Genomic DNA, 54548 nt, shown 5'->3' with positions numbered 1-54548 from the left:
CGGCACCAACGACGCGCCGGTTGCGGCAAATGACACCAGCGCCAGTGCGGGTGCAATTGCGGCAACCGAGAAGAGTGGCACGCTAAACGGATCTGGTGGCAACAATGGTTCCGGCAACGTGCTGACCAACGACAGCGATGTCGATAGCGCCGGCCTGACGGTCAGCGCGATCCGCACCGGCGGCACCGAAGGCGCCGGCACGGCCGGTTCGCTGGGTGTCGGCCTGGTCGGCGCGCACGGCACGCTCACGATTGCCGCAGACGGCAGCTACACCTACGTGGTCAACGAGAACGACTTGACGGTGCAGGCGCTCAACACCGGCGGCACGACCACGGACACGTTCAACTACACCGTCAGTGACGGCAGCCTGACCGACACCGCAGTGCTCACCGTCACCATCAATGGGGCCAACGATGCGCCAGTGAACGGCGTGCCAGCCGCACAAACAACCACCACGAATACGGCACAGGTGTTCAGCACGGCCAACAGCAACGCGATCACCATTTCCGATCCGGACAATACCAGCCATACAGTGACGTTGACCGCAGCCAACGGGGCCATCACGCTCAACGGCACTTCTGGCCTGTTGTTCACAGTCGGCGACGGCACATCTGACGGCACGATGACGTTCAGCGGCACGGATGCCGCCATCAATGCTGCACTGAACGGACTGAGTTTCGCACCAACATCAGGCTTCAGCGGATCGGCTTCCATCCAGATCGCGACTAGCGACGCCGGAGCGCTAACCGACACTGACACGATTGCAATTTCTGTGAACTCTGTGAACAGCCCAAATCCGTTCACGCTGACGACGGGCACAGATACCGTTTTCTACACGTCCGGCACAAACAATGTAAATGGAACAGATGCCACTCTGAACAATGGAGACAAGATAACCGGCGGTACCGGCACCGATACGCTGACCATCACCGACGGGAGTCTTGGCACTCATACGTTTGGAGATGGGGTGGGAAATACGCTGCTCACGAACTTCGAATCGCTCGTACTGATCGATGCCAACAGCGGAAATCACAGCGACACGTACATCTTCGCATCGACCTTCCAGAACAACGGCACGTTGACGATCGACGGATCGGGAATCACAGGACAAGGCGACCTCATTGTCAACGCAAGCGCAGTCACGACTGGAGCCTTCAATATCATCGGCAGTTCCGGGAACGGCGGTGATGACACCCTGACCGGCGGTTCCGGCAATGACACGATCAACGGTGGAGCAGGCATCGGCGCTGACACCATCACAGGCGGAGGCGGTGCTGACACCCTGACAGGCGGGGGAGGTGCCGACACCTTTACTGTCGGCAGCGGGGAGTCCAAGGGCACTACTGCAGGCTCTGGAGACGCCGGTACGATTGCCGGCTATGATGTCATTACCGACTTTACTACGACGGGGACTAACGATTTTCTAAATCTCCCAGTCACAAACGTGACGGGTAATACCGCCGGCACTGACGGCAGTGATTCGACATTGACCATCGGTGGTCAAACAGTGAAATCACATGCCATCACGAATGGCATCATTACGTTCGATGACGCCAATACCTTTGCGTCAGCCCTAACACTATCGTCCACCGCCAACGTCGCAGCCGTCGTGCAGTACCTCCACAACAACGATATAGCCACTGGCACAGGCGCAGCTGTTGCATTCGTGGCGAACATCGGCGGAACGGCGCATACTTATGTCTTTGAGCAGGTCGGCACCAGCCAGAACGTCGCAAATGACATTTTGGTAGACCTTGTGGGAGTCACCCTGACCAACATCAGTCAGGCACATCTCGCTCCAGCAGGAACCGCGGGCGAAGCCATCAACCTCGGCTTGACCAACCCGGCGGATCACATCGGCTCGGTGAACGTCACCATCAGCGGCGTTCCCGTGGGTTGGACGCTGAGCGAGGGTACCGACAACCTCGATGGCACCTGGTCGATGCAAACCAATGATGTCACAACGCTCGCCATCACCACGCCAGGGAACTACGCCGGCGCACTCTCGCTGCATATTTCGCAAACCTGGGTCGATTCCGCCGGCGGGACCGGGCTCGCCATGATCACCGACAACGTCGAGGCCTATGCGCCGGGTTCTCCGATCTTTGCCTGGTCCGGCGACGACGTGCTGACAGGCTCCCACGGCAACGATCTCTTCGTCTTCTCGCAACCGATCGGCGCCGACACGGTGCACAATTTCGATGCGGCGGCCGACCAGATCGACCTCATCGGCTACAACGGATTGGCGGACTTTGCCGACCTCCAGACGCATATCGCCGACGACGCCAACGGAAACGCGGTGATAACGCTCGGCGACGGACAGTCGATCACGCTGGACGGCGTGCACTCGAACGCGCTGACTGGAAGCAATTTCGTCTTCGACCAGACACCGGTGGTCAACAATTCAGGCACCATGACGATCGGCGACGGCGCGTTGCTGCCGCTGAGCGGCATTATCAACAACAGCGGCCTCATCTCGCTCGACTCGACCGGCGGCGATACGCTGCTGCAGGTTATCCAGCATGGCGTGACCCTGCAGGGTGGCGGGCAGATCCTGCTGTCCGACAGCGCCGCCAACGTGATCTCCGGCACAGGACCGGACGTCTCCCTGGTCAATGTCGACAACACGATCTCGGGCGCCGGCCAGCTGGGCGGCGGCATGCTCAGCCTCGATAACCAGGGCACCATTATCGCCACCGGCTCGAATGCCCTGGTCATAGATACCGGTGGCAGCGTCGTCACCAACTCCGGAACGCTTGAGGCAACGGGGTCGGGCGGCTTGACGGTCGCCGGCGGCGTGGCGAATTCAGGCATGCTCTGGGCCAATGGCGGTGACATCGTCATCCACGGCCAGGTCACCGGCGATGGCGATGCCACGATCGGCAATCTCTCGAAGCTCGAGTTCGGCGCCGCTTCGTCGACGGACGTCACCTTCGGGCACGACGCTGCCGGCACGCTGCAACTCGACGATTCCTTCGATTACAGCGGACGGATCGGCGGCATCACCAATGACGACAGGCTGGACCTCGGCGACATCCTGTTCGGTGCGGGAACGACGGCCGTCTATGAGGCAAACCAGGATGGCAGCGGCGGAACGCTGACCGTTTCGGACGGCACCCACGGTACCGCGCTGCATCTGATGGGCGTCTATGATGCGAACGGCTTCAAGCTTGCCGATGACGGCCAAGGCCACACCGTCGTTTCGTACAATCCGGCGGAATTTGCGCTGACAGGCATCGGCAGTGGGGCAATTTCAAGCGACTTCGTGGTGTGAGCCAAAAAAAGGGACGCCGGCAGCGGCGGCTCACCTGGCCTGACGGGTATCGAGTGGGGTTCTGGAAGTGGATAGCAAGTCTCGAATTGTGAAGGATGCGCTTCGGGCGTGCCGCCGCTATTTTCTGGTTGCGGCGGCATTCAGCCTGGCGATCAATCTGCTCTACCTGGCCTCCCCGCTTTACATGCTGCAGATCTACGACCGGGTCGTCACCAGCGGCAGCGAAACCACGCTGGTGATGCTGACCCTGGTGTTGCTGGCGGCGTTTCTTTCTCTGGCCGGCCTCGACCTGGTGCGCGCCTGGATCCTGACGCGTGCCAGCGCGCGGCTCGACCGGCTGCTTTCGGCAAGGATCCTCGCCGCGTCGGTCGAAACCCCGTCGCCCGGCTCCTCGCCGAGCCAGCCTATCCGCGATTTCGACACGTTCAGGCAGGTGATCACCGGCAGCGGCATCCACGCTTTGTTTGACCTGCCATGGTCCCCTATCTACGTCGGTATCATCTTCCTGCTGCATCCGTGGCTCGGCTTCTTCGCGCTCGGTTGCTCGCTGCTCCTGATCGCCATGGCCGTGCTCAACGAGTATCTGGTGCGTTCGCCGCTGAAGCAGGCCAACGACCTCGCGACGACCAACTATAACTTTACCGAGATGAGCCTCAGGAACGCGGAAGTCGTTCGCGCCATGGGTATGATCGACGGCCTCATCCGCCGCTGGGGGCGCGACCGCAACCTGGCTCTGCGGCGACAGGCGGAAGCAAGCGACCGCGCCGCCTTGATGTCGGGCCTTATCCGGTTCCTGCGGCTCACCATGCAATCGCTGATCCTCGGCCTTGGCGCCTATCTGGTCATCGAACGGCAAATCACCGGCGGTACCATGTTCGCCGCGAGTCTGCTGCTGGGCAGGGGGTTGCAGCCTGTCGAGCAGATCGTCGGCCTCTGGCGCACCCTGATCCTGGCCAGGGCGGCGCTGGCAAGGGTCGAGAAGCTGGTCGACGGGGGCGGGCGCAACGAAAGATCGTTCAACCTGCCGAAGCCTAGCGGCAAGATCTCCGTCGAGCAGGTCAGCTATGCAATTCCAAGCCAGCAGAAAGTGCTTCTGCGGGACATATCATTTCGACTGGAAGCGGGCGAGGCACTCGGAATCGTCGGCCCTTCGGGCGCCGGCAAGTCAACGCTGGCACGTAACCTCGCCGGCGTCATGCAGCCCAGCCGCGGCACCGTCAGGCTGGACGGCGCCGACCTGTCGCAGTGGGGCCACGATGCGCTCGGCGACCACATCGGCTACCTGCCCCAAGACATCGAACTGTTCTCCGATACGGTTGCCGCCAACATCGGGCGCTTCAAGACCAATGTCGACCAAGAGGTGATCGAGGCCGCGCGGCTCGCCGGCGTGCACGATATGATCATCCGTCTGCCGCAGGGCTATGAGACCCAGATCGGCGAGGGCGGCGCGGTGCTGTCGGGAGGATATCGGCAACGGATTGCTCTGGCCCGGGCGGTGTTTGGAATGCCGAAACTGATCATTCTCGACGAACCGAGTTCCAATCTCGATGCCGATGGCGACCGTGCGCTGAGCGACTGTGCGATCGAGCTCAAGCGCCGTGGCAGCACCGTGATCATCGTCTCGCACCGGCCCTCGACCCTGGCGAATGTCGACAAGATCCTTCTGTTGCGCGATGGCGCCGTCGAGGCCTTCGGCATGAGAAACGAGATCGTGGCACTGCTCAACCAGCGCGCGGCGCCAATGGTGGTGGCAACCCAATGAGCCGTATTCGGAGAGATCGATGAGCGACGGCGCCCTCACCTACCGGAGCCTGCCCGGCGAGGCCGGTAGCCTGGCTTCGGATTCGATCCGGCTGCCGGCCTGTATCGGCCTGCTGATCATTCTTGCCTTCTTCGGCATCTTTGGCGGCTGGGCGGCCTTTGCGCCGCTAAACGGCGCCGTCCTTGCCGACGCTGTCGTCAAGGTGGAGGGCAATCGCAAGAGCGTACAGCACTTCGACGGCGGAACGGTGAAGGAGATCCGCGTCAAGGATGGTGACGTCGTCAGGAAGGGCGACTTGATGCTGATGCTGGACGACACCCGGATTCGGTCCGAGTTCAATCTCTATGCCCAGCAGTATGCGCTGTTGCGCGCGACCGAGGCCAGGATTCGGGCCGAACTGGACGGCAGCGAGGCTGTTGCCTTCCCGCAGGATATCCTCAAGGAGCACGAGGCCTACCTCAAGGATGCAATGGCAAACCAGATTGCCGATCTGGAAACCCAACGCGCCTCGATGGCCGGCGCCAGGCAAATCCTCAAGCGGCGGATTGCCGAGCTCGAGGAGCAGATCCAAGGTAAGCAGGCTCGGGTCCAATCTTATCAGGCTCAGCTGCAATCGACGATCAACGAGAAGGCCAGCCTGTCGAAGCTGCTCAAGGCCGGCTTGACGACGCGCCCACGCATTCTCGAACTGGAAAGATCCGCCTCGGATCTGCAGGGCTTGATCGACGAGAACCTCGGCGCAATCGGCGGCAGCCAACAGAGCAAAGCCGAACTCGAGAGCCAGATCGCACAATTGACCAATGAGCGTCGAGCCAAGCTGTCAGCCATGCTGATCGATACGCAATCGAACCTTGCCGACCTGGTGCCCAAGATGTTTGCCGCCCAGGCTGCCATGGACCGAGCCGAAGTTCGCGCGCCCTATGATGGCCAGGTGATGGGCCTTAGCGTCTTCTCGATCGGCGCGATCGTCGCGCCAGGGCAGACCATCCTCGACATCGTGCCGACTGAGAATTCGCTGATCGTCCAGGCGCAGATTCGCGTCGAGGACATATCGAACCTGCGACCCGACATGGCCGCCGAAGTTCGTTTCACATCATACAAGCAGCGATCGATACCCATAATTCACGGCCGCGTCACCCGCATTTCGGCGGATCGCATCACCGACAGCAAAACCGGATTTCCCTACTATCTCGCCGATGTAGCAGTCGATCCGGTGGAATTGGCCGCGGCCCCACAGATTGCCCTTTATCCAGGCATGCCGGCGTCAGTCATGATCGTTACCGAGCAACGCACCGCACTCGACTATATCCTCGGCCCGCTAGTTGTGTCGTTCCACTCCGCCTTTCGTCAGAAATAAGAGGGGGCGCCAATCCTCCGAGGCTTAGCGGCGCACCAGTTCGCGAGCCTGGCTGGACGGCAAGTCGGTCGTGGCCGCCAGCTGTCGCACCTGCTGATCGTCGATGGCGACCTGCGGCAATCTGTTGTCGAGATCTGCCTGCCTTGTCCTTCATGACGGTTCTCCCGATCGCTGCTGAAGACAACGACTCGAAAATCGGACCGGTGCCGAAAGACCTGCAAAGCGCGGCGCCCAATGCCTCGTTGCGACCGCCGGCATGCGCGATCCCGACTTCACAACGATCACAACAGTTGAGGATTCTGTCAGGAACCATGGCAGCGCCGACGAGTTGTGCCAGCTGAACGGAGATCATTTCGATGCAGCAGCCAAGAGAACCCGACCCAAATCGCGATGTACCCATGCCGGCTCCAACATGGAAGCCTGAACCGATCGAGGAGCCCGAGCCGGAAAGGCTCCCGGACGAAACCCCGCTGCCCAATCCCGACGAGAATGAAGAACCTCCGGTCCACGCCACGGGATCGACATCTCCTCGCAAGCGATGATCGTAAGTTGAAGGAATCGGACAAATCCGTCGGTTGACGGAGGGGCCATCGCGCCTAGCTGTTCCCGCACGGTGAGCGTGCAACATGCGGAAAATCCGATCGCGAGCGTCCCGAGGCTGCATGGTCCGCAAAGGAGGATAATGCTTGAAACGCTTGTGGCTGGGCGTTGGCGTTCTTGTCGTGGTGTGTGCCACCGGGTTCTTCGCCTATGCCTGGAAGCCGGCGATCGATCCTGTCGAGCCGCCGCAGCGGTCCGCCTTCGACCAGGCGCTGATCGAGAAAGGCGCCGTGCTGGCCGCCGTCGGCAATTGCACGTCCTGCCACACCAAGCCGGGCGACAGGTCATTTGCCGGCGGGCTTGCCGTGCCGACCCCCTTTCGGCAGATCTATTCTACCAACATCACGCCCGACCCTGAGACAGGCATTGGCCATTGGTCGCAAGCTGCCTTCACCCGCGCCATGCGCGAAGGGGTCGATCGTGCCGGCAACCACCTCTACCCGGCCTTTCCCTACGATCATTTCACGCTGGCCTCGGACGAGGACGATGGCGCGCTCTATGCCTACCTGATGACACGCCAGCCGGTGAACAGGCGTCCGCCTGCCAACGAATTGCCATTCCCGCTCAATGTCCGCCTGGTGCTGGCTGACTGGAAGCTGCTGTTCTTCAACAAGGGCGCCTACCAGACCATCGCCTCGGAAAGTGCGGAATGGAATCGTGGCGCCTATCTCGTCAACGGACTTGGACATTGCGGCGCCTGCCACACGCCGCGCAATATCCTGGGCGCCGAGAAGAGGGGATCGCATCTCGCCGGTAGTGAGGCAGAAGGCTGGACGGCCTTCGCGCTCAATGCCGGCTCGCCGGCGCCGGTGCCGTGGACGCATGACAGCCTGTTTGCCTATCTGCGCCAGGGCTGGCATCCCGACCACGGCGTCGCCAACGGCCCGATGGGCGAGGCGACCGGCAATCTCGGCCGGCACCCAGACGCCGACATCAGCGCCATGGCCACCTATGTCGCATCACAGATGGGCGAACCGTCGCCGCAGCGTGTCACGAAAGCACGGGAGATCCGCACGAAGCTCTCCGCTGATGCGGGTACAATGCCGATCCCGGTGTCGGCATCGGCGGCGACAGCTTCCGGGCGCGGCGCGGTGATCTTCCAGGCAGCCTGCGCGACCTGCCATGACGGCAGCCGCCCGCAGCCCTTCGGCGGCATGGACTTCCATTTGTCGAGTGCTGTCAATGCGATCGAAGCGCGGTTCACCCGCGCCTACCAGGTGCACGGTTCGATCGGTCCCTCCTGCGCCACCGCCATGCTCGACAACGGCCTGACGACGGTGTGGACGCACACGCAAGGCGTCTATCCCGACCGCAAGGCGATTGCGCAGATGCTTGGAGTGCCGCCGGAGAAGGTGCGCTGCATCCACACCGAGGGCTCTGGCTGCTACGGCCACAATGGCGCCGACGACGCGGCCGCCGATGCCGCGCTGATTGCACAGTCGCTGCCCGGCACGCCGGTGCGCGTGCAGTGGATGCGCGACCAAGAGCATCTGTGGGAACCCTACGGCCCGGCCATGCTGACCAGGGCCAGCGCAGCGCTCGACGACAAGGGCGCCATCGTCAGCTGGCACTATGATCTGTGGAGCAACAATCACGGCACACGGCCGGGTTCGGCCGGTTCGCTGATTGCCGGGCGGCTGATGGCAAAGCATTTTCCGCCCGATCCCGCCAAGCTGCAGATATCGCCTCTCGGCAATGGCGACCGCAACGCCATCCCGCTTTACGACGTGCCGAACCAGCGCGTGAACTGGCATTTCGTCGCCGACATGCCGGTGCGCGTCTCGGCGCTGCGCGGGCTCGGCGCCTATTGCAATGTCTTTTCCATCGAAAGCTTCATGGACGAACTGGCGCTGGCGGCCAATGCCGACCGCGTCGAATACAGGCTGCGTCACCTGAAGGACCCGCGCGCCAAGAAGGTGATCGAGGTGGCGGCAGAGAAATTCGGCTGGAACAGCGATCCGATGCCGGAAGGCCGGGGCAGGGGCTTTGCCTTCGCCAAATACAAGAACCATGCCGCCTATCTCGCCATCGCGTTGGAAGCGGATGTCGACCGCGACAGCGGCGCCATCGCCATCTCGCATATTGTGTGCGCGGTCGACTGCGGCGAGGTGGTGGCACCGGATTCCATCATCAACCAGACCGAAGGCGGCATATTGCAATCGTTGAGCTGGACGCTCTACGAGGCCGTCCATTTCAACGACACCCGCATCCTCAGCGCCGACTGGTCGGCCTATCCGATCCTGCGCTTCAGCGCCGTCCCCGACAGCGTCGAGGTGCACGTCGTCGACAATCCCGGCTCGCCCTATCTCGGCGTGGCGGAAGCGGCGCAGGGGCCGACTGCCGGCGCGATCGCCAATGCGTTCCGCCATGCAACGGGAAAGCGCATCCACGACCTTCCCTACACCCGAGAACGCGTGAAGGCCGTATTGGGTGTTTAGGAGCCAGACGAAGGTGGGACGGGCTCGCGCTGAATCAGGAGGCGCTCAATATTAGGCAGGATTGGATCAATGACAGATCTCGAACCGAAGGAATTTGTGCTCGCAGGCGTCGTCATGAAGCGACTGGTTTGCGGCAAACAGACGGAAGGCGTGCTTTGCCTGCTCGAAAACAGAAGTGCCGGGCAGACGAAGACGCCGATCCATGTCCATGCAAACGACGATGAGACGGTCTACGTCGTCGAAGGGCAATTGACCGCGGTCGTGGATGGCGAGGTCCAGACACTCTCGCCGGGCGAGAGCCTGTTTTTAAAGCGCGGCATCCCGCACCAGCTCATGAATCCTGGCAACCAGCCCGTCCGTTATATCCTGATAGGCACGCCAAGTGGATTCGATCAGTTTCTCGCCGAAGGTGGTCATGAACTGCCCAAGGGAGAGGTCGCCGGGCCGCCGACCTCCGGCGATATTGAGCGGCTCAAGGCAGCCGCGCCGAAGTTTGGGATTACGTTTCTGCGCGACTGGCCAGCAAGAAATTAGATGGCTCCGGTTGAGCCGTCGGCAATCCAATCGGAGAGGCTGCGGGCGAAGCTTCGCGGCACGACCAGATCGCATGCGGCCTCGCCGGTGCGCAGCAGGAGCACCGGCACATGATGGAAGGACGTCTGCACGGCGTGGCCCGGAGCCGCTGCCGGCGACTGCCAGTCGACGGCGATGCAGGTCGAGAGCACCCTTGCGATATCGGCACCGGCCAGGCTGAACCGCACGCGGCCTTCGCCAAGGGAAACCGAACAGCCGAGATCCGGATCGATGGCAAGGGACGGCGCCGGCGCGCCGTCATCGAGAGCAAGCCAGAGACGACGGGGTGCGACGCGGATGATGAGAAGGTTCTCGTGACGAACCGTCTCGCCGACCGAGGCGGGAAGGCCCGTGCCGAGCGATGCCGAAAGGTTCGTTTCGAACTGCCTGAGCGTTCCATCCCAGCCCTCGACTTGGATGAGCGGGCAATCGGCCACGGACAGACTGAAATCCGGGCTAGCCATGCAGCCGTTCTCCTTGCGCATCGAGGAACACCGGCGAGACGATGCGGGCACGCACCGTCTCGGCCTTCATTGGATAGACGGCAACGATTTCACTTCCCTCTGTCGCCACATCGCCGGCAAGCAGTGCCAGCCCGACATAGTGGCCGCGTTCAGGACTGAAGGTGACGGAGGTGACCCGCCCGCGCCCGTGGCCGGCGGCGGTCTCGCCCGGCAGGAACAGGATGGCGCCGCCGCGCAGGCGCTTCCCGTCCTCGATGCATTCCAGGCCGACCAGGCGGTGCCGGTCAGGCGCCATGAAGGCAGGACGCCGCCGCAGCACATCGCCGGCGAAGCCGGCGCGCTTGCCGGCCATGCGGCCGAGGCCGAGATCGTCAATCGTCGTGCGCCCGTCGATCTCGGGGCCTGCGACATGGCCTTTCTCGACCCGCAGCGCGCCGAGCGCCTCGACGCCATAGGGCCTCAGATCGAACCGCCCGCCGGTTTCGAGCAAGTGTCTCCAGAGCCCTTCACCGGCAGTCGCGCCGACATAGATCTCGAAGGCGCGCTCGCCGGAATAGCTGAGACGCAGGATGCGCAGCGCCCGGCCTTCCCATTGGCTTTCGAGCAAGCCCATATGCGGCAGCGCCTCGTTGGAGACGTCGAGCGACGGAAACGCCGCCGCCAGGATGGCGCGGCTGTTCGGTCCGGCGACCGACATCGCCGCCCATTCGTCGCTCACCGAGCTGACGGCGACGCGCAGGTCCGGCCAGGCCGTATCGAGCAGGAATTCCAGCCGTGACAGCACATCGGCGGCCTTGGCCGTCGACGTGGTCATGAAGAACCGGGTTTCCGCCAACCGCGTCGTGGTGCCGTCGTCGAGGACGATGCCGTCGTCGCGCAGCATCACACCATAGCGGGCGCGGCCGACCGGCAGTTTGGCAAAGCCGTTGGCATAGACGCGGTCCAGGAAAATCGCCGCATCGGGACCCTGGACGTCGATCTTGCCCAAGGTGGAGATGTCCATCAGGCCCGCTGCCTGGCGCACATTCCGCATTTCGGCGACGTAGGCTTCGTTCACATCGGCCCCGGATTGCCCGTAGAACCACGGCCGCATCCATAGGCCGACTTCCAGCATGTCGGCGCCATTCGCCTTATGCCAGTCGTGCATCGGCGTGCGGCGGAACGGCTTGAAATGATGGCCCGTGGCGCGTCCGGCAAGCGCACCGATGGCAACCGGCGTAAAGGGCGGACGAAAGGTCGTGGTGCCGGTCTCGGGAACCGTTGCGGCGCGGAGCGCGGCCATCGCGGACAGTGCGAGGAAATTGCTGGTCTTGCCCTGGTCGGTGCCCATGCCGAGTGTCGTGTAGCGCTTCAGGTGCTCGACCGATTCATAGCCTTCGCGATGGGCGAGTTCGATGTCCTTCGTGGTGACGTCCATCTGGAAATCGACGAAGGCTTTTCCGCGAGTGACGGAAGGTGCTTCGCGAAGCGGAACCGAGACGGTTTCGCCCAGATCGAGCTTCGAAAGAGCCGGCGCGGCCGTCGACCTGCCGCAGAAGGATGCCGCCGCGATGCCGGCGCGATGACCGTCCTCGATGGCGTCGGCGGTCGCGTAGATTCCCATCATCGCGCCGGCGCCAAACCGGTCGGCCCGAAAGCTGCCCGGCACGAAGCCGTCTATGTCATCGCGATATCGAGGCTTGATGCCGAGATGCGACGTGAGATGCACGGTCGGCGACCAGCCGCCGGACACGCAGACCAGATCGCAATCGGTCTCGAACTGGCCGTCCGGTCCGCTGAGCTTCGCGCGCTTGACGGCATGGCCGCCATGCAAGCCGGCAATGCGTGTCGCAGTGCGCACGGCGACACCGAGGCGGGCGGCTTCCGCGACAAGCGCTGCGGGCGCGGCGGCGCGCTGGTCCGCTACCGTCATCTCGGCACCGGCACCTGCAAGGTCGAAGGCGGCGCGCCAAGCGCGGTCATTGGTGGTGGCGACGATGATCTTCCTGCCCGGCAAAACGGCGAAGCGGTTGAGATAGGTCCGGGCGGCCGAGGCAAGCATGACGCCGGGCCGGTCGTTGTCCGGGAACACCAATGGACGCTCGATGGCGCCGGTGGCGAAAACGATCGAGCGGGCGCGCAGCATGGTGACGGTCTGCCGGGCTTCGTCGGTCGGGCCGGCCTGGTCGCGCTGCTCGACCAGGCCGATGACATTGCCGTCATAGAGGCCGAAAGCACTGGTCCGCTTCATCAAGGTGACGGTCTCGAAGCTCTCCAGTTCGGCTTGGGCGTGGCTCAACCATGCGGCCGCCGTGCCGTTGGTCCGTTCCGCCAGAAGCTGGCCGCCGAGCAGGAAATCCTGCTCGATCAGAGTGATCCGCGCGCCGGTCGCGGCGGCGGCGCGCGCCGCCGACAGGCCCGCCGGACCGCCGCCGACGATCGCGACATCGGCAAAGGCATGGCGAACCTCGTAGCGGTCGGGATCCGGCTCGGTGCCGGCCCGGCCGAGGCCAGCGGCCCCGCGGATGAAATGCTCGTAGACCATCCAGGCGCGCCGTGTCGGGCCCATGAAGGTCTTGTAGTAGAAACCGGCCGAAAGGAACGGCGAAAACAGGCCATTGATGCTTTGCACGTCGAAGGCGAGCGACGGCCAGCGGTTCTGGCTTTCCGTGGCCATGCCGTCGCCAAGTTCCAGCGTCGTCGCCGGCAGGTTCGGCTCGCGCCTGCCGCCGGTCCCGAGCGTGACCAGTGCGTTTGGCTCCTCCGGCCCGGCGGAAAGAATGCCGCGCGGGCGATGATATTTGAAGCTGCGCCCAACCAGGGTGACGTCGTTGGCAAGCAGTGCGGATGCAAGCGTGTCGCCGCGATATCCGGTTAGTTTTCGGCCGTCGAAGCTGAATTCGATGGGGCGGGAGCGGTCGATGCGGCCGCCGACCGGCAGTCGCTGGTTCTGGACGTTCATGCTTGCGATGTCCTGGCGAAGGCGACCGAAGAGATGACGTGGTTGCGCGTGTCGCGCTCGACCACGAGCCACTGGCGACAGCCGATCACGTGCTGCCAGAACTCGCGGTGGAGGCCTGCCGGGTTTTTGCGGACGTAGACATAGGCGTACCAAGCCTCCAGATCGGGATCGTCATGGGCCGGCCGCCTGACGGAGGCGTCGCCGCCATAGCGGAACTCGTCATGGTCGCGCGGACCGCAGCAGGGGCATTCGATACGCAGCATTTTCCCTGGTCTCCTATTGCAGCCAGGCGGAGGGGCCGGCGCCGGCCTCGTCCAGTGTGCGGCCGGTCCGGAAACGGTCGAGCCCATAGGCCGCGCTCAACGGATGCGGCTTGCCGGTGGCGATCGTGTGGGCAAAGCACCAGCCGGAAGCCGGCGTCGCCTTGAAGCCGCCATAGCACCAGCCGCCGTTGAGATAGAGACCGTCGACGGGTGTTGGGCAGATGATCGGGCTGGCATCCGGCGTCATGTCCATGACGCCGCCCCAATGGCGCAGCAGACGGATGCGCGAGATGCATGGCATCAAGGCGATCGCCGCTTCGGCAACCTCGCGCACGACGCCGAGATTGCCGCGCTGGGCGTAGGAATTGTAGCCATCGAGGTTACCGCCGAACACCAGCCCGCCCTTGTCCGACTGGCTGACGTAGAAATGGTCGGCGCCATAGGCGACGACATGGTCGACCAGCGGTTTCAGCGGTTCGGTGACGAAGGCCTGCAGGACATGGCTTTCGATCGGCAGTTCAAGCCCGGCCTTGGCACCGAGGATGGATGTGTGGCCGGCGACAGCGAGGCCGACCTTGCCGGCGCCGATCCGGCCCTTCGTCGTCTCGACGCCGACGATCCGCTCGCCGTCGCGGACAAAGCCCGTCACTTCGCAGTTCTGGATGATGTCGACGCCATGGCCATCGGCCGCGCGCGCATAGCCCCAGGCGACGGCGTCGTGACGCGCCGTGCCGGCGCGGCCCTGGAAAATGGCGCCGTGGATCGGGAAGCGGGCCGTGTCGGAGAAGTCGAGATAAGGCACCAGCCGGCGCACCTCGTCGCGATCGAGGATGTCGGCGTCGATGCCGTTCAACTGCATGATGTTGGCGCGGTGGCTGAAGCCGTCGAGCTGGTCGGCCGAATGCGCCGTGACGAGCTGGCCGCGCTGCGAGAACATGACGTTGAAGTTCAGCGTCCGCGACATGCCCTCCCAGAGCTTCATCGAGAATTCGTAGAACTGGGTGTTGCCGTCGAGCAGGTAGTTGGAGCGGATGACCGTGGTGTTGCGGCCGACATTGCCGCCGCCGATATAACCTTTTTCGAGCACGGCGACATTGCGTATGCCGTGGTTCTCGGCGAGATAGAAAGCGGTGGCAAGGCCGTGTCCGCCACCGCCGATGACGATCACGTCGTAAGCCGGCTTGGGCTCCGCCGCCCGCCACGCGCGCTGCCAGTTCTTCTGGCCGGACAGCGCATTGCGGAAAATTGAGAATGCCGAGTAGGGCGCCATGCATATGGTCCTATCGAACGATCGGGCCGGCCGGCGTGCGGGTCAGCACTTCGGCGCCCGCGTCGGTCAAAAGCACGGTGTTGGAGACGAAGTCGTCGCCACGCCCCGTGCCCATCAGCCAGGACAGGATGTGGAAGCTCATCCCCGTCTCGATCTCGAGATCGGAATCGTGCCGGAGCCCGGTCACCGAATTGCCGCCGGTCCACGATGGCGGCTGGCCGGCACCGACAAGATAGCCGCAGTGATGGCGGCGATAGTGGGAAAGGCCCGCCTCGTCGGCGACAGCCTGCCAGGCGGCGTAGACGTCGCGCGCCTTGGCCCCGGGCCGCAGGGCCTTGACGACCGCGTCGAATGCCTTGGCGGTCACTTCGGCCATCGCGGCGTCCTTGTCGCTGATGTCGCCGATGCGCACAAGTCGGCCGAGTGGCGCGTGGTAGCGCGAGATGCAGCCGGACAGTTCGACGAAGACCGGCTCGCCCTTGCGATAGATGCCGTCGCCCCAGGTCGTATGCTCCTCGCCAAGCCGTGCGGCCGGGCGGATGAACGGGCCGAAACCCGGCGCGTGGCCGCCGGCGCGGATCATCGCGGAAACACATTGGGCGGCGACCTCCTGTTCGGCGGCGCCGTCCGAGATCGCGGCGATCGCGGCCCCTGCGGCGGCGTCGGTTACCTCGGCGGCGCGCCGCATCAGGGCCTGTTCCTCGGCACTCTTCACCCGCCGCATCCTGTCGACCAGGCCGGAGACGTCGCTCCATTTGGCATCAGCCTGCGCCTGCAGTGCCATGGCAAGCCCATGGCTGAGGCCTGCCGTCCAGTATTCGAGGCCGATCCGCTTGCCCAACAGGCCTAATTCCGCGAGCACCCGCGCGGCAAGGTCGGCCGCCGTTTCGCTGTCGGAATGGCCGCGGAATTCCGCTGCCGTCACCTGCTTCTCGATCGTCATCCTTTCCATTGAACGGGTGACCAGAACCGGCTTGCCTTCGAGCGGAACGATCAGCAGGTGCGGGGCAAAATATCCCCAGTGGTCGAGCCCGGTCAGGTAGAAGACGTTTTCCGGCGAAGCGAAGACCGCGGCATCGAGTTCGCGCTCGGCCAGCGCCTTGCGGATCCTTGCGAGGCGGCCGGCGATTTCGGCTTCGGAAAAGGGATTGCGGTCCATCGGGCATCCTCGTGCTTGCTGTTGCCAGCTTCGTCGCCGGCAGGGTCTCTCGGCAGGTCCGGCTTCCCGCCAGTCATGGTCGGTCGATCATGGTGAGCGCGCGCCACGTCGCGGAGACGTTCGCCGCGGCGATCCCTGCGGCTGCGTGAATGCCCCGGAATGGATCGCGTTCCTCACCTGAATGCCCTGCCTTCTGGATATGCTGTCGTCCTATTGAGTTGGACAAATTTGTCTAAATTGTGCACAACTTGATGGCAGATCGTCGTGTGTCCAGCGAAATTTCAAAGGTTTTTGCGTCTTAGCTTGCACAATCTCTAGGGCAGTTGTATACGTCTGGTCAAGCGCGTTTCAGCCTCGAAGAAGGTCGCTGCGCTCGGGAACCATCATGGTAGTTCAACGGGAGAAAAGCATGTTCAAATCATCGATATCGCGCCGTATCGTCGTGAAGGCGGCGGCCTGTCTTGCGCTTGCCGCCACGTCACTGACGTCGTTGCCCGCCCATGCGGAGACCACCCTCGAACGGGCCAAGAAGGACGGCTACATCCGCGTCGGCTTCGCCAACGAGGCACCGTTCGGCTTCGCTACGCCCGACGGCAAGCTGACCGGCGAGGCGCCGGAAGTCGCCAAGGCGGTGCTCGCCAAGATGGGCATCCCGCAGGTCGACGGCGTGCTGACCGAATTCGGCTCGCTCATCCCGGGTCTCAAGGCTGGCCGCTTCGACATCATCGCGGCCGGCATGTTCATCAACCCGAAGCGTTGCGCCGAGATCAATTTTTCCGAGCCGTCCTATGGCATTGGCCAGGCCATGCTGGTGGCCAAGGGCAACCCCAAGGGCGTGAAGGACTATTCCAGCATCAAGGACAATCCGGACCTCAAGCTCGCCGTGATGGCCGGCGCTGTCGAAGGCGGCTACGCCAAGGATGCCGGCGTTGCCGCGGGGCAGATCGTCGCCTTGCCCGACCAGTCCAGCCTTGTCGCGGCTGTCCAGTCGGGCCGCGCCGACGCCGCCGCGCTGACCGCCCTTTCGATCGCCGACATGGCCAAGAAGGCCGACGGCGTGGAATCGACCAAACCATTCGGCGAAGTTGCCGGTAAGTCGGTGAAGGGTCATGGCGGCTTCGGCTTCCGCAAGGAAGACACCGATCTGCAGGAGGCGTTCAACGCCGAGCTGAAGAAATTCCTCGGTTCGCCGGAGCATATTGCCCTGGTTGAACCGCTGGGCTTCGGCAAGGACTACCTGCCGAACAAGACCACCGCCGAACTCTGCGCCGGCAAATAGGGTCCCAACTGCTGGGCGGGGCCAAGGCGCCGCCCCTTTTTCGGAGACGCAGATGGGAATCCGCACGCTTGTTGCGATGCTGGCGGCAGCGCTCGCCGTCATCGGCATCCTGGCGACGCAGGCAGGCTACAGCCTGTTCATGCCGGGCCTGCTGCAGGGCGCGATGTTGACGGTCGAGATCGCCGTGCTCGGGGCGCTGCTCGCCCTCGTCATGGGTGTGCTTGCAGCACTTGTCCGGCTTTATGGTCCGGCGCCGCTGAGGTGGCTGGCCACGGTCTATGTCGAGATCTTCCGCGGCACTTCGGCGCTGGTTCAGCTGTTCTGGCTGTTTTTCGTACTGCCGCAATTCGGTGTCTCGCTCGATGCATTCCCGGTGGCGGTCATGGCGCTTGGCCTGAACGTCGGCGCCTACGGATCGGAGGTAGTGCGCGGCGCGATCCTGTCGGTGGCGCGCGGCCAGTGGGAGGGATGCACGGCGTTGAACATGAGCCGTGCCCAGATGTTGCGGCGAGTGATCCTGCCGCAGGCTTTCGTCGCCATGATTCCGCCTTGGGGCAATTTGTTCATCGAGCTTCTCAAATCGACTTCGCTGGTCTCGCTGATCACGCTTTCCGACCTTGCTTTCAAGGCGCAGCAGATGAACCAGAATACGTTCAAGACCATTCCGATCTTCACGCTGGTCCTGCTGATGTATCTCGCGATGTCGCTGGTCCTCACCATCGGCATGCGGCTGCTCGAAAGGCGCGCGTCGGCCGGTCTGGCGCGGGGGAGGGCGGCATGATCTGGGACTGGAACTTCACCCTCGAAATCCTGCCGGTGCTGGCGCATGCGGCAATCGTCTCCGTCGAGGCGACGCTGATCGGCTTCGTGCTTGCCGCCACTCTCGGCCTGGTGCTGGCGGTCGTTCGGATCGCGGTGCCATGGACCGGCTGGACGATTTCGGTGCTGGTCGAGCTGATCCGGTCGACACCGCTGCTCATCCAGATATTCTTCATCTACTTCGTTTTCCCGAAATTCGGCCTGGTGCTCGACGCCTTCACCGCCGGGGTGCTTGCCATTGGCATCCACTACGCCGCCTATTGCTCCGAGGTCTATCGCGCCGGTTTCGACAACATCCATCGCGGCCAGTGGGAAGCCTCGATCGCGCTCAATCTGTCGGCCTGGACGACGTTTCGTGACATTATCATTCCGCAAGCCATTCCACCGATCGTTCCGGCGCTGGGCAACTACCTGGTCGCCTTGTTCAAGGAGACGCCATTGCTTTCCGCGATCGCCGTGATGGAGCTGATGCAGGCAGCCAAGATCATCGGCTCCGAGACATTCCGCTACACCGAGCCGATCACATTGGTCGGCCTGTTCTTCCTCGCCATGAGCCTGGTTTCAGCCGTGCTCATTCGCGCTCTCGAACGCTTGCTCAACCGGAGGACCATGCGATGACGGAACAACCGATGGTCCGCTTCGAGAACGTTTCGAAACGTTATGGTGCGCTGACCGTTCTCGATGGGCTCGATCTCGAAATCGCACGCGGCGAAAAGGTCTCCGTCATCGGTCCATCCGGCTCCGGCAAGACGACGGTGCTGCGCATGCTGATGACACTGGAGACAATCAATGACGGCGTCATCTGGGTCGAAGGCGAGCCGCTGACCCACATGAAGAGGAACGGCAAACTTGTGCCTGCCGACCTTGCCCATATTCGCCGCATCAGGGCGAAGATCGGCATGGTGTTCCAATCCTTCAACCTCTTCCCGCACATGACGGCGATGGCCAACTGCATCGAGGCGCCGATGACGGTGCTCGGCATGAAGCGGGCGGACGCGCAAGCGCGGGCGGCCGAGCTTCTCGACATGGTGGGACTGTCTCAGAAGAAGGACCATTATCCGTCGCAGCTTTCCGGTGGCCAGCAGCAGCGTGTCGCCATCGCCAGGGCGCTGGCGATGCGGCCCAAGATCATGCTGTTCGACGAGGTTACGTCAGCGCTCGACCCGGAGCTTGTCGGCGAAGTGCTGCAGGTGATAAGGCAGATCGGTCGCGAGCACGATCTGACGATGCTGATGGTCACCCATCAGATGGGCTTCGCCAAGGAGTTTTCCGATCGCGTCTGCTTCTTCTACCAAGGCAAGATCTGCGAGCAGGGGCCGCCAAGCGAACTGTTCGGAGCGCCGAAGAACGAACGAACACGGCAGTTCCTGCATGCTGTCCTGGAGGCTGGATGACGCTTGAGACAGATGCCGCGTCCATGACCGCAGCCGACCCGCAGCCGCGGCCGCTTTCGGCGCGCGAGCGGTTCGAGCGTATCTATCGGATCTTGCGCGACCGCATCTGCCTGCTCGATTATGCACCGGGAAGCCATCTCTCCGAGGAAGAGCTGGCCCAGGAATTCGAGATCAGCCGGACACCGGTTCGACGTGTGCTGGCGCGCCTCGAATCCGAGGGTCTCGTTCAATCCGTCCACGGCGTCGGCACGATCGTCACGGATGTCGATATCGAGGAATTGCAGCAGGTCTACCATCTGAGGCTGGAATTGGCTCTCCTCGTCGGCAAGCTTTCGCCGATCCCGCGCACGGCGGAGGATCTCGATCGGATTCGAGCGCTCATCAAGCGCTGCGATTCCGATATCCTCAACCCCGATCAGCGCGCCTTCCTTCGTCTCAATATGGATTTCTTCTACGAACTCACCGCGATGACCGGCAACCAGCCACTGCGCGAGATCAGCGAGCGCCTGTATTTCCAGGTCGCGCGGGTCGTCCTGAAAATGATGCCGCAGCTCGGCCTGGTCGAAGAATTCACCGCCTTCCGCCGCGAAATGGAGGAAGTCCTTGCCGCCGCCGAGATCGGCGACTGGGAATCGATCGGCCACATAAGGCGCGCCCATATCTCGATGAGCTTTCGCCGCATGATGCGCCACGCGGGCGAAGTCACTGATTTCGACGCGTGATCCGCGCACCGGTCAGCGATCGATCTCCCCGAACACGATATCCAGTGATCCGATGATTGCTGCAACATCGGCGATCATGTGTCCGCGGGACAGGAAATCCATTGCCTGCAGATGCGCAAAGGAAGGCGCGCGGATCTTGCATCGGTAGGGAATGTTGCTGCCGTTCGAAACCAGGTAGACGCCGAACTCCCCCTTCGGAGCCTCGACCGCGGCGTAGACTTCTCCGGCCGGCACACGATGCCCTTCGGAATAAAGTTTGAAATGCTGGATGGTCGCTTCCATCGACCGTTTCATCGTGGCGCGCCGCGGCGGCGTGATCTTCCGGTTCGGGATCGCCACCGGTCCCTGGCCTTCCGGTGACCGCAACTTATCCAGGCATTGCTTCATGATCCGCACCGATTGGCGCATTTCCTCCATGCGAACCAGGTAACGATCGTAGCAATCTCCATTCTTGCCCACCGGAATGTCGAAATCCATCTCGGGATAGCATTCGTATGGCTGCGCCTTGCGCAGGTCCCAGGAGGCGCCCGATCCGCGCACCATCACGCCGGAGAAGCCCCAAGCCCAGGCATCGTCAAGACCGATCACGCCGATGTCGACGTTGCGTTGCTTGAAGATGCGGTTGTCTGTGAGCAGCACTTCGAGATTATCGCAGACCTTGAGGAACGGGTCACAGAAATCCCAGATGTCGTCGAGAAGCTGCGGAGGCAGATCCTGATGCACGCCGCCGATCCTGAAATAATTCGCGTGCATGCGGGCGCCCGAGGCGCGCTCGTAAAACACCATCAGCTTCTCGCGTTCGGCAAAACCCCAGAGCGGCGGTGTCAGCGCGCCGATATCCATGGCCTGCGTCGTGACATTGAGGAGATGCGACAAAAGCCGGCCGATCTCGCAAAACAGGACGCGGATGAGCTGCCCGCGCTTGGGCACCGATATTTCGAGCAATTTCTCGGCGGCAAGGCAGAAGGCATGCTCCTGGTTCATCGGCGCGACATAGTCGAGCCGGTCGAAATAGGGCAGGGCCTGCAGGTAGTTCTTGTACTCGATCAGTTTCTCGGTACCGCGATGGAGCAGCCCGATATGCGGATCGGCGCGGTCGACGATCTCGCCGTCCAGTTCCAGCACAAGTCTGAGGACGCCGTGGGCCGACGGATGCTGCGGTCCGAAATTGATGGTGAAGTTGCGAACGGCGGCTTCGACCATGACGGTTCTCCGCGAATTGCGTTTCGTCGGTTTATGGCGTGATCCGTATGGTTCGGCGCGCCGCTCACGTTGTCGTCTGGATGATCAATGTCAGAGTGCCATCGCCGTCGATGTTCGCAGCGACGACCTGCGAGGAGTTCAGCCCGTTCGCCCTTAAAGCCGATGTTGCCTGAGGCGAAGCATCGATGGAGTTCTGCAGGCGAAGCAAATCTTCGGCGCTGGTCTGATTGATCACGGCATCCGCCTGCGCCTTGATTTCCGCAGGCAGATCCTCGACCGCGATAACCGCAACACCGGTGAAATTCAGACCAGGAGACGCCTGATCAGGCAGCGTCTCGTCCGGTTGAGCTTCACCCGCCGGTGGCGTCATCTGGGGGAGCTGTGGGCCGATGGCTTGCCCGTAGATGGGCTGGGTGATGACAGCCCCGGAAAGTGCGACAACTATGGTCAACATCCGCATGGTCGTTCCTTGCATCCTGTTGAAGGACGTTTCGAAGAAACCCTTATGCTGAGCGATGGTTCCGTAGGTTCGGTCAAAGCGGACGATTTCGCCCCAGCCGACTTTCGAGACGCCCAAACCAAGGCCCGAGCGACGTCACATAGCTGTCGTCTCCTCACCGGCTGAGTAGTTTTGTACGGAATCGGACCATCAATTGATCTGCATCTTCGACGAGATCACAATGACGCAGAGGATGACCATGGGGAGGGACCGCATGAGCATCGCCAGATGGGCAATAAGACCTGTCGGTACCGCTAGGGAGTTTCTGGCATCGGAGCTTCAAAGCGCGCGATACGGCGATATCGTTTCGGTCAAAGCGGCTGTAGAGGCCGCTCGCAGGGACGCACCTTATTTGCAGGATACAGACGACGAATTGATGAAGAAGATCATCGAGCTGGCAAGGGAACTGGGACTGGCCGTGCTCTTTGACATTCGCGATTGATCGCCTGATGCATGTCGCCCAAAAGTGATCTCGGTTTTGGGAGAACGATGCGCATAGACATTGGCTCTTGGCCGAAAATGCGCCATCTTTGGAAGATGGAACGCCGGTTAGACGACAAACTCGATTGCAAGGCTTGCGGGACCACCCAGATGGACATTCCCGACAACGCCGAGGAGTCGACGCCAATTCATTGCAGCAATTGCGGTGCCTTTCTCGGCGAATGGGGCGAACTGCAGGATAATTTCTATCGCCAGGCTCGCGGCGCCGACGCGTTCGACCTGCGCAACGGAAACATTATCAAAAAATAGGGCTCGATGGATGCTGCCTGCGGATGCTGGGCCGCCCCTGCAGACCGCGCGCATTCCACCGCTCGGGCGTTGAAGGCACCCGCAAAAACGCCCGCCTGTTCATGATTTCGCTGGCCGAATCCAGCCGTGCCAAATTCACCCGGCTTCCCGCTCTTGTCGAAGCATCGCCGCGCGATAATTCCTTTGTAGGCGTGGGTGACTTCGCCGTCTCAACAGGAGCTGGCCATGAAACATCAAACACTCGACCAACTGCAAGCCGTCGCCGAGATCGAATCCTCGGCTGCATATTCGGCAATGACACGAAATCAGCGCCTCGAACGTTGGGCTGAACTGCTCGAGCGCAATCCCGAGCGCTGCCTTGGCGCGTTTACAGGCACAGAACATGTGTACCCTGAAGCACGTGCAACGATGCGTGGCGAGGGGTCGGCGATTTCGGTTGCCTTCGAAGACCCGCTGCTGCGCGCGTCGGGTTTGAAAGACGACACCTATGGTGAGGCAAAGCGCTTCTTCGAGCTCAACGACTGGCAACTGCACGATATTGTCTGCGATTGCCACGTCGGCTCAACCATGAAGGCGCGCTGGGCCGCCACCCGGGTCCGCTCAACGATCAGCGGCAGGTTCTTTACCTGGTTGAAGCAAACGATAATGCGCTGACCGTAAAGGGGGATCGTCGTCGCCTGGCTACAGCGGCATACGGTCCCCTATCTACCCGCGATCAACCTTTGTCCCGGTGATATAGCCGGTCGGTCGCCCGGTCGCTTTCCCTGCGTTCGGCTGGCCCGCGGCGGCGGCGTGTCGCGACGACATAGGCCAACAATATCACCAGCAGCAATGGCCCCCCGGCAACCACGACCAACCACATGACGCTTTCAAACATGGCACGTCTCCTTTCCCAGACAACCGGCAAGGAGAAGAACCGTTCCGCCCGTGGCAACACGGGTGAGGCGATGGGATTCGTTTGACCGGCACTCCAATTTATCGATTGCGTTCGTATGTCCCGACGAGTTCTGCTTGCTCAAGCGCGTGTTTTTGAGCCTCCCGCCAGATCCGCTCGACGCCCGTGCTCGCCGGGACAGCAAGGTTCGGCGTGTCGAGCGCGGCCAGCCGGAAATGGTAGTGATGGACGCCGTGCCCGACTGGCGGTTCAGGGCCGTCATAATAGGCGTTGCCGAAATCATTCGTCGCCTGCCTGAGGGCGTGTGGACCCGGTTTGCTGCTTTCCGCCTCGGGAAGCTCGCGGGTATCCGGGGAGATATTGAATACCGCCCAATGACCGAACGTTCCACTCGGCGCATCAGGATCCTGGACGACCAGGACAAGGCTCCTCGCACCGTCCGGCACCCCCGACCATTTCAGCGGCGGTGACACGTTCCTGCCGTCCCTGGTGTATTTTTGAGGAATCTCACCACCTTCAGCAAAGGCGGCACTGCTGAGCGTGAGGGGCATGGTTCACTCCTTCGGAGAACAATGGATCGTATGACGCATGGCGATGGTGCTGGTCTCCCGGTGCATTCGGCACGCTATTTGTTGGTCCGCATCTTCTGTCTCGGATTGATCCCGCCGGTGTTCTCGCCTTCCAGGTCAACTTCGTCACCTTCCTTGATCATTCCCTTCGAAGTGCCGATTCCTGGATTGTTCGCCAGGTCGGCATCGGTCGGTTTTTTCCACTTTGGATGCTTGGTTCCGGTCATGGGACAACTCCCTTCAACGACGATATCTGGTCGCAAAACCGAATGACGCGGAATTGTTCCGGCCCACTTGCCTCCTCGTATGACCGGACCGTCAGAGCCCGAACGGATATGTATCGGGAACTCCGGCTCTTGCATGCTGCGGGCCGAGTGGCGTCACCGCGCTGGTTTTGTCGAACCAGACGAAGGCGTCGAATTGCTGGGGCAGGGAAGCGTCGGCATAGTGGCTGCGCAGTTCGGTTTCCGGCCGGTAAATCACGCCGATGAAGCGTTCCAGCCGGCGTTCCAGCAGCCGTTCGCGCAGCGCCTCGTCGCGGCCGAGGTCAAGCAGAAAGCGCGGGACGCGGCACTCATGACAAAGCCACTCATAGCTGTCGCCACGAGAGGCGAGCACCTGCTTTACCTCCATCTCCCCGTCCCATTCAGTGGCCGCGGCCACGGTGCCGGAATGCGTTCCCATGCCGATCAGCGCCGCCTGGTTGCCAAACCGTTCCCGACAGAGCTGGCCGATATTCAGTTCGTCCCTGACGACACCCATCTCGGTGTAGCGGGCGTCTCCGATATGCGAATTGTGCGCCCACACGATGGCCTTGGAGTTCGGGCCACCGGCATCCAGCAGATGTTCCAGTGTCTCGAACATGTGGCTGTCGCGCAGGTTCCAGGACTCGGCGCCGCCATAGTACATGATCCGGTAATAACGCTCGGCGGCTGCAATCAGCCGGGCATTCTGGCTGGCGTCGAGAAAATCGGCGCCATCCGATTGGGCATATTCGAGATGTTTGGCAAGCAGGTCACGGCACTGCTGAAGAACCGCCTGCTCGCATTTCCGATAACCGGCGGTAAGTACGGCGCGCCCATAGGTGGATGGCTCGTTTTGCCAGGGCGTCAGGCAGCCATAGCGCTCGCGCGCAATCTTTGCCGAGCGCGGGTCGACCCGGTCGAGATAGTCGAGAACCGCGGCGATGGAGCCGCTCATATTGTAGATATCGAGACCGTAGAATCCCGCTTGCCTGGGCGGTTGGAGCTTCTCGTTGTGGTTGCGCATCCAGTCGGTAAAGGCCGCGACATCGGTGTTGCGCCACATCCAGACCGGAAATCGCTGGAATGGCGCGGTGGCGCCAGCCAGCCGCTTCCGGTGCCGGACGTAGCGGTCGATCGCCGCGGCATCGGGCCAATCCGCCTCGACCGCGACGATGGTGAAACCGTGCCGCTCGACAAGCCTGCGGGTGATCGCCGCTCGCGCCTTGTAGAATTCCGACGTGCCATGACTTGCCTCGCCAAGCAGGACGACGCGCCGGTCGGCGAAGCGATCGAACGACTCGCCGAAGGCCTGATCGTCGAAATCCGGAAGCGGTTCAGCCGCCATCGCGATCATGTCGGGCAGGCTGACCGGCTGCGGATGTCGGAGCGGCCGATCGAGCTCGGCGGGCTTGCCGCCTTCCGGCCAGCCCTGTTCACCGATGAGCGGGACGAACCGGACGCCGCCGAAATCCTCTTCACTGTAGGTCGAAGCGCCTGTGCGCGTCACCTTGAGCAGACGTTGCGAATCCAGATCGTCGCCGACCGGAATGACAAGGATGCCGCCGACATCAAGCTGTTCCTGAAGGGCCAGCGGCGCGCCCGGTGCGCTGGCCGCCACCACGATGGCATCGAATGGTGCTGCCTCCGGCCAGCCATTGGTGCCGTCGCCCGTGCGGACCTCGATGTTATCATAGCCGAGTTTTTCGAACCGCTGTTTCGCCGTTTCGGCCAAACCGGGGTGACGCTCGATCGTGTAGACCTGTTCGACGATCCGGCTCATCACGGCGGCCGCATAGCCCGAACCCGTGCCAACTTCGAGCACGTGGTCACCGGCCTTGGCTTCCGCCATCTCGATCATGAGTGCGACGATGTAAGGTTGGGATATCGTCTGCCCGTCCGCGATCGGCAGCGGTCCGTCTTCATAAGCGAACTCTTCGAAGCCTGGCGCCACGAAAGCCTCGCGCGGGACTTCGCGCATGGCCTGCAGAACCTCGCGATTTCGGATACCACGCCGGGCGACGTGGATTTTGACCATTCGATCGCGGGCACGAGAAAGATCGAGCATTTTCAGCTCCCTTTGGCGGCCGCCCGTCCGCAAACCTTCGAGTGGATATTTCGATGACATCCGGTCCTCTGGGCCAACTATCCTGAAAGCACTTCCGGGTAGCCATTCCTAACCGTCTGTGGGCCCCAAAGTTCCCGTTATTGTGCTGGGCAGGCCCGCAAGCCCGATTGGACACGCGTCAAGCTTGACCATGCGCCGCCGACTTCGGCTGGAATGTGATGGTCAATTGGACTTGCACGGGCGCCAAGCCGCTCCAGTTATGGCCAACGACGGATTCCGGAGAACCGATACTGGAGGTTGGGCCATGAACGACAAGGCTGCCGCGACTCCGCAGGCGATCGGCCTCGAGCGGATCAATCTCATGCACCGCTACTGGCGCGCCGCGAACTACATCTCGGTAGGCCAGATCTATCTGCTCGACAATCCGCTGCTGCGCGAACCGCTGAAGGCCGAACACGTCAAGCCGCGGCTGCTTGGCCATTGGGGCACGACGCCAGGCCTGAATTTTCTTTACCTGCATCTGAACCGCGTTATCCGCGAACGCGACCTCGATGTCCTGTTCATCTGCGGTCCAGGCCATGGCGGTCCGGCTATGGTCGCCAATGCCTGGCTCGAGGGCACTTACAGCGAAATCTATCCCGATATCGGGCAGGGCGAAGACGGTCTGAGGAAACTGTTCAGGCAGTTTTCCTTCCCCGGTGGCATACCAAGCCACGCCGCCCCCGAGACGCCCGGCTCCATCCATGAGGGCGGAGAACTCGGATATGCTTTGGTCCATGCTTTCGGTGCGGCCTTCGACAATCCGGATCTGGTGGTTGCCTGCGTCGTCGGCGACGGCGAGGCGGAGACCGGTCCGCTCGCGGCGGCATGGCATTCCAACAAGTTCCTGGACCCGGCGTCGGACGGCGCCGTCCTGCCGATCCTGCATCTCAACGGCTACAAGATCGCCAATCCGACGATCCTTGGTCGCATGGATGACCAGGAGTTGCGGAGCCTTTTCGCCGGCTATGGCTACGAACCGTTCTTCGTCGAAGGCCACGAGCCGCGTGCCATGCACCAATTGATGGCCGCGACGCTCGACACGGTGCTCGATCGAATTCGTTCCATTCAAGAGCAGGCCCGGAGCCCGGAATGGCCGGGCGAGCGTCCGCTATGGCCGATGATCGTGCTGCGCAGCCCCAAGGGCTGGACCGGGCCGAAGGAGGTGGACGGCAAGAAGGTCGAGGGTTTCTGGCGCGCGCACCAGGTTCCGGTATCGAACGCCCGCGGCAATGACGAGCACCGCAAGATCCTTGAGACCTGGATGCGAAGCTACCAGCCGGAAGATCTGTTCGACAAAAACGGACACCTTCTGCCCGAACTCGCGGCGCTGGCTCCGACTGGATCAAAGCGCATGGGCGCGAGCCCCTACTCGAATGGCGGGCTGCTGAAGCGCGACCTTGTGCTTCCGGACTGGAAAAGCCTGGCGCTGGAAGTGCCCCGGCCGGGAGGGGTCATTGCCGAAGCGACGCGGATTTGCGGAAGCTATCTTCGCGAGGTGTTCCGCCTCAATGCCGAGGCGCGGAATTTCCGCCTGATGGGACCAGACGAGACATCGTCCAACCGCCTCGACGACGTGTTCGAGGTCACGGATCGCGCCTGGATGGAGGGCATCGAGCCCTACGACGTCCATCTTTCCCGCGACGGCCGCGTCATGGAAGTGCTGAGCGAGCATCTCTGCCAGGGCTGGCTCGAAGGCTATCTGCTCACCGGCCGCCATGGTCTGTTTTCATGCTATGAGGCCTTCATCCACATCGTCGATTCGATGGTCAATCAGCATGCCAAATGGCTGAAGACCTCCGGCGAGCTTGCCTGGCGCAAGCCGATCGCCTCGCTCAATTACCTCTTGACGTCTCATGTCTGGCGGCAGGACCACAATGGCTTCAGTCACCAGGATCCAGGATTTGCCGATCTGGTCGCCAACAAGAAGGCCGATACGGTCAGGCTCTATTTCCCGCCGGATGCCAACACCTTGCTGTGGATTACCGACCATTGCCTGAGGACCTACAATCGCATCAATGTCATCACCGCCGGCAAGCAGCCGGCGCCGCAATGGCTGTCCGTCGAGGAAGCCGAAGCCCATTGCAGAGCGGGCGCGGGGATCTGGGAATGGGCCGGCACGGTTTCGAAGGGCGAGGAACCAGAGGTGGTCATGGCCTGCGCCGGCGACGTGCCGACGCTGGAAACATTGGCTGCGACGGACATTCTGCGCTCCGCCATCCCCGACCTGAAAATCCGGGTTGTCAATGTCGTCGACCTGATGACGTTGCAGTCGAACTCCGAGCATCCGCACGGCCTCGGCGACCAGGCCTTCGACGCACTGTTCACGAAAACACGGCCGGTCATCTTCGCCTATCACGGCTATCCCTATCTCATCCATCGCCTGACCTATCGCCGCGCCAACCATGACAACATGCATGTGCATGGCTTCCGCGAGGAGGGCACCACGACGACACCGTTCGACATGGTGGTGCTCAACGAACTCGATCGCTACCACCTCGTGCTTGCCGCCATCGAACGCGTGCCGGGATTGGCCGAAAGGGCCGAAGGTCTTGCCGGCGAACTCCGTGACCGGCTGGCGAAGCACAAGGCCTATGTCCGCGAGTACGGCGAAGATATGCCCGAGATCCAGAAATGGAGCTGGCCCGCGAGTGCGGCAGGAGTTCGCCAATGACGCGCCAGTCGATCCTGGCGCTGAATGCCGGTTCGTCCAGCATCAAGTTCGCGCTTTACGATCTTGCCTCGTCCCAGGAGCTGCAGCTCGTTTCACGCGGCACGCTGGATCTGGGCGACAGATCCACGCTCCGCGCAAAAGCCGCCGACGGAACGGTGCAGTGCGATCGGCGGCTCGCCGCTGACAAGCCGCAGGACGCAGCCATTGGCGAGATGCTGAATTGGGTGCGGCACGAACTTGGTGGAAGAGAACTGATCTGTGCCGGCCATCGCATCGTGCATGGCGGAAGCGAGTTCATCGAGCCCGTCCGCCTGACCCCGGAGATCATCGAGGCCATGGACAGGCTGACGCCGCTCGCTCCGTTGCACCAGCCTCGCAGTCTTGCGCCGGTCCGCGCGATAGCCGCCTTGCAACCTGACCTGCCACAGATCGGATGTTTCGACACTGCTTTCCACCAGACGATCGAGCCGATCGTGCGGCGCTTCGCCCTTCCGCGCAAATATGAAGGGGAAGGCTTGCGCCGCTACGGGTTTCACGGTCTCTCCTACGAATATATCGCCGGACGGCTTGGCGAGATGTCGCCAACTCTGGCGGTGAAACGGACCATCATCGCCCATCTCGGCAATGGCGCCAGTCTTTGCGCCCTGCGCGAGGGCAAAAGCGTCGATACGACGATGGGTTTTTCGGCCCTGGATGGCCTGGTCATGGGTACGCGTTGCGGCGCCATCGATCCTGGCGTGCTGTTGTATTTGCTGCTGGAAAGAGGCATCGCGGCGGACAGATTGCAGACGATGCTCTACGAGCAATCCGGCCTGCTCGGCATATCCGGTATTTCGGGCGACATGCGGACGCTGGAAGCAAGCAACGACCCCCGCGCCCGCGAGGCGATGGAGCTTTTCGCGTTCCGCGCGGCGAGGGAGGCAGCGGCGCTTGCAAACACGATGGGTGGTCTCGAATGCCTCGTGTTCACCGCCGGCATCGGCGAGCGGTCATCGTCCGTCCGCAAGGCTATATGCGAAAAACTTGCCTGGCTTGGCGTGGCGATCGACGGGCCGGCCAATGACGCCCACGCGCAAACCATCAGTCGGCCGGAGAGCAAGGTGGAAATCCGTGTGGTTGCAACCGACGAGGAAAAAATTATTGCCCGCCATAGCCGCGTGGTGATGCAAGTCTAGAGGATCTGCGAGCTGCTTGGAGCGGACAAGCTTTAATCCCGATTGCCCGGGACGAAACTCGTTTTCGGAAGCGTTTATGAAACAGGCAACGCTCAGCGCTGGCGCCCAACATTGGTGCCCGTTGAGCAAAGACCTTCGGCAGCAGCGCGACACCGCGCGCGACGCCCAAGGAGACCGGAAATGTCTGCTGACGCCTATATCAACCGGATCGCGACAGTGGTTCCGGAACATGAGGTTCATCAATTCTATCTGCGGTTCGCGGCTTCCATGCTTGCTGCCAATCGCAGGAGGATCTTTGAACGCATGGCCGGTCTTGCCGGCATCGAAAGCCGTTATTCCTGCTTTGCGCCCGCCCTCAACCCCGAAGGCGCGTATGTCGACCGTGCCGGAACCTTTGTCCGCGGCGCATTCCCCGGAACGGCCGCGAGAATGGCGATGTTTTGCGAAGCCGCTCCTGTGCTGGCACAAAAAGGCGTCGACGGATTGCAGCTTGGCAACGAAGCGTCGCGCATCACCCATCTCATCGTCACCACCTGCACTGGGTTTTCCGCGCCAGGCATCGACTTGGATCTGGTTCGGAGCTGCGGCCTGTCGGACAGGGTCGAGCGCACGGTGATTGGCTTCATGGGCTGCTACGCCGCGGTCAACGCCCTCAAGCTGGCTCGCCACATCATTCGCTCCGATCCACAATCGAGAGTCCTGCTGGTCAATATCGAACTCTGCACCTTGCATCTCATGGAAACCACCGAGCTGGAAAAGCTGTTGTCCTTCTGCCTCTGGGGGGACGGCTGCGCGGCTGCACTCGTCACCGCCGAGCCGTCCGGCATCAAGCTCGACAGCTTCCATTGCGCGGTCGCGGACGAGCGGCGAGACCTGATGAGGTGGGACATTCGCGATCATGGCTTCGACATGGTTCTTTCTGGCCAGGTCCCCGCGGCGATCCACCACGCGTTGCTCAGTAACCAGGACGCCTTCCTCGGCGGTCGGCCAGCCGAAGCGATCGATCTCTGGGCCGTGCACCCCGGCGGCCGCTCGGTTCTTGACGCCGTCGAAAAGGCGCTGAAACTCGCGCCTGCCGCGCTCAAGCCGTCGCGCGAGGTGCTGCGCCGATACGGAAACATGTCGTCGGCCACCGTGATGTTCGCGATGCAACAGATGCTGAAGGCGCCGCCCGGCCTGCTCGGTTGCGGCATGTCGTTCGGACCCGGACTGACGGCCGAAACCATGCTCTTTCGAACAGTATCATGAGCGAACTGCATCAACGTCGCCTTGTCCCGGAAATCCTTGACGGATTGGCGGTCGACGATCCGCGGGCGCTCGCCTCGCGCCGAGATCTCCGCCGCGTCAACGTGCTGATGTTCCAGGCGCGGATCATGGCGTCATTGCTGCGGAAATTCGTGCCGAAGCCGCCACGACGCATTCTGGAGATAGGCGCGGGCGACGGCACCTTCATGCTGGCAGTGGCGCGGCGCATCGCCAGGCATTGGCCCGAGGTCGAGCTGACGATGCTCGATCGCGTCGGCCTCCTCACAGCTGAACTTGCCGCCGATTTCGACAGGCTCGGGTGGACCGTCGAAGGCATCACGGCAGACGTGTTCGACTGGGCGGAAGGCGCTGGGGGCAGGGGGTTCGATGCAATCACCGTCAATCTGTTCCTGCATCACTTCGACGACGCCAGGCTGGTGCGTCTGTTTTCTCTGCTGGCGCCGAAGGCTCCGCTGCTCCTCGCGACGGAACCGCTGAGATCGATGCCGGCGCTGGCCGCCGCCCATCTTCTGCCGGCGATCGGCGTCAATGACGTGACACGACATGATGCGGCCCAAAGCGTGCGTGCCGGTTTTCGCGCCAGCGAGCTGTCCGGTCTCTGGCTCGCGGCCGGTTGCAAGCCGCTCGAGGAACGACGCGCCGGTGTTTTTTCCCATGTCTTCGTCGGCGCCAGCGACAATGCCGGTTTCGAGGTGAACCCGTGAGCAGCCTATCGACCCATGATGCGATCGTCATCGGTGCTGGCCCGGCGGGCACTTCCGCCGCACTGACACTGGCTCGGCATGGATGGTCCGTGGCGATCGTGGAAAAGAGCACGTTCCCGCGTCGCAAGGTCTGTGGCGAATACATCTCGGCAAGCAATCTCGCCCTTCTCGACCGACTGGAGATCGGCGATGCCTGGCGCGTCAATGCTGGCCCGGAAATCCGCCGCGTCGGCTTCTTTTCCAACGAGACCTGCGTCGAGGCGCCGATGCCGGACGCAAAATATGGTCCTCCTGCAAAAGACGGCTTCGGTCGGGCGCTGGGCCGTGACGTTCTCGACACTCTCCTCTTGCAGGCGGCGCGATCGGCGGGCGCCGAAATCTTCCAGCCTTGCCGGGCCGTTGCCATCTATCGGGATGGGGACATGCATAGGGTGCGCATTCAGGCGAGGGGCGAGAATTCGGGCGACGAGACGACGATCTTGCGGGCGCCGGTGATTGTCGCCGCGCACGGTTCCTGGGAACCTGGACCGCTGCCAAGCCAGCTCGAAAAGACCAGCCGTCCGTCGGACCTGCTCGGCTTCAAGGCGCACTTCACCGGCTCGACACTCGCGCCCGATCTGATGCCTCTGCTGGCGTTTCCCGGCGGCTATGGCGGCATGGTCTTGGCCGATCATGGCCGGCTGTCGATCTCGTGCTGTATAAGGCGCGACATGCTCGCGCGACTGCGCAGGAACCATGGCTCCGGACATGATGGCATCGAAAGCCCTCTGTCGGCCGCTGACGCGGTCTTCCAGCATCTCATGGCTTCTTGCCGGGGCGTGAGCGATGCTCTGGATGGAGCCCGCCTCGACCGGCGGTGGCTTGCAGCCGGCCCGATCCGTCCCGGCATCCGCGCCTGTTATGAAAAGGATATCTTCCGCGTCGGCAATGCCGCCGGGGAGTCTCATCCGATCATCGCCGAAGGCATCTCGATGGCGCTTCAGGCCGGTTGGCTGCTAGCCAGGGAACTTGCTGGCGCGCCAAGCGGCCCGGCAGGACGCGAAGCTGTCGGCAGACGCTATCAAGCGGCTTGGCGAGGATTGTTTTGGACGCGGGTCTACGCAGCTGCAGCCATCGCCCGCATGGTCCTTGGCCCCGGCGGCCCCGCATTGATAGCGGCGGCTGTCCGGAATTTCCCACAAGCCCTGACACTTGGCGCGCATATGAGCGGCAAGACGAGGCCGGTTCCCGGTCTTATGTGACCGGCGCCACAGCGCCCGCGGAAGCCGTCACTCGTCCAACAACGACTTCCCGCAAAGGTGTACGAAATCGTACGAAAGAAAATCGCCGGAAGCACAATCCGGACGCCGGCTTTTGGAAGCGACCCGCCGCACTTCCGCGGCGCCGCGGAACAGCAAATACGCGAGATAATACCGCTGGTCGGTTCGATCGCGCGCCTGTCCTACGGAAAGCTCGTCTGCTGGCCAAAGATGGATAGGCCACGAAGCTTTTCGAATTTTCCACAGCGGTAATTGTCGGTTTCATACCAACGCGCTGGCCCGCCTAGTGCTGCGCGAGCCACAGTCTATGGTTCGGCACCGTCCGCTCGTTCGACGGGCGCGGCCGGCTAAGAGATCCCAGTGCTCTTGCCCAAGGGGAGAGAGTCTCGTGGATCACCAGATCCTGCAAGCCAAGAGCGAATTGCTGCGCCGGATGAGCGTGGATGATTTCGAGCGGCTGAAACCATATCTCGAGAGCGTTTTCCTGGAGTTGCGCGCGCCGTTGGAGACCGCAGGTCAAAAGATCGAAGCCGTCTATTTTCTTGAAAGCGGACTGGCATCGGTTGTGGCGAGGACTTCGGCAAAGACCGAGGCTGAAGTCGGAATCATCGGCTTCGAAGGAATGACCGGCTCTGCCTTGGTCATGGGGGACGACCAGGCGACCTTGGATTGCTATGTGCAGTCGACGAGCGAGGCAGTGCGGGTAGCCGCCGCCCCATTCGTCGAGGCCTTGGAGGACAGTCCTACCCTGCGGCCATTTTTGTTGCGCTATGTGCAGTATTTCCATGTTCAGACGAGCTACACGGCAACGATCAACGCGCGGCAAAGCCTGGAAGTCCGCCTGGCCAGATGGCTTCTGATGTGCAGCGACCGCACCGTCGGCGACAGGCTTTTGATAACCCACGAATTTCTTTCCATCATGCTCGGTGTCAGGCGCCCCGGTGTCACCGTGGGCCTCCAGATGATCGAGAGCTATGGCTATATCCGTGCCCGTCGTGGAGAAGTCACGATCCGCGATCGCAATGGCCTGCTGAAGTTGGCGCAAGAGACTTACGGGCCTCCCGAAGCCCAATATCGCCGGCTGGTCGGAGATCTGGGTTCAAAGCACCCGGCAAGGCAGGAACGACCTCTCGCCTGAGCATCGAAGGAAGGGCCGGGCGCATCTCTCGAGATTGACTCGAAGCCATTGCGAGCGGCCGACGCGATGATGCCGGTGAGACATCATTGCCTAAGCCCGCGTCGGCCACGGCGGCAGATTTGGGGTTGTGCCGCGTTGCTGGTTTAGGGTTCCGCAAATGGCCTGCAATGAACCGTCGAGCTTTGGTAAAAACCGTACATAGCCGAGGATCGCATAGCGCGGCAGAGACTTGGTCGATGCGACAATGTCCACCAGTTCTGGCAAACCGGCGTGTCGTCGGTTTTGCCCGCGCTGCGCCTATGATTGGCGCCAGCTCGTCAAGGCGCAGCCGCTCGCGATTTTCGGGATCTTGAGGTCGGTCGACGGCATTTTTCACGCCATCACGAGTCCTTGAGCGCAAACTGTGCCTTGGAACCTAACAACTTCAAGTTGGTTGGGCTGGTTTAGTTCTGAACAAGGCGGAGTGTGCTGATGGTCAGTTCCCGATCCATGACGGTGGCCACCAGGCGCCCGATGTACCGGACACCTATGGCAGTCGCCAATGCCTGTTTCATCGGCACGTTGCTGACCGATCTGACCTACTGGCGAACCGCGGAAATGATGTGGGCCGACTTTTCTGCCTGGCTGCTGTTCGCCGGCCTGGTGGTAGGCGTGCTTGCGGTGATCGCAGCGCTCTTTGATCTCTTCTCCAGGCGAATGTCTGGTGCGCGCAGGTGGCCCTACCTCTTCGGCAGCCTTGTCGTGCTCGTCATATCCTTCTTCAACGCGCTGGTGCACAGCCGCGATGCCTGGACTTCGGTGGTGCCTACAGGGCTCATCCTTTCCGCCGCGGCCGTTATCGTCATCCTCCTCACAGGCCCGCTGGGGTGGAGCGCCAGCCGCACTCGAGTGGAGGTGGTCGAATGATTGCCCTGCAATTTTCCATCAGACCTGTCCGGCGTGCGGGAGTTCTCGGCCTGTTGTGCGTATCGCTGCTGGCGTTGCCGGCATGCAGTGGTGAAGACCCGGATCCAAGTGGCCAGGTCGGGCCGAATCCGACATTGCCTGAACCGACGCAATACCTGGTTCCGCCGATGCATGTCGCTTCGGTTATCGGCTGGAAGCAGGACGAGAAGCCGACGGTCGCCAAAGGATTGCAGATCCAGGCCTTTGCCAAGGGCTTGAAGCATCCGCGCTCGCTTTACACCCTGCCGAATGGCGACGTTCTGGTGGTCGAGTCCGTGGCCCCGCCCGGTGCTGCGATCAAGCGTCCGAAAGACCTGATCATGGGCTGGATCGAGTCCATGGCGACCTCAGGCGGCGGCACCGAAGGCAGCAACCGCATCACACTGCTGCGCGACACCAACGGCGATGGCGTGCCCGACCTCCAGGAGGTGTTCCTCGATCATCTCAATTCGCCCTTCGGCGTGGCTCTGGTCGGCAACGATCTCTATGTCGCCAATACCGACGCCATAGTGCGTTATCCCTACACCACTGGCGACACCAAGATCACCGCTCCGGGTACCATTCTGACGCAGCTGCCCGACGGCCCGATCGATCACCACTGGACCAAGTCTCTCGTCGCCAGCCCAGATGGATTGTTGCTCTATGTCGGTGTCGGTTCCAACAGCAACATCACCGAGAACGGCATCCAGGCGGAAAAGGGCCGGGCCGCCATCTGGGAGGTCGACAGGGCCACCGGCCGCGCTCGCATTTTCGCAAGCGGCCTGCGCAATCCCAATGGGTTGAGCTGGGAGCCGCGGAGCGGAGCGCTGTGGGCGGTCATCAACGAGCGTGACGAGCTCGGTCCCAATCTCGTTCCCGATTACATGACGTCAGTCAAGGACGGCGCATTCTATGGCTGGCCGTACAGTTATTATGGCCAGCACGTCGATCCGCGCGTGATGCCGCAACGGCCGGACCTGGTCGCCAAGGCGATCCCCCCAGACTATGCCTTGAGCTCGCATGTCGCGCCCTTGGGCCTGGCGTTTTCCGCCGGAACCAAGCTGCCGGACCCTTATCGAGACGGCGCCTTTGTCGGTGAGCATGGCAGTTGGAACCGAAAGCAGTTCAACGGCTACAAGGTCGTCTTTGTTGCATTCAAGGACGGTCATCCGGATGGCAAGCCGCAGGATGTCGTCACCGGTTTCCTTAGCAATGACAACAAGGCGCGCGGACGGCCCGTGGGGCTGGCCGTCGACAAGTCCGGCGCGCTGCTGATTGCCGACGATGTCGGAAACACAGTCTGGCGTGTGACGTCCGCAAGCCAGTAGATGTGTGTAAGTGCGTCTCCGGCTGCTGCGGATGCAGCTGCTCAGGAGCCGGCATGCTTGCCTCATAACTAGAAAAACGCGAAGCGGGTGCTCCCGGTTGGCGGGTGTCGTTCCCAGATGACAGCGGCCTCTCCGGCGGCTCTGAATCCATAGCTGCCAGTGATCAGCCCGCCCTGTCATTCGACAGGGCGGACCATCAGCCTGGTCGGACATGCTAGGTCAGAATCAGCACGATCTTGAGCGTGTCCGGATCAACGATGACGATCCGACCGTCGGCAAGCACGAAATACTCATAGCTTTCGTAAGCCGGGACGATCTTGACGATGCGGGCCGGCAAGCGATGCAGCCTGATCTTGTGCCGCGGAATTTCGACGCCGACATTGATGTCGAAATCAACATTGGCTACGGGCTGGACCTTCGTCTCCTTGATCACCTGGGTGATTTGAGTTTTCTGCTCAACCGTCACATTGTTGATGGAACCGGTCGAAGTCGTATCCTGTGTAGAGGCCTTGCCCTGAGCCTGCTGATCGGTCTGGACCTTGGTGTTGCCCTGGGCCTGCTGGTTGGTAGTGGTGCCAGCCTTGCCCTGAGCCTGCTGGTTGGTCTGGACCTTGGTCTTGTCCTGGGCCTGCTGGTCGGTAGTGGCGCCAGCCTTGCCCTGAGCTTGCTGATCGGTCCGCATCTTGGTCTTGCCCTGGGCCTGCTGCTCGGTGGTGGCGCCAGCCTTGCCCTGGGCCCGCTGACCGGTCTGCATCTTGGTCTTGCCCTGAGCCTGCTCGCCCATCTTCGAACCGGTCTTGCAGTTGGCCTGTCCGGTAGCGCAATTGGTGTCCGCGCCTGACTGGCTTTCGGTCGATTGCTGTGTCTGGGCCATTGCCGTTCCGCAGCCGAGCCCGATCGCCAGCATGCTGGTGATGAGAACATGTTTCATGGGGGATCTCCCTGAGAAAAGTTCGTCCCTTCGATGAGTAGAACTGCAACCAAAAAATTTTGTTCCGAGATCGGACGCGTGAGTGTCCAAGAACGGGCAATTCGAGATCACATGACCGCCGATGGATCGGCCCCGAATGGCAGTTCAAGCGACCTTCACTACCGCGTCGATCGCCCTAGTGTTTCGTTAAGAGGAGATAGCTGTGGCGATCTATGCTTTGAGGGTGGTCAGCTTCGTTTTTGCCGCGCTAGCCTTTGTGCCGGCCGGTGCACACTTCTTTACGATGTTCAACAAGATGAAACTCGACGGACCAAGCTATCTTGCCGCGCAACGCGCCTATGACGGCTGGAGCCTGTTCGGCATCGTGGTGCTGGGGGCACTCCTCTCTACGGCCGCCCTGGCAATCCTGCTCTATCGCTCAAGTGCATCTTTCGGCCTGGTTGTTGTCGCCTTCCTCAGTATCGGAGCCACGCAGTTTGCCTTCTGGACGCTCATTTATCCGATCAACCAGGCAACCCGGAACTGGACAATCCTGCCCGAAAACTGGGAGTTGCTCCGGCGCCAATGGGAGTATTCGCATGCGATCGCCGCCGGGCTCAATGCCTTGGCGTTGTTGGTGCTTTTCATATCCGCCCTGCGCGCAGCCAGGCGCTAAGCGGCTTGTCTTCACAGGCACGGCCGTTCGAGCGGGCAGGAACCGGCGACGCCGCAAACTATTTAACACGCCAGAGGTTTCCAGCGTGGCCTGAAATGAAGCGATACTATTTCGATCTTCAAAATGGTGACGGCTCGGTGTCCGATGATCACGGGCAGCTGTTCGAATCCCGGGAACAAGCCAGGGCGGAAGCAATTCGCATTCTGCAGGATGTCGCCCAAGACGAAATGCCGGATCGCGATCTCGTCACCATAAGCGTCAAAGTGCGCAACGAGACCGGTGCGCAGGTGTTTGAGGCATCGCTTATCCTGACCTCCGGGTGGAGCGCGTGATGTCGTCGTCAATGCATGGGCTCGCGCACCAGACGGAATTTCGTGACCTCGCAGTGCTGGTCCAGCAGCGACAGCAAATCCGTCGGCGGACCGCCACGTTCCGGCCGCGTCCAGGCAATTTCAAACGAGAATACAGGTCCGTCGCGATCGGGACGATGCTCGAGGCCAACCAACCATGCCCTGTAGCCGAGCGGCTTGACGATTTGGCCGAGATCCTGCGGTTTTTCATGCCTCCAGGCGATGTCCAGCTCAGCGTGATGGTCGCGTTGAATACGCACGTCGATCCATTTCAGGACGAGAAGCGTCAACAACGTGAGCAAGGTCCCGGCCATTCCCAATCCATATTGACCACCGCCGAATGCCAGGCCGATCGCCGTCATCACCCACAAGGTGGCGGCCGTGGTGACCCCGCTGACGAGGTTGCCGCGGCGAAGGATGGCGCCGGCGCCGATGAAGCCAACCCCCGTCAGCACGCCAAGCGGAAAACGCAACACATCCATGACGGCAAATGAATCGGGAGTCTTCCCGCTAGCACTCAGCAATATGTTTGCCTGTACCATCGTGAGGGCCGCTGCCAGTCCGACCAGGATGGTCGTCCTGAAACCCGCCGAATGACCGCGTGCCTCGCGATTCAGTCCTATGAGCGCACCGGCGATGACAGTTAAGATCAGCCGCGCCGCGATATCTTGCCAGTCTGGATTTAGAGGCATTGCAAGGCCTGAACAGGAAAGCCGGCTATCGTGCAAATGCAATTCTCATGCGCGCGTTAGGTTCCCTGCGCCATGTTCAGCGTAGCCGCACAGCCGGGGACCCGGTATGCATCCGAACAAACAGCTAAAGCGCACCGCTACGTGGTTTAGGTGTGCTGGCGGCGCACTGGGATTTGCACGACATTCTCCGATCCAGGCAGATCAAAGGCCATGGTCAGTTGGCGTACCGAGGCCATCTCCACGATCAGTTCTTCGATCGAACGATCCGGCAGACCGGTCTTCACCTTCTGCCTTACCCTGGCTGCGAGGTCATGAACCCGCACCGGCACGAAAAGCGGGCTGTCGTCCAGCAGCTTGCTGATTTCGATCACGACATCAGCGTCAATGTCTTTCGGCAATTCCCGCATGGGTACCACCTTACTCTCGAGCCATCATGTCTTCGATCGACGAGTGATCAAGCATTGCGCACCAGGCGACGGGACGGGAGAGGAGAATGCCGGGCACGGATCGATAGCCGAATACATAAATCTGCCGGCGTCAGCATGTCACGAAGAAACGTCGGTACGAAAACAACCAAGCGGGTCATTCCACGCAATCCATATGCGCTTGCTCGAAATCGCGGCTCCCGCGGCGGTTCCCGAAGGAACAAAAAATATCGTCCGGAATTGAGACCTGGAGCCGGATGATTCAGGTTAACGGAGGATCGTCTCATGGACACACGCGAAGAGCGCATCAAACGGCGAGCCTATGAAATCTGGGAGCGGGAGGGCCGACCCACCGGACGCGAACAAGAGCATTGGGATCAGGCCGTCCAGGAGATAGAGGCAGAAGGTTCGGAGAACGAACGCGGTCCAGTCGTGCCGGATCCGACAGTTGCCGACGGCTCAAAAAGCTCGACGGATTGAGCGTTGGAACATTCCGCGCTCCGCCATCTGTGACGCCAGGGCCTGCGGCAAGGCAACCAAATCCGCGGAGCCTCGTTTGTCGAGTAGCAACCAGAGGAGGTTTCGATGAAGACGGCCTTGCCGTTTCTGGTCGTGGCTGCTTGTCTTGCCCTCGGCGCATGTGACAACAACACCGAACCGACAAAAGCCAGCACCGACACGGTCAACAAGAACCCGCCGGTTGACCAGGACGCCAGCCCCAAGTCGACGACCGGCGGCGACCAGCCAGCGACCGTGCCGCAGAAATGAATCCTGTCTCATTCTGCGATACACCTGTATTGCGCGTCGCTTATCTCAGCGGTGGACCACAGGACGGGGCTCCAGTTGTTCTGCTGCACGGCTGGCCCGACGACGCGACCACTTACGCGCGCATTTCGCCGGCGCTTCATGAGGCTGGCTTTCGGACGTATTCACCCTGGTTGCGCGGCTTCGGATCGACATCGTTCCTATCCCAGGAAACCATGCGTTCCGGCGAGATTGCCGCCATGGCGCAGGATGTGCTGGACTTTGCCGACGCGCTGGGCCTGAGCCGCTTTGCCATCGTCGGACACGACTGGGGCGCCCGAATATCCTACCTGTTGGCATCAGTTTTCCCGGACCGCATTAGTTGCTGTGCCGCGCTGTCGCTCGGCTGGCAGCCGGGCAAAGCGGCTACGCCGCCTCCTGAGCAGGCGAGAGCATTCTGGTATCAATGGTTCATGGCGACTGCACGCGGTGCCGAGTTCGTGCGAAAGTACGGCAAGGAATTCGCCAGATTCCAGTGGGACACCTGGAGCCCGTTGGGCTGGTTCGACGATGCCATCTTCGATGAAGTGGCTAAATCCTTCGAAAACCCGGATTGGATGGATATCACGCTGCATTCCTATCGGGTCCGATGGGAAGAGGCCGAGCCCGATCCTCGCTACGCCGAACTCGCTCGCCGGCAAACATCGGTCAAGATCATCACCGTGCCAACACTGACGCTTCACGGCGGCGACGACCGTGTGGTGTTGCCTCGATCTTCCGAGGGGTTGGAGGGACATTTCACCGCGTCCTACAAGCGGTTGGTGCTGGATGCCGTCGGGCATTTCCCGACGCGTGAAGCTCCGCAAGAGGTTTCGCGGCTGTTGGCAAATTTTCTCGAGAGCCACGGCAAACGGTAAGGCGCCGCCGCTTTCTTGGTGGAGCGGAACCTCACTCCACTGGCGTGCATTTCGTTTTCACGGGTCGCAAGCCGGAACGCCGTCCGCCATCAATCCGGTAGTCAGGAGAATTCAGATGCAAGCTTCAGGCGCAATTTCAAGGCACCGTCCTGGTCAATTGGCCATAGAGCCGTTTGCCGGCACGGTGACAGTGCGATTTTCCGACGCCATCGTCGCGGCCACGGAACGGGCGAAAGTGCTGCGGGAAGAAGGACACGAGCCCGTGTTCTATATCCCTTTCGAGGACATCTATTTCGACCTGTTCGAAAAGACGAATACGACAAGCGAGAGCCCGCCGAAGGGCACTGCGAGTTATTGGCGTGTCCATGCCGTCGGCAGTTCGGCCGACGATTTCATGTGGGCCTACGAGACGCCGGACACCGCAGCGCGGGCCATCGCACGTCACGGTGCATTCGATCCGAAAAAGGCGCGCATCGATGTCGAACCCGCGGAGGACAAGCGGCACACGCCCCATGTCACGGAATAGATTGCCCGCGGCTTGGCCGAGCTGAGATTCCGAGGCACTGCTAACGGCCCGAGAACTCCTCATCGAGAATGCGCAGTGCCTGTTCGTATTTGGCCGCCGATGCCCCGATCCGCCGCGACTGCCAAATATTATCCTCCAGGTCCGCGCGCTTTACCGGAAGCGCCAACGGGTTTGATGCTGCCCGTCGCACGAAGCTGAAATAGTCTTCGCCGTCTCTGCGCGACATGGCGTCGACCGCGGAAGCGATCGTCGGCCCAAAACCGGCTTCTTCGAGCTTGGCCCGGCTCCAGCCCTCACCCTTCTCCAGGACGTCGTGAAGGTAGGCGACGACCTTCTGGTCCATCGTTTCGACCGCGTCGACGACACGGCGGCAATGCTCGATATAGGGCAGCCCGGTCTTGTCGCGCTGCGATGCGTGAACCTGTTCCGCAATCTTGGCCGCCCGATAAAAAATACTCATCGCGCCTGTCTCCGCCGCTTGGCGAAATGTTCGCGAATGGCGGCAATTGGAAACTCCCGTGATCCCATCTCCAAGTCGCTGCCGAAACTATTGTTCCCTATCGCAAGGATATTCGGAGCGCTCCGTTCACCGCGCTGCTCTACCATCGTTCTTCAAGGAACCAGTCACCGCATGCGGCGTTGCTTTTCTTCGATCGCAACGGAGAAATCGTGAAAAAATATCGCCGATCTGGGACACGCTGATGTCGATGCCGGGCCTGGCATATGGTCCGCTAGGGCATCGGTGCATGCATGTCTGCGTTGACATGCAGCGGCTGTTTGCCGATCCATCACAATGGGCGACACCTTGGATCACCCGGGTCCTTCCGCAGATTGAGCGACTGGTCGAAAGACGCGCGCCGCAGACTGTCTTCACGCGTTTCCTGCCTGCTTCGAAGCCGGGACAGGGCGTCGGCACATGGAAGCGCTATTATGAGCGCTGGGCTTCGATGACGATCGAGAATGTCGGTCCAGAAATGATCGAACTCCTGCCGGCGCTGGCCGGCTACTGCCCGCCGGCGACAATCATCGACAAGCACATCTACTCGCCGTGGTTCGAAGGTCACCTCAGAGCATTTCTGATGGAGCGTGAGATCGATGCGCTGGTCATCACCGGCGGCGAAACAGATGTCTGTGTTTTGGCCACGGTGCTCGGGGCCATCGATTTCGGCTATCGCGTGGTTCTCGTCACGGACGCGCTATGCAGTTCCTCCGACGCAACCCACGACGCGCTGCTGACGGTCTATCACCAGCGCTTCGCGCAGCAGGTCGAGACGGTCGAGATGGAGACGGTCCTGTCGAGCTGGACTTGAAATTCCGACCGATCTGGTCGCCGGCCGATCAGGCGTCGAGGTCGATCAAGGCGACGCCAAGCTCCGGCCGCTTGCGCCGGCGCAGGTGGCCGGATGTTTCCGTTAGGATGATTTCGAGTGTCGGCCGAACGACGCCTTCGAGCAGATGTCCACCTCGCGTGGTGCCGTCGCTCAATCCGAGCACCGCATGGACGTGCAGGCTGGGCTTGCCGTCATCGCCCAGCGCAATGTCGCCGATCGTGCTCAGGACTTCGCATTGTTCGTCGATCGGGATCTTGCGGTAGGTCTTCGCATGCAGGTCAAACCAGCCCACGGTCGCGCGTTCGAAAGCGCCGATCGCGGTCAAGGAGGCACTGCCGATCTTCTGCTCGTCCGCAAAGGCGGTAAGCCGGGAGAATGCTTCTTCGCCGAGGTCCAGCACAACGACGAACGTCCTTTGTCCGCTGGCCTCGTTGACGAGCTGAGCTTTCATGCTTGTGCTCCGGTCATCCGGTCATCCGGTCAATGGGCGCGGTGCTCGGCATTCCGCTTGCGGGTAGCCGCTGCCTTCTTCGCCGATTCCGAACGGCTTGCGGCTGACCGCGACGCCGATGCCTTGCCGCCGCTTTTGCCGCCCTTGTGCGCCGCGGGATTGCCGGTGTGTTTGCCGCGCCCGGAGCCGCCTTCCTTCTTGCCGCCGGCATCGTCCTTGTTGACGGTCGCCCATGCCCTTCGTTCGGCTTCGTTTTCGGAAACCCCACGCTTTTCATAGCCTTCCGCAATATGATCGGCTTTGCGTTCCTGCTTGTCGGTGTATTTCGATTTGTCACCTCGTGGCATGGCCGTTCCTCCTGTTCATAGGTCTGAACGAAAAGCCGACGAGGGAGTTCCGGTGCCGGCATTATTTCAGCTAGTGGCCAATATTCAGCTGGTTCTTGTCGGGCTTTGGAGACCGAAGCAGCAAGGCGAGGGGGACAAACAATGCCGTCATGATTGCGCAGTAACGAAAGACGTCGACATAGGCGAGCAGCGAAGCCTGGCGCGCAATCAACTGCCCGATCCAGCCAAGGGCCTGTTGCTTGGCCTGAAGCATGGTCGAGCCTTGGGCAACGAAGTGCTCGGTCACCTGACGCCGCACCTGTTGATAGGCGGCTGACGATTGTTCCGTGTGGCCGACGAGATTTGCCTGATGGAGTTGCGCGTTTTGAGCGATCACCGTGTTGGACAATGACACGCCGATGCTGCCGCCGATGTTGCGGGCAACGTTGATCAGCGCCGACGCCTGGTTCGTCTTCTGCGGAGCAAGGCCGACATAAGCCGCTGTCGAAATGGGGATGAACAGGAAAGGCAGGCCGATCATCAGGAAGACGCGGGCAAAGGCAAAGAAACGGAAGCTGGCGTCCGGCGTGAGCGACGTCATGTGCCACAGGGCGATCACCACAACGGACATCCCCATAATGATCAGATATTTGGGCTGGATGATGCCGGCGGCAAATCCAGAAATCGGCATCAGCATCAGCATGGCGATGCCACCCGGCATCATCGAAAGGCCTGACAGGGTCGCCGTGTAGTCGAAGGCGGTCTGTTGCAGTTGCGGCATCAGCTGCGTGGTGCTGAACAGCACGGCGCCGACCGCCATCATCACCAGGAATGACGTGCCGAACTGCCGGCTGAACAGTAGGCGAACGTCGACGATCGGATCGCGGTGGCTGAACTCCCATGGGATGAGCAGCAGGAACGAGATCGCCGAAATCACCGCAAAAGTCGTGATGAAATTCGACGCGAACCAGTCGTTGCGCTGGCCTTCGTCCAGGAAGATCTCCAGGCAGCCGAGTGCGGTCGCGACCAGGATGAAGCCGACCCAGTCTATTTTGAGCCCGCCTTTCAGCCGCTCCTGGCGTTCTCGTTCGAGCACGTCCGGCTCGGTGAGCAGCCACTGCACCAAAGCCAGTGACATGATGCCGAACGGGACATTGATGAAGAATATCCAGTGCCATGAAAAATGGTCGGTCAGCCAGCCGCCGATGGTCGGCCCGACCGTCGGCGCGACGATCACGGCGATGCCGTAGAGCGCGAATGCCTGGGAGCGTTTTTCCGGCGGGAAGGTGTCGGCAAGGATGGATTGTTCGCTCGGCGCCATGCCGCCGCCGCCGAGGCCTTGCAGGATCCTGAAGACAATGAGCAACTCCAGGTTTGGCGCCAGCCCGCACAGCAATGATGCGATGGTGAAGGTCGCGACGCAAAACATATAATAGCGTTTGCGGCCGATCACGCTGGCGAGCCATCCGCTGACCGGGATGATCACGGAATTCGCGACCAGATAGGTGGTGATCACCCAGGTGCTTTCGTCCATTCCGGCAGCCAGGCTGCCGGCGATGTTGCGCAGGGCAACGTTGGCGATCGACGTATCGAGCACCAGCATGAAGGTTGCGATCGACACGACGATTGCGATCAGCCAAGGATTATGGCCACCAGCGGCGGACCGGCTTTCGCTGTGGTCACCAGCCATTTCGGCGGCGCTCATCTCACCTTGACTCTCGGCACCACCGACAGGCCTGGACCGAGCAGCACGCCCGGCGGTTGATCGAAGACGATCTTCACCGGCACGCGCTGCACCACCTTGACGAAGTTGCCGGTGGCGTTTTCGGCCGGCAGCAGGCTGAAGGCGGTACCGCTGCCCGCCTGGATGCTGTCGACGCGGCCATGGAAAGATCTTTCAGGATACGCGTCGACGTCGATGTCGACCGGCTGTCCCGGCCGCATCAGGTCGAGCTGGGTTTCCTTGAAATTGGCTTTCACCCAGACCTCGTCCGGAACAAACATCATCAGCACCTGGCCGGGCTGGGCGTAGGTGCCCTTGGCGGCGGTGACACTGGTTGCGCGGCCGGCAACAGGCGCGCTTACGGTGGTGCGCGACAGCGTTGTGCGCGCCTGCTCCTGGCTCGCCTTGGCTTGATTGAGTTTTGCTTCCGCGCTCTTCTTCTGCGCCTGCAAGACGCCAACCTGGCTTTTCGCGGCAGCCACGTTTGCTCCAGCGCTGTCGAGCGCGGCCTGGTCCTGGCGCAGCGTCGAGGCGGCCTGTTCAGCCTGCTGTTGGGTGGAGGTTCCCTTGGCCAGCAGCTGACGGTTGCGCTGGTCCTCCGCCTTGGCGAAATCGAGGGCGGCCTGGGCCTGCGTCATCTGCTTTTGCGCCGCGTCGATCTTGGCATTCTGTGCTTCGATCTGTGCTTCGACATTGACGATCTCGGCCTGCGCCGAGACCACGCCGGCATTGGCTTCCGCCAGGCTTGCCTGATAGTCGCTGTCGTCGATGCGCAGCAGCACGTCGCCGGCTTTAACCGGCTGGTTGTCGGTGACCGCGACATCGGTGATGCGCCCCGATATCTCGGCGGCGATCGTCACGGTACGAGCATCGATGAAGGCGTCGTCGGTCCATTCAAACTGGCGCGCCTCCAGCCACCACACGACCGGCCCGACGGCAATCAGCAGCAGCACAAGCAGGATCGCTATGGACATGTAAGGGTGCCGTCGAGGGAAGCTCAGCAGGCTGGGCCTTGGTTCATCCGCCTTTTCGTCTGGCGGTTTGCGCTCCGGTGCGTCGGCCTGTGTCGTCGCTTCCCTGCGTTTTGGCGACGTTTCTGATCTGGCTTCGCTCGACGCGCGCCGCTTATTTCTGGTTTCGTCGGGCTCTTTTGTCCGGGTTTTCGCGTCCACGGGAGAACTCACAAGAAGGTATCGACCGTTTTGACAAGTGGCGAGTCAACGATAGCTGCCCGCAAAAGGTTCCTGCTGAACGGAGACGGTTTCGCACCGGGAAGGCGGCTCAGCCGATTGCGAACCTGACCACGATCGCCAGGATCACGATGCCGACCAGCCCGGCTATGAAGATGATCCGGCGAGCACGCGTTCGCAGGATGATCTCACCCTGTCGTGCCTGCTCGGCCGAAAACACAGGTCCATCATCGCTATCCTTGCCATGCCGATCATCGCTCATGATCGTCTCCTTCCGGGCTCCTTCCCCCGCTCAACCATCACCCCGCAGGTGAAGTTCCGGATGTATCGATCCAGCCGGCAGAAAACCGATCACAGGCACGTGAAGAGGGGGAACTTTGCCCTCCGTGGCTGGTTTGGCCCGCTTGAGACCCAGCCAGCCCGGAGCCAGCCATGTCCGATGCCAAGATTTCCAGCGGCCTGAGCAGACGCATGTTCATGACGGCCTCTGTTTCGGCGGCAGCAGCGATGCCGCTCGCGACCTCCCCGACAAGAGCTGCCCAGCCAGCGTCCGCCAAACCGGCGCAACCGCGCGACCTGTCCGCGGTTTCAATGCGCATCAACAAGCAGAGCTACAACCTTGCGCTCGACAACCGCACCAGCCTGCTTGACGCTCTGCGAGACCATGTTGGCCTGACCGGCACCAAGAAGGGCTGCGATCACGGCCAGTGTGGTGCTTGCACCGTTCTCGTCGATGGCAAGCGGGTGCTCTCCTGCCTGAGCTTTGCCGTCATGAACCAAGGCCGCGAGATCACGACGGTCGAAGGCCTCGCTTCGGCCGGCGGCGAACTGCACCCGGTCCAGCAGGCCTTTGTCGACCATGACGCCTTTCAATGCGGATATTGCACGCCGGGCCAGATCATGTCCGCCATCGGTTGCATCAACGAAGGCCGTGCCGGGTCGGAAGACGACATCCGCGAATATATGAGCGGCAATCTATGCCGGTGCGCGGCCTATCCCAACATCGTTGCGGCAATTGTCCAGGCTCGCGACGAGATCAGGAGGGCCTAGGATGCGTCCCTTTGTCTATGAGAGACCAACCAGCGTCTCGGCGGCGGTCGCCATGGCGTCCCATGCCGGCGCCGGGCATGTTCCGCCGACCGCCGCCGACACGCAGTTCATCGCCGGCGGCACCAATCTGGCCGATTACATGAAGCTTGGCGTGGGGCGGCCTGATCGCTTGCTCGACCTCAACACTCTTGCCGAGCCGGCCTTGCGGAAGATCAGGACAAGCGATGATGCCATCCGTTTCGGGGCGCTGGTCCGCATGGGTGAAGCGGCGGACAATGATGACGTCAGGCGCCGTTGCCCGCTTCTTGCCGACAGCCTGAAATTGGCCGCCAGCGGCCAGCTTCGCAACATGGCGACCTTGGGCGGCAATGTGCTGCAGCGCACACGCTGTGAGTATTTTCGCGAGACCTCATGGCCATGCAACAAGCGTGAGCCAGGCTCCGGCTGTGCCGCGATGGAAGGGGTCAACCGCCAGCATGCTGTTCTCGGCACCAGCGATTCCTGCATTGCCACATACCATGGCGATTTTGCGCAGGCGTTGATCGCGCTCGACGCTACCGTCGATATTGAAGGTCGGCGAGGCAAGCGTACGCTTGCCTTTGCCAAGCTGCATCGGCTGCCGGGCGAGACGCCCAACATCGAGACGGATCTTGCCGCCGACGAGATCATCACCGCCATCGAAGTGCCGCTCCGGCCGTGGAGCGGCCGGTCGCGCTATCTGAAGATACGCGATCGCGAATCCTATGCGTTTGCGCTGGCGTCCGCGGCCGTCGCGCTCGACATGGAGGGCCAGACGGTAAGAAGCGTGCGGATCGGGCTTGGCGGTGTGGCAACCGTGCCGTGGCGGGCAGTCGCGGCGGAAGACGCGCTGCAAGGCAAGGTGCTTGATGAAGCCGCGGCACAAAAGGCAGCTGACGCCGCTTTCGCCGATGCCAGGCCGCGAGAACACAACGCATTCAAAATACCGCTCGGCAAGCGCACGCTGGTGCGGGCCTTGCTCGAAACCCGTGACATGAAGGTCTGAGCCATGAATCAAGCCGCCCCAGCCCCCCGGGAAAATCAGGGTGACCCGGTTGTCCGTATCGACGCTCGTCTGAAGGTTACCGGACAGGCCAGCTATCCTGCCGACATCGCCACGGCCAATGTGGCTTATGGTGCGCTTGCCACCAGCAGCATTGCTCGGGGCAGGGTCTCCGCACTTCATTTACAAGACGCGAGGGCCGTCCCCGGTGTGCTGGACATCGTGACGTACGGGGACATGGACAAGACCGACACGCCGAAATTCGGCAACACCGGTGCGAGTTCGATCGGCCCTTTGCACGACAAGACGATCTTCCATGACGGCCAGATCATCGCTCTGGTCGTCGCCGAGACATTCGAGGCGGCGGAGGAAGCGGCAATGCTGATCCGCGCCGACTACGACGACGAACAGCCTAGCGCCAGCTTCGACTCCAAAGGCACGAGCACCGAGGCCGCCGCCGGCAAGAACCCCATGCTCAAGGAAGATGCGAAAGCAGGCGACTTCGACGCCGCCTGGGCAGCCGCGGCCGTGAAGGTCGACGAGAGATACTCGACGCCGACCCAGCATCACAATCCGATCGAACTGTTCTCGACCACCGCCATGTGGCAGGGCGATCAACTGACCATACACGAGCCCAGCCAGAACGTGACCGGCTGGAAGATGGAACTGGCACGACAATTGAAACTCGATCCGGCCAATGTGCGGATCATCAGTCCCTACATTGGCGGCGCCTTCGGCTCGAAGGGACCGATGACGGCACGCACCGCCATCGTTGCTGTTGCCGCACGGCGGATCGGCCGGCCCGTTCGCTGCGTCGTCAGCCGAATGCAGGCTTTCGGCGCGCAGACGTACCGCGCCGAAACGCGGCATCGCATCCGCATCGGCGCCGGCAAGGACGGCCGCATCACGGCGTTCGGACATGAGGGCTGGGAGGTGACATCACGCCCTGACCCTTATGTCGTCGGCGGCACCTCCGCCACCGCCCGCATGTACAATTACGGCTCTGTCCTGACGCATGTCGCGCTGGTCCACGCCGATCGCAACACCCCAGGATACATGCGCTCGCCGCCGGAAACGCCCTATGTCTACGCGCTCGAGAATGCCATGGACGAAATGGCGGTAGCGCTCGGTATGGACCCCGTGGAGTTCCGCCGCGTCAATGAGCCGGTCAAGGAGCCGATCGGCGGCAGGCCGTTTTCCAGCCGATCCCTCATCAAGTGCTACGACCAGGCATCGGAGGCCTTTGGCTGGTCGAAGCGCGATCCCGAAGCCGGCTCGATGCGTGACGGCGACTGGCTGGTCGGCATGGGCTGCGCGACGGCGATCTATCCGACTGCCGCCGCACCCTGCGCCGCCAGGGTTCGGTTGACCGCCGATGGCGAGGTTCGGGTGCAGTGCGGTTCGCACGAAATCGGCACCGGGGTTCGCACCGTCGCTGGCCAGATGGCGGCCGAAAGGCTGGGGGTCGGCATGGAGAAGGTCAGTGTCGAGATGGGCGATAGCGCCTTGCCGCCGGCACCGGTGTCGGGTGGCTCGATTTCGACGGCCAGTGTCTGCTCGGCGGTTATGATGGCCTGCGATGCCGTGCGCGCGAAGCTGTTCGCGGCGGCGGCGGGCAAGGACGGTCCCCTTGCCGGCTCCGGCAATGCGAAGCTGGACATGGCGGATGGGAAGATCGTCACGGAGACCGGCAAATCCGCAAAGCTGGCCGATGTGTTCAAGGCCATGCAGGTCGGCGCCATCGAGGAATATGCCGAGTTTGCACCCAAGGGTTCGTCGCCGGAAGCATTGAACAAGCTCTATGCCGGACAGCCGGAGTTCCATGGCGGGGAAAGCGACAAGGATTCGGTCAAATACGCCTTTGGCGCGGAATTCGTCGAAGTGCGCATCAACAGCCGCACACGCGAGATCCGGGTGCCGCGCATCGTCGGTGCCTTTGCAGCCGGACGGATCATGAACACGCGCACCGCGCGCAGCCAACTGATGGGCGGCATGATCTGGGGCATCGGCCAGGCCCTGCACGAGGCGACAGAGATCGACCGGCGCGCCGCCCGTTACGTCAACCGTGATCTGCAGGACTATCTGGTGCCGGTCAACGCGGACATAAAAGCGGTCGACGTGATCCTGGTCCCGGAGGTCGATCACGAGGTCAACCCGGCAGGTGTCAAAGGGCTGGGTGAACTCGGTAATGTCGGAACGGCCGCCGCGGTTGCGAGCGCGGTCTATCATGCGACCGGAAAGCGTATCCGTGATCTGCCCATCAGGATCGAACACCTGATCGTCTGACGCACTGGGTCGCGCGTTATTCTTTCGGTGCCGTCGCGGGTGCCGTGTAGCGGCGGCGTACCGCATCGAGCACCCGTTTGCGGCTCTCGTCGGCCGACAGCGTTTTGTCCTGTTCAGCCTCGGCGGTTTCGCGCGCCAGATCCTTGTCCCTGATCTGATTGCGGAACCATTTTGAATAATCGCCGGCGCGCAAATGAAACTCCCAGGTCTTGTCGTCTATGCCTTCGGCGATCTGGGCGAAAATCATCAGATTGTGGGCCCTGAGATTCATTGCATTGTCGGGGCCACGGAAATAGAAGCTGCCCGCCTTGTCGAGTTGTCCCTCGGCATATTTACGGCTGTGCCGCTTCAAGGATTGGCGCGGCTCGATCACTTTGACGGTGGCAATTTTCTTGCGTTTCTGCGGTCGCCAGAACAGCACGCGATCGCCCTTGGGCGAAGACATGTCCTTTGGCGGGTCGATGCCGGTCTCGTCGCAGAAGACCTTCACCACGTCCTTCGCCTTGGGGCCAAGCGCAATGACGGCCGTCACCAGGCGCAACGCATCGGTCGAGATCGCCTCGGGGTGAACCGTGATCAGGATCGTGCCCGGCAATTCCAGGGACAGGATCGCCCGCGTATCGTCGCGTCGTTTGGGCAGAAGATGGTGCGCTTCGTCGATGACAAGCCAATGTGGCCTTGCGGTGCGACGGCGAAAGCTGCCAAGGCCGGGCAGCAGGTCGGCAAAGAAATCGGGGCGTTCATTAACGCGCAGCGCCAGTCCATTGATGACGACGTTGCTGTCGGGCTTCTCGATCAGATCCAGCACTTGCGCCTTTGTCGGTGCGCTTGAGACGTCCCCTAGCCGAACCGTGCCTTCGAGGCCGTCATAGTCGCCCTCGGGATCGAAGACGCAGAACTGAAAGCCGCTCTCGACGAAGCGTTCCGTCAGCGCGGTTGCCAAGGTGGATTTGCCGATACCCGAACTGCCGGCAATGAGGACCGTGTCGGTCGGCGACAAAAAAATCTGATCGCCGCCGGCTGAGCCGAGAACGATGCCGTCGTGGCGCCTCGGCACGATCTCATGATCGCGCTGGACCAGCTTGTCGATCAGTTCTTCCACCCCTTTGCCGCGGGCGCCACGCGTGACCAGATCGGCCGTGGTCTTGACCGCGGGAATTGCATTGTCGACGGCGACGCTGCAGCCACAGGCTTTAAGGAAAGCATGGTCGTTCTCGGCGTCGCCGACACCGACGACGTTGTGTGGTGAAAGGCGAAGATCCTGAAGTGCCGCGGCCAGTCCGGTGGCCTTGTTGATGCCGCTCGGCAGGATCATCACCGCGCCCTTGTTGAAGATGATTTCGAGTTCGAGTCCCATCTTCTTGATGACCTCGAGCACAGTGGACTGGTGCGGCTCCCAGGTCGCGACGATCGAGCGTCCGACCGAAAGCGGCTTGACGCCCTGCTTCTTCAGCCTGGCGACGAATTTAGGCTCGGGCGACGGCGAAATCACCCTTTCGTCCTCGCTGGCCGGTGTGTAGATCAGCGCCCCATTCTCGGCGACGACCTTGTCGAAGAGACTAAGCTCGGGAAAGGCGCGCTTGAGATCGGGCAGTTCGCGCCCGGTGACGAGAACGAGTTTGCGGCCGCTTTTCTTGAACCGCTCGAGATCAGCGAGCGTTTTCCGTGAGACGATCCCGTCATGAGCCAGCGTGCCGTCATAGTCCGTCGCCAACGCAATGAAATACATTCTGCCGATCCTTCGGTTCCGGTGCGCCCTGGTTAGAACGTGTGATCGAGACAAAGGCTCCCCATTGGAGAGGATTGCAGGCCTTCGAAACGGAGGTTGGCGGTTTCGCTCCGGGCGGAACCCCTCGGGTGCCGGCACGTTGACCAGACAAGCCGGGACCTGGGTCCCGGCCTTTGCTGGCGGCGGTCAAACTCGCCGCCGAAATCAACATCGAGAGCGCAATGAAAGGTAAGACCATGGGCTTTTTTTCGAAGGATATCAAGACACTAGACGATCTCTTTGTGCACACGCTGCGCGACATCTACTATGCCGAAAAGCAGATCGCGAAAGCGTTGCCGAAGATGATCGACAAGGCAACCGACGCGCAACTGAAAGCCGGATTCGAAAAACACCTTGACCAGACCAGAGGCCATATCGAGCGCGTCGAACAGGTGTTCGAACTGCATGGAGTCAAGGCCAAGGAGGTCAACTGCCCGGCAATCGACGGCATTCTCGAGGAAGCCGACGATGTGAGCGGTGACGTCGATGACAAGGACGTTCTCGACGCGGCGCTGATTGCATCGGCGCAGGCCGTCGAACACTATGAGATGACACGCTATGGCACACTCATCGCGTGGGCCAAGCAGCTCGGCCGCACCGACTGCGCCAACGTGCTGGCCAAGAACCTCAGGGAAGAACAGGCGACAGATCGCAAGCTGACCGAAATAGCGGAAAGCAAGGTCAATCTCCAGGCGGCCGAATAAGGCTGCGCTGGCCGGTCGGCACCTCGGCTGGCCGGCCAGAGCGTTTCACCGTTTCACGGAAACGGTGAACCCCTCTATCTCTTTGTTTTGACCCAATTCCCCAGGCAAAGCGCTACGCGCTTTTGCCGGGAAAACCGTTTCACACTTTTCCTGGAATTGCTCTAGCTTGTGCCGCGGATTTCAGCGAGACGGGTCGACGCCTAGGGCGGCTGATTGCTTGCGCAGCGCTTCGCGTTCATCCTGCGGCACATGCCGCGTAGGTGCCTTGGCTTCCGTGCAGATGCGGTACGCCACATAAGCAAGCGCCACCGTGAAAAGCAGACGAGCCATCCATCCTGCTCCCTGGTCATTCGTTTCGTTTTGGCCGCCCTCAGTAACCTCCGACCACCGGCAAAATCTCGCCGGTGATA

General features: G+C 61.9%; 54 protein-coding genes. 32 read left to right on the top strand and 22 right to left on the bottom strand.

Annotated features, from left to right (window positions below; genetic code table 11):
* The 5 genes from JT360_RS27410 to JT360_RS27390 form a co-directional block, all read left to right on the top strand.
* A partial coding sequence (locus tag JT360_RS27410; protein ID WP_214475632.1) for a beta strand repeat-containing protein occupies window positions 1-3274 on the top strand: 3274 nt, incomplete at its 5' end.
* 67 nt (window positions 3275-3341) lie between these two features.
* Window positions 3342-5036: a type I secretion system permease/ATPase gene (locus JT360_RS27405; RefSeq protein ID WP_214475631.1), complete on the top strand. Its 1695-nt coding sequence runs from the start codon at window positions 3342-3344 to the stop codon at window positions 5034-5036.
* 19 nt (window positions 5037-5055) lie between these two features.
* Complete coding sequence (locus JT360_RS27400) at window positions 5056-6393, top strand: HlyD family type I secretion periplasmic adaptor subunit (RefSeq protein ID WP_214475629.1); 1338 nt, start codon at window positions 5056-5058, stop codon at window positions 6391-6393.
* A gap of 686 nt (window positions 6394-7079) precedes the next feature.
* Entirely contained in the window at window positions 7080-9431 is a 2352-nt protein-coding gene (locus JT360_RS33770) for a molybdopterin cofactor-binding domain-containing protein (RefSeq protein ID WP_250889112.1), read from the top strand.
* A 69-nt stretch (window positions 9432-9500) separates the two neighbouring features.
* Window positions 9501-9965 (top strand): cupin domain-containing protein, encoded by a 465-nt coding sequence (locus tag JT360_RS27390; protein WP_214475627.1) that lies wholly within the window; start codon window positions 9501-9503, stop codon window positions 9963-9965.
* Here the strand turns inward: JT360_RS27390 and JT360_RS27385 are convergent.
* From JT360_RS27385 to JT360_RS27365, 5 genes are read right to left on the bottom strand one after another with little or no spacing between them, the layout of a single operon-like run.
* The gene (locus JT360_RS27385; RefSeq protein WP_214475625.1) at window positions 9962-10468 is read right to left on the bottom strand and encodes a sarcosine oxidase subunit gamma family protein; all 507 of its coding nucleotides are present in this window, start codon (window positions 10466-10468) and stop codon (window positions 9962-9964) included. The two genes, JT360_RS27390 and JT360_RS27385, sit on opposite strands and share 4 nt — an antisense overlap.
* Window positions 10461-13409, bottom strand: a complete 2949-nt coding sequence (locus tag JT360_RS27380; protein WP_214475623.1) for a sarcosine oxidase subunit alpha family protein — start codon at window positions 13407-13409, stop codon at window positions 10461-10463. The genes JT360_RS27385 and JT360_RS27380 overlap by 8 nt, the downstream gene beginning before the upstream one ends.
* Window positions 13406-13672 (bottom strand): sarcosine oxidase subunit delta, encoded by a 267-nt coding sequence (locus JT360_RS27375; protein ID WP_214475622.1) that lies wholly within the window; start codon window positions 13670-13672, stop codon window positions 13406-13408. Before JT360_RS27375 ends, JT360_RS27380 begins: the two co-directional genes overlap by 4 nt.
* A 13-nt stretch (window positions 13673-13685) precedes the next feature.
* A complete protein-coding gene (locus JT360_RS27370; RefSeq protein WP_214475620.1) occupies window positions 13686-14942 on the bottom strand; it encodes a sarcosine oxidase subunit beta family protein in 1257 nt (418 codons plus the stop codon).
* A gap of 10 nt (window positions 14943-14952) precedes the next feature.
* Window positions 14953-16101 (bottom strand): M24 family metallopeptidase, encoded by a 1149-nt coding sequence (locus JT360_RS27365; RefSeq protein ID WP_214475618.1) that lies wholly within the window; start codon window positions 16099-16101, stop codon window positions 14953-14955.
* A gap of 409 nt (window positions 16102-16510) precedes the next feature.
* Between JT360_RS27365 and ehuB the strand changes: the two genes are divergently transcribed.
* Genes ehuB through JT360_RS27340 form a run of 5 tightly spaced genes read left to right on the top strand, consistent with a single transcriptional unit; the run spans window position 16511 to window position 20315 of the window.
* Entirely contained in the window at window positions 16511-17380 is an 870-nt protein-coding gene (gene ehuB / locus JT360_RS27360; RefSeq protein WP_214475616.1) for an ectoine/hydroxyectoine ABC transporter substrate-binding protein EhuB, read from the top strand.
* Between the two features lie 52 nt (window positions 17381-17432).
* A complete protein-coding gene (gene ehuC, locus JT360_RS27355; protein WP_214475614.1) occupies window positions 17433-18161 on the top strand; it encodes an ectoine/hydroxyectoine ABC transporter permease subunit EhuC in 729 nt (242 codons plus the stop codon).
* Window positions 18158-18817 carry an ectoine/hydroxyectoine ABC transporter permease subunit EhuD gene (gene ehuD / locus JT360_RS27350; protein ID WP_214475612.1) on the top strand — a complete coding sequence of 220 codons (660 nt, stop codon included), beginning with the start codon at window positions 18158-18160 and terminating at the stop codon, window positions 18815-18817. Before ehuC ends, ehuD begins: the two co-directional genes overlap by 4 nt.
* Window positions 18814-19593 (top strand): ectoine/hydroxyectoine ABC transporter ATP-binding protein EhuA, encoded by a 780-nt coding sequence (gene ehuA / locus JT360_RS27345; protein WP_284731978.1) that lies wholly within the window; start codon window positions 18814-18816, stop codon window positions 19591-19593. Before ehuD ends, ehuA begins: the two co-directional genes overlap by 4 nt.
* Window positions 19590-20315 carry a GntR family transcriptional regulator gene (locus JT360_RS27340; protein WP_214475610.1) on the top strand — a complete coding sequence of 242 codons (726 nt, stop codon included), beginning with the start codon at window positions 19590-19592 and terminating at the stop codon, window positions 20313-20315. Before ehuA ends, JT360_RS27340 begins: the two co-directional genes overlap by 4 nt.
* A 12-nt stretch (window positions 20316-20327) precedes the next feature.
* Here JT360_RS27340 and JT360_RS27335 read toward each other — a convergent pair whose 3' ends face one another.
* Together JT360_RS27335 and JT360_RS27330 are read right to left on the bottom strand one after the other, a co-directional pair.
* A complete protein-coding gene (locus tag JT360_RS27335) occupies window positions 20328-21518 on the bottom strand; it encodes an NADH-quinone oxidoreductase subunit D (protein WP_214475608.1) in 1191 nt (396 codons plus the stop codon).
* Between the two features lie 64 nt (window positions 21519-21582).
* Window positions 21583-22095, bottom strand: a complete 513-nt coding sequence (locus JT360_RS27330; RefSeq protein ID WP_250889111.1) for a hypothetical protein — start codon at window positions 22093-22095, stop codon at window positions 21583-21585.
* A gap of 136 nt (window positions 22096-22231) precedes the next feature.
* On the opposite strand from JT360_RS27330, the gene JT360_RS27325 reads away from it, so the two are divergent.
* The 3 genes from JT360_RS27325 (at window position 22232) to JT360_RS27315 (ending at window position 23421) form a co-directional block, all read left to right on the top strand.
* Window positions 22232-22459 carry a hypothetical protein gene (locus JT360_RS27325; protein ID WP_214475606.1) on the top strand — a complete coding sequence of 76 codons (228 nt, stop codon included), beginning with the start codon at window positions 22232-22234 and terminating at the stop codon, window positions 22457-22459.
* 149 nt (window positions 22460-22608) lie between these two features.
* On the top strand, window positions 22609-22767 hold the full coding sequence (locus JT360_RS27320; RefSeq protein ID WP_214475604.1) for a hypothetical protein: 159 nt from the start codon (window positions 22609-22611) through the stop codon (window positions 22765-22767).
* A 225-nt stretch (window positions 22768-22992) separates the two neighbouring features.
* The gene (locus JT360_RS27315) at window positions 22993-23421 is read left to right on the top strand and encodes a hypothetical protein (RefSeq protein ID WP_214475602.1); all 429 of its coding nucleotides are present in this window, start codon (window positions 22993-22995) and stop codon (window positions 23419-23421) included.
* A gap of 61 nt (window positions 23422-23482) precedes the next feature.
* On the opposite strand, the gene JT360_RS27310 is transcribed toward JT360_RS27315, so the two are convergent.
* The 4 genes from JT360_RS27310 to JT360_RS27295 all read right to left on the bottom strand — a co-directional run bounded on the left by JT360_RS27310 (window position 23483) and on the right by JT360_RS27295 (window position 26541).
* A complete protein-coding gene (locus JT360_RS27310) occupies window positions 23483-23644 on the bottom strand; it encodes a hypothetical protein (protein WP_214475601.1) in 162 nt (53 codons plus the stop codon).
* A gap of 98 nt (window positions 23645-23742) precedes the next feature.
* Window positions 23743-24213: a YbhB/YbcL family Raf kinase inhibitor-like protein gene (locus JT360_RS27305; RefSeq protein WP_214475598.1), complete on the bottom strand. Its 471-nt coding sequence runs from the start codon at window positions 24211-24213 to the stop codon at window positions 23743-23745.
* A gap of 74 nt (window positions 24214-24287) precedes the next feature.
* On the bottom strand, window positions 24288-24458 hold the full coding sequence (locus JT360_RS27300; RefSeq protein WP_214475596.1) for a hypothetical protein: 171 nt from the start codon (window positions 24456-24458) through the stop codon (window positions 24288-24290).
* Between the two features lie 91 nt (window positions 24459-24549).
* Entirely contained in the window at window positions 24550-26541 is a 1992-nt protein-coding gene (locus JT360_RS27295) for a protein-L-isoaspartate(D-aspartate) O-methyltransferase (RefSeq protein WP_214475594.1), read from the bottom strand.
* Between the two features lie 304 nt (window positions 26542-26845).
* On the opposite strand from JT360_RS27295, the gene JT360_RS27290 reads away from it, so the two are divergent.
* From JT360_RS27290 to JT360_RS27255, 8 genes are all read left to right on the top strand, one after another.
* On the top strand, window positions 26846-29254 hold the full coding sequence (locus JT360_RS27290; RefSeq protein WP_214475592.1) for a phosphoketolase family protein: 2409 nt from the start codon (window positions 26846-26848) through the stop codon (window positions 29252-29254).
* Complete coding sequence (locus tag JT360_RS27285) at window positions 29251-30429, top strand: acetate/propionate family kinase (protein WP_214475591.1); 1179 nt, start codon at window positions 29251-29253, stop codon at window positions 30427-30429. Before JT360_RS27290 ends, JT360_RS27285 begins: the two co-directional genes overlap by 4 nt.
* 114 nt (window positions 30430-30543) lie before the next feature.
* Entirely contained in the window at window positions 30544-31677 is a 1134-nt protein-coding gene (locus JT360_RS27280; RefSeq protein WP_352128527.1) for a type III polyketide synthase, read from the top strand.
* Complete coding sequence (locus JT360_RS27275; RefSeq protein WP_214475589.1) at window positions 31674-32399, top strand: methyltransferase domain-containing protein; 726 nt, start codon at window positions 31674-31676, stop codon at window positions 32397-32399. Before JT360_RS27280 ends, JT360_RS27275 begins: the two co-directional genes overlap by 4 nt.
* On the top strand, window positions 32396-33640 hold the full coding sequence (locus JT360_RS27270; RefSeq protein ID WP_214475587.1) for an NAD(P)/FAD-dependent oxidoreductase: 1245 nt from the start codon (window positions 32396-32398) through the stop codon (window positions 33638-33640). Before JT360_RS27275 ends, JT360_RS27270 begins: the two co-directional genes overlap by 4 nt.
* A gap of 451 nt (window positions 33641-34091) precedes the next feature.
* The gene (locus JT360_RS27265) at window positions 34092-34796 is read left to right on the top strand and encodes a Crp/Fnr family transcriptional regulator (RefSeq protein ID WP_250889115.1); all 705 of its coding nucleotides are present in this window, start codon (window positions 34092-34094) and stop codon (window positions 34794-34796) included.
* Between the two features lie 471 nt (window positions 34797-35267).
* Complete coding sequence (locus JT360_RS27260; protein ID WP_214475585.1) at window positions 35268-35702, top strand: DUF2231 domain-containing protein; 435 nt, start codon at window positions 35268-35270, stop codon at window positions 35700-35702.
* Window positions 35699-37048 (top strand): PQQ-dependent sugar dehydrogenase, encoded by a 1350-nt coding sequence (locus JT360_RS27255; RefSeq protein ID WP_214475583.1) that lies wholly within the window; start codon window positions 35699-35701, stop codon window positions 37046-37048. The genes JT360_RS27260 and JT360_RS27255 overlap by 4 nt, the downstream gene beginning before the upstream one ends.
* 214 nt (window positions 37049-37262) lie before the next feature.
* On the opposite strand, the gene JT360_RS27250 is transcribed toward JT360_RS27255, so the two are convergent.
* The gene (locus JT360_RS27250; protein ID WP_214475581.1) at window positions 37263-37979 is read right to left on the bottom strand and encodes a DUF1236 domain-containing protein; all 717 of its coding nucleotides are present in this window, start codon (window positions 37977-37979) and stop codon (window positions 37263-37265) included.
* Between the two features lie 202 nt (window positions 37980-38181).
* Here JT360_RS27250 and JT360_RS27245 point away from each other — a divergent pair, with 202 nt between their 5' ends.
* Window positions 38182-38634, top strand: coding sequence for a hypothetical protein (locus JT360_RS27245; RefSeq protein WP_214475579.1), 453 nt, complete (start codon window positions 38182-38184; stop codon window positions 38632-38634).
* 5 nt (window positions 38635-38639) lie between these two features.
* A complete protein-coding gene (locus JT360_RS27240; protein ID WP_502845494.1) occupies window positions 38640-38966 on the top strand; it encodes a DUF6894 family protein in 327 nt (108 codons plus the stop codon).
* Window positions 38967-38974: 8 nt separating this feature from the next.
* Here the strand turns inward: JT360_RS27240 and JT360_RS27235 are convergent, their stop codons facing one another.
* Together JT360_RS27235 and JT360_RS27230 are read right to left on the bottom strand one after the other, a co-directional pair.
* Entirely contained in the window at window positions 38975-39676 is a 702-nt protein-coding gene (locus JT360_RS27235; protein WP_214475577.1) for an MgtC/SapB family protein, read from the bottom strand.
* A 146-nt stretch (window positions 39677-39822) separates the two neighbouring features.
* The gene (locus JT360_RS27230; protein ID WP_214475576.1) at window positions 39823-40083 is read right to left on the bottom strand and encodes a hypothetical protein; all 261 of its coding nucleotides are present in this window, start codon (window positions 40081-40083) and stop codon (window positions 39823-39825) included.
* Window positions 40084-40386: 303 nt separating this feature from the next.
* On the opposite strand from JT360_RS27230, the gene JT360_RS27225 reads away from it, so the two are divergent.
* The 4 genes from JT360_RS27225 (at window position 40387) to JT360_RS27210 (ending at window position 42288) form a co-directional block, all read left to right on the top strand.
* Window positions 40387-40581: a DUF2934 domain-containing protein gene (locus JT360_RS27225; protein WP_214475574.1), complete on the top strand. Its 195-nt coding sequence runs from the start codon at window positions 40387-40389 to the stop codon at window positions 40579-40581.
* A gap of 105 nt (window positions 40582-40686) precedes the next feature.
* On the top strand, window positions 40687-40869 hold the full coding sequence (locus JT360_RS27220) for a hypothetical protein (RefSeq protein WP_214475572.1): 183 nt from the start codon (window positions 40687-40689) through the stop codon (window positions 40867-40869).
* Window positions 40866-41762: an alpha/beta fold hydrolase gene (locus JT360_RS27215; RefSeq protein ID WP_214475570.1), complete on the top strand. Its 897-nt coding sequence runs from the start codon at window positions 40866-40868 to the stop codon at window positions 41760-41762. The genes JT360_RS27220 and JT360_RS27215 overlap by 4 nt, the downstream gene beginning before the upstream one ends.
* Before the next feature lie 115 nt (window positions 41763-41877).
* Window positions 41878-42288, top strand: a complete 411-nt coding sequence (locus JT360_RS27210; protein WP_214475568.1) for a DUF427 domain-containing protein — start codon at window positions 41878-41880, stop codon at window positions 42286-42288.
* 40 nt (window positions 42289-42328) lie between these two features.
* Here the strand turns inward: JT360_RS27210 and JT360_RS27205 are convergent, their stop codons facing one another.
* Complete coding sequence (locus tag JT360_RS27205) at window positions 42329-42748, bottom strand: HD domain-containing protein (RefSeq protein ID WP_214475566.1); 420 nt, start codon at window positions 42746-42748, stop codon at window positions 42329-42331.
* 241 nt (window positions 42749-42989) lie between these two features.
* Here JT360_RS27205 and JT360_RS27200 point away from each other — a divergent pair, with 241 nt between their 5' ends.
* Window positions 42990-43598 carry a cysteine hydrolase family protein gene (locus JT360_RS27200; RefSeq protein WP_214475564.1) on the top strand — a complete coding sequence of 203 codons (609 nt, stop codon included), beginning with the start codon at window positions 42990-42992 and terminating at the stop codon, window positions 43596-43598.
* A 28-nt stretch (window positions 43599-43626) separates the two neighbouring features.
* On the opposite strand, the gene JT360_RS27195 is transcribed toward JT360_RS27200, so the two are convergent.
* From JT360_RS27195 to JT360_RS27175, 5 genes are all read right to left on the bottom strand, one after another.
* Entirely contained in the window at window positions 43627-44070 is a 444-nt protein-coding gene (locus tag JT360_RS27195; protein WP_214475562.1) for a PPC domain-containing DNA-binding protein, read from the bottom strand.
* 29 nt (window positions 44071-44099) lie between these two features.
* On the bottom strand, window positions 44100-44417 hold the full coding sequence (locus JT360_RS27190) for a plasmid stabilization protein (protein WP_214475560.1): 318 nt from the start codon (window positions 44415-44417) through the stop codon (window positions 44100-44102).
* 70 nt (window positions 44418-44487) lie between these two features.
* Window positions 44488-46101, bottom strand: coding sequence for a DHA2 family efflux MFS transporter permease subunit (locus JT360_RS27185; RefSeq protein ID WP_502845493.1), 1614 nt, complete (start codon window positions 46099-46101; stop codon window positions 44488-44490).
* Window positions 46098-47093, bottom strand: a complete 996-nt coding sequence (locus tag JT360_RS27180; protein WP_250889110.1) for an HlyD family secretion protein — start codon at window positions 47091-47093, stop codon at window positions 46098-46100. The genes JT360_RS27185 and JT360_RS27180 overlap by 4 nt, the downstream gene beginning before the upstream one ends.
* Before the next feature lie 307 nt (window positions 47094-47400).
* Window positions 47401-47571: a hypothetical protein gene (locus JT360_RS27175; protein ID WP_214475557.1), complete on the bottom strand. Its 171-nt coding sequence runs from the start codon at window positions 47569-47571 to the stop codon at window positions 47401-47403.
* Window positions 47572-47741: 170 nt separating this feature from the next.
* On the opposite strand from JT360_RS27175, the gene JT360_RS27170 reads away from it, so the two are divergent.
* From JT360_RS27170 to JT360_RS27160, 3 genes are read left to right on the top strand one after another with little or no spacing between them, the layout of a single operon-like run.
* A complete protein-coding gene (locus JT360_RS27170; protein ID WP_214475555.1) occupies window positions 47742-48359 on the top strand; it encodes a (2Fe-2S)-binding protein in 618 nt (205 codons plus the stop codon).
* 1 nt (window position 48360) lies between these two features.
* On the top strand, window positions 48361-49383 hold the full coding sequence (locus JT360_RS27165) for an FAD binding domain-containing protein (RefSeq protein ID WP_214475553.1): 1023 nt from the start codon (window positions 48361-48363) through the stop codon (window positions 49381-49383).
* 3 nt (window positions 49384-49386) lie between these two features.
* The gene (locus JT360_RS27160) at window positions 49387-51666 is read left to right on the top strand and encodes a xanthine dehydrogenase family protein molybdopterin-binding subunit (protein ID WP_214475552.1); all 2280 of its coding nucleotides are present in this window, start codon (window positions 49387-49389) and stop codon (window positions 51664-51666) included.
* A gap of 16 nt (window positions 51667-51682) precedes the next feature.
* On the opposite strand, the gene JT360_RS27155 is transcribed toward JT360_RS27160, so the two are convergent.
* Complete coding sequence (locus JT360_RS27155) at window positions 51683-53395, bottom strand: HAD family hydrolase (protein ID WP_214475549.1); 1713 nt, start codon at window positions 53393-53395, stop codon at window positions 51683-51685.
* A gap of 236 nt (window positions 53396-53631) precedes the next feature.
* On the opposite strand from JT360_RS27155, the gene JT360_RS27150 reads away from it, so the two are divergent.
* The gene (locus JT360_RS27150; RefSeq protein ID WP_214475635.1) at window positions 53632-54138 is read left to right on the top strand and encodes a YciE/YciF ferroxidase family protein; all 507 of its coding nucleotides are present in this window, start codon (window positions 53632-53634) and stop codon (window positions 54136-54138) included.
* A 180-nt stretch (window positions 54139-54318) separates the two neighbouring features.
* Here the strand turns inward: JT360_RS27150 and JT360_RS27145 are convergent, their stop codons facing one another.
* Window positions 54319-54468 carry a hypothetical protein gene (locus tag JT360_RS27145; RefSeq protein ID WP_214475548.1) on the bottom strand — a complete coding sequence of 50 codons (150 nt, stop codon included), beginning with the start codon at window positions 54466-54468 and terminating at the stop codon, window positions 54319-54321.
* Window positions 54469-54548 lie beyond the last annotated feature (80 nt).

It is taken from the genome of Mesorhizobium sp. dw_380 (assembly GCF_018588885.1).
Taxonomy (GTDB): domain Bacteria; phylum Pseudomonadota; class Alphaproteobacteria; order Rhizobiales; family Rhizobiaceae; genus Mesorhizobium.
The sequence above is the reverse complement of the archived record's forward strand: the minus strand, read 5'-3'. Positions and strand labels throughout refer to the sequence as shown.

Bases quoted from the DNA above. Each gene is read 5' to 3' on its own strand.
- JT360_RS27265 (WP_250889115.1), top strand. From the start codon at position 34,092: ATGAGCGTGGATGATTTCGAGCGGCTGAAACCATATCTCGAGAGCGTT.
- JT360_RS27190 (WP_214475560.1), bottom strand. From the start codon at position 44,417: ATGCCACGAGGTGACAAATCGAAATACACCGACAAGCAGGAACGCAAA.
- JT360_RS27215 (WP_214475570.1), top strand. From the start codon at position 40,866: ATGAATCCTGTCTCATTCTGCGATACACCTGTATTGCGCGTCGCTTAT.
- JT360_RS27260 (WP_214475585.1), top strand. From the start codon at position 35,268: ATGGTCAGTTCCCGATCCATGACGGTGGCCACCAGGCGCCCGATGTAC.
- JT360_RS27150 (WP_214475635.1), top strand. From the start codon at position 53,632: ATGGGCTTTTTTTCGAAGGATATCAAGACACTAGACGATCTCTTTGTG.
- JT360_RS27155 (WP_214475549.1), bottom strand. From the start codon at position 53,395: ATGTATTTCATTGCGTTGGCGACGGACTATGACGGCACGCTGGCTCAT.
- JT360_RS27400 (WP_214475629.1), top strand. From the start codon at position 5,056: ATGAGCGACGGCGCCCTCACCTACCGGAGCCTGCCCGGCGAGGCCGGT.
- JT360_RS27310 (WP_214475601.1), bottom strand. From the start codon at position 23,644: ATGTTTGAAAGCGTCATGTGGTTGGTCGTGGTTGCCGGGGGGCCATTG.
- JT360_RS27300 (WP_214475596.1), bottom strand. From the start codon at position 24,458: ATGACCGGAACCAAGCATCCAAAGTGGAAAAAACCGACCGATGCCGAC.
- JT360_RS27145 (WP_214475548.1), bottom strand. From the start codon at position 54,468: ATGGCTCGTCTGCTTTTCACGGTGGCGCTTGCTTATGTGGCGTACCGC.
- JT360_RS27315 (WP_214475602.1), top strand. From the start codon at position 22,993: ATGAAACATCAAACACTCGACCAACTGCAAGCCGTCGCCGAGATCGAA.
- JT360_RS27295 (WP_214475594.1), bottom strand. From the start codon at position 26,541: ATGCTCGATCTTTCTCGTGCCCGCGATCGAATGGTCAAAATCCACGTC.
- JT360_RS27290 (WP_214475592.1), top strand. From the start codon at position 26,846: ATGAACGACAAGGCTGCCGCGACTCCGCAGGCGATCGGCCTCGAGCGG.
- JT360_RS27275 (WP_214475589.1), top strand. From the start codon at position 31,674: ATGAGCGAACTGCATCAACGTCGCCTTGTCCCGGAAATCCTTGACGGA.
- JT360_RS27175 (WP_214475557.1), bottom strand. From the start codon at position 47,571: ATGAGCGATGATCGGCATGGCAAGGATAGCGATGATGGACCTGTGTTT.
- JT360_RS27250 (WP_214475581.1), bottom strand. From the start codon at position 37,979: ATGAAACATGTTCTCATCACCAGCATGCTGGCGATCGGGCTCGGCTGC.
- JT360_RS27210 (WP_214475568.1), top strand. From the start codon at position 41,878: ATGCAAGCTTCAGGCGCAATTTCAAGGCACCGTCCTGGTCAATTGGCC.
- ehuD (WP_214475612.1), top strand. From the start codon at position 18,158: ATGATCTGGGACTGGAACTTCACCCTCGAAATCCTGCCGGTGCTGGCG.
- JT360_RS27380 (WP_214475623.1), bottom strand. From the start codon at position 13,409: ATGAACGTCCAGAACCAGCGACTGCCGGTCGGCGGCCGCATCGACCGC.
- ehuB (WP_214475616.1), top strand. From the start codon at position 16,511: ATGTTCAAATCATCGATATCGCGCCGTATCGTCGTGAAGGCGGCGGCC.
- JT360_RS27165 (WP_214475553.1), top strand. From the start codon at position 48,361: ATGCGTCCCTTTGTCTATGAGAGACCAACCAGCGTCTCGGCGGCGGTC.
- JT360_RS27335 (WP_214475608.1), bottom strand. From the start codon at position 21,518: ATGGTCGAAGCCGCCGTTCGCAACTTCACCATCAATTTCGGACCGCAG.
- JT360_RS27340 (WP_214475610.1), top strand. From the start codon at position 19,590: ATGACGCTTGAGACAGATGCCGCGTCCATGACCGCAGCCGACCCGCAG.
- JT360_RS27220 (WP_214475572.1), top strand. From the start codon at position 40,687: ATGAAGACGGCCTTGCCGTTTCTGGTCGTGGCTGCTTGTCTTGCCCTC.
- JT360_RS27195 (WP_214475562.1), bottom strand. From the start codon at position 44,070: ATGAAAGCTCAGCTCGTCAACGAGGCCAGCGGACAAAGGACGTTCGTC.
- ehuA (WP_284731978.1), top strand. From the start codon at position 18,814: ATGACGGAACAACCGATGGTCCGCTTCGAGAACGTTTCGAAACGTTAT.
- JT360_RS27285 (WP_214475591.1), top strand. From the start codon at position 29,251: ATGACGCGCCAGTCGATCCTGGCGCTGAATGCCGGTTCGTCCAGCATC.
- JT360_RS27180 (WP_250889110.1), bottom strand. From the start codon at position 47,093: ATGTCCATAGCGATCCTGCTTGTGCTGCTGCTGATTGCCGTCGGGCCG.
- ehuC (WP_214475614.1), top strand. From the start codon at position 17,433: ATGGGAATCCGCACGCTTGTTGCGATGCTGGCGGCAGCGCTCGCCGTC.
- JT360_RS27185 (WP_502845493.1), bottom strand. From the start codon at position 46,101: ATGAGCGCCGCCGAAATGGCTGGTGACCACAGCGAAAGCCGGTCCGCC.
- JT360_RS27200 (WP_214475564.1), top strand. From the start codon at position 42,990: ATGTCGATGCCGGGCCTGGCATATGGTCCGCTAGGGCATCGGTGCATG.
- JT360_RS27255 (WP_214475583.1), top strand. From the start codon at position 35,699: ATGATTGCCCTGCAATTTTCCATCAGACCTGTCCGGCGTGCGGGAGTT.
- JT360_RS27235 (WP_214475577.1), bottom strand. From the start codon at position 39,676: ATGCCTCTAAATCCAGACTGGCAAGATATCGCGGCGCGGCTGATCTTA.
- JT360_RS27205 (WP_214475566.1), bottom strand. From the start codon at position 42,748: ATGAGTATTTTTTATCGGGCGGCCAAGATTGCGGAACAGGTTCACGCA.
- JT360_RS27390 (WP_214475627.1), top strand. From the start codon at position 9,501: ATGACAGATCTCGAACCGAAGGAATTTGTGCTCGCAGGCGTCGTCATG.
- JT360_RS27230 (WP_214475576.1), bottom strand. From the start codon at position 40,083: ATGCGGGAATTGCCGAAAGACATTGACGCTGATGTCGTGATCGAAATC.
- JT360_RS27375 (WP_214475622.1), bottom strand. From the start codon at position 13,672: ATGCTGCGTATCGAATGCCCCTGCTGCGGTCCGCGCGACCATGACGAG.
- JT360_RS27325 (WP_214475606.1), top strand. From the start codon at position 22,232: ATGAGCATCGCCAGATGGGCAATAAGACCTGTCGGTACCGCTAGGGAG.
- JT360_RS27385 (WP_214475625.1), bottom strand. From the start codon at position 10,468: ATGGCTAGCCCGGATTTCAGTCTGTCCGTGGCCGATTGCCCGCTCATC.
- JT360_RS27365 (WP_214475618.1), bottom strand. From the start codon at position 16,101: ATGGACCGCAATCCCTTTTCCGAAGCCGAAATCGCCGGCCGCCTCGCA.
- JT360_RS27225 (WP_214475574.1), top strand. From the start codon at position 40,387: ATGGACACACGCGAAGAGCGCATCAAACGGCGAGCCTATGAAATCTGG.
- JT360_RS27370 (WP_214475620.1), bottom strand. From the start codon at position 14,942: ATGGCGCCCTACTCGGCATTCTCAATTTTCCGCAATGCGCTGTCCGGC.
- JT360_RS27305 (WP_214475598.1), bottom strand. From the start codon at position 24,213: ATGCCCCTCACGCTCAGCAGTGCCGCCTTTGCTGAAGGTGGTGAGATT.
- JT360_RS27160 (WP_214475552.1), top strand. From the start codon at position 49,387: ATGAATCAAGCCGCCCCAGCCCCCCGGGAAAATCAGGGTGACCCGGTT.
- JT360_RS27320 (WP_214475604.1), top strand. From the start codon at position 22,609: ATGGACATTCCCGACAACGCCGAGGAGTCGACGCCAATTCATTGCAGC.
- JT360_RS27170 (WP_214475555.1), top strand. From the start codon at position 47,742: ATGTCCGATGCCAAGATTTCCAGCGGCCTGAGCAGACGCATGTTCATG.